Genomic DNA, 57,671 nt, shown 5'->3' on the forward strand with positions numbered 1-57,671 from the left:
CCTGCTTGCAGGCGGTTTACGCCCTACTCCTAACGCGGACCTACAATATGGGCGATCTTTCGCAGATCTATCCCATCATGAGAGGCACCAATACCTTATTCATCCCCATTGTCGGTGTCCTGTTTTTAAATGAATCGCTATCCTTGCTAGGATGGTTAGGTCTGCTTGGTATGGTGATTGGCTTCCTTTCACTCAGCGGTATTTTTACCAGATTGCGATCTTCAGGGCATACCTCTACAGGATCCCTTAAACCCTTTCTAATGGCACTTTGTGTGGGCTTGTGCACGACTTGCTACGTACTTGTCGATAAACTAAATCTCTCACATATCTCGCCAATTACCTTATTAGAAGTAACGAATATCGGATTCGTCGCAGGTCTCACTCCTCTTGTTATCGCTTCCAAACAGCTGCGCATGGAGTGGAGATTAAATTTCAAACGGATTGGACTAGGGGCTATTCTCAATCCGGTATCGTACTTGTTGTTCCTTTTTGCCATGAAATATGCACCTGTTGCCCATATCTCACCGATGCGTGAAATCGGGACTGTTTTCGCAACCATTCTAGGTATCGTTGTCCTCAAGGAGAAGCAAGGAACATTACGCATTCTTTGCTCCATTCTCATATTAATAGGCATTCTAATGATCAGCTTTTGGGGCTAAAAAAGGAGGAACATCCATGAACACATGTCAACGTGTAATCATTATCGGTTGGGATGGGGCTGGCACATTCGTCCGTGACGCTCACACCCCGAATTTGGACCGTTTATTCGCAACAGGGGCTCATACCCTGGAAGCACAAACCGCATCGCCTACGATCAGCGCGGAGTGCTGGGGATCACTGCTGCATGGCGTTAACCCTGTGAAACATGGTCTTAACAACAATAAAGCAGGGGCAGAATTATTTCCCGACGATTCGCCCTATCCCTCCATTTTCCGCGTCGCGCGCGAGGCATTCCCTCATGCCCAACTAGCTGCATACAGCGCTTGGAAGCCAATTAACGACGGGATCATTGAACCGTCAATCGACGTTCATAAAATATCGATACCTGACGGCGAGCTTGTACATGCTATAGCAACCTACATAGAAGAAAACCCGGATTTCAAGCTGCTCTATGTGCAGTTGGATTTGCCCGACGCCGCAGGTCACCAGCATGGCTACAATACGCCAGGGCAGCTCCGTGCTATCGAGGAGACAGATCGGCATATGGGCGTTATTATAGAGGCTCTAGTAGAAGCTGATCTGCTAAAAGACAGCCTCATCATTGCCGTCACCGATCATGGCGGTGGAGGCGAGGACGCTTTCAATCACGGCAGTGATCATCCGTTAGACAAAACCATCTTCTGGGGCTGTGCAGGCCCTGGCATCGTACCTGGTACACAGCTCGCGCATGTTGACATTGCCGACACGGCAGCCGTCGTCGCACATGCGCTGGGACTAGAAGCCCCCGCTTCTTGGGAAGCCAAGCTGCCTGTGGGCCTGTTTCACAGCTAAGCATCGTGATACATCAAAGAAACCCTGACTTCGTCCAAAAAGGCAAAGTCAGGGTTTCTTTATGCACCTCCCTTACTACTTCGTAACTTTGACAATCATCGGATCGCTGGAAGTGGCACCCGCGTAGTTCACGAGTTCACCACGATACTCATAGGTACCCTTTGCTTTACCCGTCAAAATAGCAACAGCCGATTGCGCATTCGGCGTATTCACAGTTAAATCTTGTGAATAGATGAGCACGCCATTTTCATACAAATTATATCTCGTGCCATTGGTGCCCCACCACATATTCATGTTCACATTAAAGCTTCCATCACCGTCCCAGTTATCGTTAGCGAGGACTGGTTTGGCGGGAGCCGCCTGTTTGACGGTAACCGTTAGATCCTTGCTCCTGCTCGTTCCCCAAGCATTCGTTAGCTCGGCATAGTACTTGTAAGTCCCATTCGGCTTATAGGTAATGGAAGTCACCGTGGATTGCGCGTTTGGTGATTTGTCCGTAAGAACCTGAGTGTCGATTAACACATCATTCTCATAGAGTTTATACAAAGTGCCATTATCGCCATACCACATATTCATCGTAATTGTGTAGTTACCGTCCAGCAGACCCGTATCCTGCCCGTTGTCGTCCGAAAGTACGACTGTACCAGGTTTAGCCACGGCTACGCCAAAAGGAACAGTGACGTTTACTGCTGTAGACGTTTGATTGCCCACACGATCGGTAGCTGTATAAATGATCGTATAGGTGCGTCCTTTTTCTGCACGTAAGCTAAAGGATGGAGCTGCTGTGCCCATGTTAGCACTAATATCACCGACAGTAACGGGGACATTGCTCGTAATGGAGGTCAGCACAACCGATGCAACGCCTGATCCGCTATCATTTGAATCTACAGCAGCATTCACAGTAACCATTTGATGGTTGGCTGGCCACAACGTCGTTTTATCCAACACGACATGCAATGACGGAGCAGTCGTATCGATCTTGACTTGCGTCGTCTTCATCTCTTCTGTATGCCCAAAGTTGTCCACGCTATAGTATTGGATGACATGGACACCATCTTCAGCAACAACAACCGTATTTCCTTCTACAAACGGACCTTGATCGACGCTGTAAAAAGTGTTCCGCACACCGCCGCCCTCATCCGTTGCCGTCAATATCACGGTCTGTGCAGTACGCTGCCAATCCGGGCTCGCGTTATCTGTCGTGTCAGGCGCTGCCCCAATGTGCACCGTAACTACGGCTGTTTTGGAATCATCTACGCCGTCATTTGCCTTAAACATAAATGTATCTGTTCCGGTCTCTCCAGGATCAGGTGTATACGCAACGGCTCCTGTAACTGGATTCGTCACAACCGCGGTCCCTTTCGTACCATTCGCAACGATACGAAACTGTAACGGATCGCCGTCTTCATCACTCGCATTCAAAGTCCCCGAGACTGATGTATCTTTGATGGTCGTTAACTCGGAATCTAACGCGCCAGGTAATTTATTTGCCGGACTGCCCATTTCAATCTCAATGACAGGCCTGTAAGCAACATTCGTGCTCTCCTTAGACGCGTATGATACATCGGAAGTTGAGCCTTGAGCCGTTGGTGAGGAGATCATAAGCGACAATTTCTTATCTCCAGTCAGTGCAGCTATCACTTGATTGGTCACATCCAATTGAACAGGTGTCCCAGCGACAGTCGGAACTGTCCAAGTCCCGATAACACTTCCTCCAGCAGGCTTATTGTTCCAAGTCAGCGTTGTTTCCTGCCAGCTATTATTGCTGACAAGTTGTGCTTGATTAATAATTCCCGCCATCCCAGCACCTACGGGAACAAGCGTTACCTTAGCGCTTACAAATGTCGTGGGGATTGAAGATAAATCGAATCTCACGTAAGATTGCCGAGCATAGGAAGTTCCATCATTTTTAACTACGATACTAGCCGTTGTACCGAAATTCTGGGTTGCGTAGGTACCATCTCTTACATAAGTATCCGCTTCTGCTGTCCATTTAACCATAGCTACTGGTATAGCAGACATTTCGTTAGATGCAGTACTTTCTCCCGCAGCATTAACGGCAACGACAGCAAAATAGTACGTCTTACCAGCGCTAAGTCCCGTTACCGCCAACTGATTGGTACCACTCACACTTGCTACATCCACCGATTGTGTGTAGACGCCCGGAGCTCTACCATATTTGACCCGATAGCCTGCAGCCCCGTTCGCACCTGTCCAGTTCAATAGCACCTGAGAAGCACCGCCAGTGGCACTAGTCAAAATCGGCGCGTCAGGCGTAGCCGGCGTTCCAAGATTGAATTTAACTGCGAATGATTGACCAAACGCGCCGTTGGTGTTCACCGTCATTTTAATCGTTGGACTAAATTGCGTTACCGTAATACCAGGATCAAGTGAAACGACGCCCGTTGCACTGCGATTAATTTCAACAGTGATCGTCCCCGTATTCGCCTTTGTCGGATCAGAGATCCCGATGTCTAGCTGTCCATTCGTTTCAAGTGTCGTGACGGATGCTTTTTTGTTAACCGTAATGAACGGCTGACCTGCCACATTGACACTTTTCGTTGCATCACTCCAGAAGTTTGCCCCAACCGCGTGTAATGTTGTATCCATGACGGCGTGCGCATCCCCAGAGTTTTCTAGAATGGAGATAGACGGATTAGCCGCATAGCTGGCTGTTGCTGCAGCATCTTTGTTAGGCAGCACCACATACGCATAGGATGCATCTGTCGGCTTCTTCGCATGATTGAAGGCCAAGCTCAAATAGGAATCGGTTACTGTATCCGTACCACCACCCGTATTTACTTGCTTCCAAGTGCCAGTTCTTGACTCTCGTAATCCCGTGATGGATGCTGTTCCTGGGAAATAATAGCCGATATCAGAACCTGGGACATTGCCAGTTAAATGGGCCCACTGCACGTTGCTCATATTTTCCGACCAACCCAGTGCGCTAGACTTGGCTATCCCATTTACCTGCAAGGCATTATCGCCATTGGCATTCAGCTTGCGGTTTTCGACGATCGTTTCCACGTTTCGAGTCGTATCCGTACTCGTAATACCGGAGCCTAAAGCGACAATTTGGTCACCGAGCAAGAACCAGGATTTCTTCCCTTGCAGCGGACTTCCTGTATCTTGCGCAAGTGAAAACTGCATCCCGACAGAGCCATAACGATGATCAACGGAAGAACCACCTACCCATGTGTTCGGGTTTGAATAATTTTTCCAATCAACAGGTGTTCCGCTTCCAGAGCCATCTGTTGTCGTACCTGGCAGTCGATACATGTTAACTGTTGCCCAGTAATTACCGCTGTATTGCGATAGGTCACGATTATACAAAGTCGTCATACCCGCTCCGGTATACCAGCCTTTGATATTCTCCCCATTGCCATACTCAAATGCAGATATGCGTGGGGAGAACATGGCGATACCCAAACCGTAGTTTTCATCTAGATGGGACACACGATCCATAGCTGGAAACTGATAATGACCGACCAATTCGCCTCTTGGTGCAATCGAACTGTCGCTCATCAGTCTTTTGCCAAGAATCATTTCAAACATGCCAGTACCGACGTAGTAATTAGCAAATGTCGTATCTGTGGAAATGAACTCTTTGACCATTCGCTTGATCTTCAGCGCTTGTTCACTAGAAGCCCCTTCTGCTAGACGCAGCATGCTCAAGATAATCCCTCGACCTGTCGTATGATCATTCGTACCCTGACGCGAAATACCACGGCCTTTTACATTATCCATGGCTGCGCCTTTATAGAGTAATGGCTCGATGGCTTCATCTATCCATCTGAAAACATTAATGGCGTTCGGGTCTGTAATGCTCCAGGAGGATCCAGTCAACAAGTAGAACATATCAGCTAATCGTCCGATCAAAACGGAGCCATATCCGCCTAGATAAGGAACTGTCGTATGTTGAATAAAGGATCCATCCTCGTAAAATCCATCTCCGCTTGTGACATTCAGAAAGACAGGACTTATCGAATCTCTTCCAAGCGTAATCTTGGCGCTTGACTTGCCAGTGATCCCCCGTAAGGTAACCACATACGCTTTATCCAGGAGGTTTGCTCCCGTTTCGGTTACTCCACCAAGCGTACGTTTACTTGGATTCGGCACAAAACGGTCAATGGCTCGCATGAAATTATCTAGCTGCTGTTGCGTTAAATCGTTATACATAAGCACAAGCGTATCATTGAGGGCTTGCGGGGAGCCAATCTCCCAGTCCCACCAATTGTCGTATTCGGTTTTGGACTCTTTGTAGCGATTGGCATACGTCCAATCTAAGCCAGCAAGAATATCCACTTTCAGTGACTCATTATGATAGAACGCAGAGCCAATCGTCGAATAAACAATCGCCATTTGTTTTAAGCGTGTATAATGCGATGTCACTTGCGCGGAGACCGTCGTACTCTGCAAATCGCTCCATAAGTGCGTTCGGTTCGCCGCTTTATTCATCGTATCCCACGAGCCTGTTAAGCTAGCATTGGATACTAGATCGTCTTTGGCCTTAATATTAGCAGCGATATCAGGGTCATTCGGATCAAAAGTAGTTCCACCCGTCAGATAGGTATGCCATTTCCCACGCATGGCATCATATTCATCTGATGCATCTGAACCTGCCGCTGATGCCGAATGAGGCGGGATGCATAAGGCAATAATCAATAGTGCAAGGAATACGTGTATGATTGCTTTTAGTGTGAATTTGGGATGTTCAGTTGTGATTGAGGAAGGGTTCATGAAATGCCTCCTTAAAATGATGTTAACTAATGCCACTATCCAAGACAACATGTAAGCGCACACATAATTTCATAGACAATATTCATAGTTATGACGTTATTACCATTGGCTGCTGCTCCTCACCCCCCTTCTTTTGTAAATGACTTGATATTGATCGCCTACTTACTGCAAAACACACCGAAACTGCTTAAAGTAGGATTAATACGTGATTCGGACACTTTCAGTTGGATGTATCTTGCGCTTTTCTTGTTGAAACTGCAGATCTTCTTATACCCAACGACCGTGCCTTCATATAGGGGAATCCACACATCATCTTGTTGGTACGCTAATTGAAACCGTTCAATCCGTTGTCCACATTGGATATATTCCTTCAATACGATGCGGTCGAACGTCGTTTCCTTGCCAAGATCAATCACAAGCTCAGCTTGCTCCATTCCTTCGTCAGGGCACCAATGCGTATCGGACCGACCGTCTGTTAGATGCCCCGCATCAACACTTGCATCCCTTGTATGGGAAGCCCACACGCTCGCTCCTTTAGCTAAATCGTGTCTATAAGTAGCACGTAGCCACTGCCCCAGTTCACGCAAATTCCGTGCATCTGTCTCATGAATTAGCCCACGCTTGTCAGGTGGAACATTCAACAGAAGGGCACTGTTACCGCCAACTGTACTCTCGTACAGAGCAATCAATTCAGCGACAGTTTTCACTTTATCATTGTCAGCCGGATCGTAGAACCATTGGGGTCTGATCGATACATCCACTTCTGCAGGGTACCAGATCATACTCGTTGCTTCTGCCAAAACAGACCGGCTCCCCAAATCCTCCGTTTCTGCATTGATCTGTTGGGAGAACGTACCATCATCCACTTTCTGAGAGTCTTCTTGGATTTTCTCCGTATCCCTCATACGCTCAGGCACTACACTCCATTCCGATTCGCGTATATGTCCGGCTTCATTGCCGCACCAGCGAACATCCGGCCCACAGATGTTGATGACAGCATCGGGCTGCAATTCTCGAATCAATCGATACGCCGTTTCCCAGTCATACTGTTGTACTTTGCCATTGCTGCCTTCACCGCATGCCCCATCAAACCAAACACAAAAAATTTCACCATAATTCGTTAAAAGTTCTCTTAATTGATTTTGAAAATACGCATTATAGGCAGGTGAATCGCCGTAAGTGGGCTCGTGACGATCCCATGGGGATAGATATACACCAAACTTCAATCCCTGAGCACGGCAAGCCTCGGCCAAATCCCGGACAACATCGCCCTTCCCATCCTGCCACGTGCTGGATTTGACTGAATGATCCGTATAGGCACTTGGCCAGAGGCAAAACCCATCGTGATGCTTACAGGTAAGGATGATGCCTGTCATTCCCGCTAATCGGCAGGTCTCTACCCATTGTGCGGGATGATAGTCCGTTGGATGAAATATCTTCGGATCCTCGTTTCCATCCCCCCATTCCCGCCCCGTAAATGTATTGATTCCAAAATGAATAAAGGCATAGAATTCCATCTCCTGCCAAGCTAATTGACGTGGTGTCGGAACTACCTTCACTGCTTCTTCTATGGAAACTGCCATCTCCTGATCTCCTCACACATCCTAAATTTCCAATCTTTACTTATTATGAACCGATCGTACCTGACTCCGAGCTTATGGACAATGACCAATTCTTAACCACAATCTTCTTCTAGGCGAAAAAAGAGAAATCCCGCAACCGTGTGGTTTACAAGCCCTCTTCCATGCTGTTCGATACAGAAAGGGTCAATTCATTCGTTACGCATTGGATACACATTGGATCAAGTATCGTTTCCCTGACTCTGCTTTAAAGGAATAGATGGAACCGTCATTGGCAACCAGCACCATATCATCCCCATTTACCCTAGTGATCGCAAGAGATGATTCACTGCGGATCGAACACAAACTATCCTGCGTGGCAAGAAGTACCGCTTCTTGAAGCTGACCGTCACGCCACACGATCTCTACCTCAAACCCGCCTCGCGCGCGCAGGCCGCTAACCCGACCATCTCTCCATGCCTTCGGCAATGCTGGCAGGAGCAGAATTTCATCTCGGTGTGATTGGAGAAGCATCTCTGCGATAGCTGCCGTACCGCCAAAGTTGCCATCGATTTGGAACGGAGGGTGGTCACCTAGCAGGCTCGTATGCACGGAATGACCCAGCAGCTCCATGACATTGGCATAAGCTTGCTCACCATCATGCAGTCTCGCCCAGAAGTTGATAATCCACGCTCGGCTCCACCCTGTATGACCGCCTCCGTGTGCAAGCCTTCTCTCTAATGTCCTACGAGCAGCCTCCGCTAACGCTGGTGTATGCTGAACCGTAATCTGCTCACCTGGATGCAAGGCAAATAAGTGTGAAATATGGCGATGCCCGGGTTCCACTTCCTCATAATCGATCGCCCACTCCATCAATTGGCCATGCTTGCCTACAGCGGGTTCTGGTAATCGCTTCCTTACTTGCTCTAGCTGTTCAAGGAAAAGCTCATCCACACCGAGCACTATCCCCGCTTCGATACAAGCGCCGAAGAGCATATAAATAATTTGCGAATCCATCGACGGCCCAATACTCATAACCCCTTCATTGCCATTCGGCAATCGATACGTATTTTCCGGTGAAAGAGAAGGAACCGTGACTAGACGACCGTACTCATCCTCCACCAGAAAATCTAGAAAAAATTGCGCAGCCTCTTTCATAATCGGATACGCTCTCGAACGGAGAAACTCCCTATCACCGCCAAAGCGATAGTGTTCCCACAGATGCAAGGACATCCACGCCCCGCCCATCGGCCAGAAAATAGCCGGTACATAAATGCCGCAAATGTCCGTCTCTGCCCACAAATTCGTGACGTGGTGCGCTACAAAGCCTCTGGCTCCGTAAATCTCCTTAGCCGTCTTACGCCCGTTCTCAAGCAGCCGATCCATCAGATCAAATACGGGTTCATGACATTCAGCCAAATTGCACACTTCTGCTGGCCAGTAGTTCATTTGCAAATTAATGTTCAAATGATAATCACTTTCCCAAGGCGGCGTGTGACTCTCGTTCCAAATGCCTTGCAAATTGGCAGGCAGCGAGCCAGGTCGTGAACTACCCATAAGCAAATACCGGCCATATTGGAAAAACAACGATATGAGCCCATGATCTTCGTTTCCATCTTGGATTCGACGCAGCCGCTCATCTGTTGGCAGCGCTGCCAGTTCGTTCGCATTGGAATCCTCCAGCTCTAGTTGAACACGTTCAAATAAAGAACGATGGTCCTTCACATGATCTTCGCGAATAGTCTCAAACCCTTTGGCCATACTAGCTTCTATCCGTGAATGACACACCGAAAGCGGATCGAGATGACGGAACGTGGTTGCAGCTGCGACATATAACGTCACGCAATCCGCTTCTTCAACCGAGACAAAATCCCCGATAACCTGTACGTTCCCACCTTCTGCTACCGCTCTCAAAACCGTCGCATAATGAACACCTTCCGGCCCACATTGCCCTTGCATGAGGATGCTTTCTGCACCTGCCTTACCTGTTGTACCTTCGAAAGGACGTCGACTCAAATTCGTAGAGAAGCTGATTCCTCCAGCTCGATCCGAGCTTAATCGAATAACTAGCACCTGATCAATCGTACTTGTGAAGATTTCCCTTTGATATTTCGTCCCGTCCAAGATATAGGAAGTCTTAGCGATACCTGTGCGCAAATCCAATTCACGCAGATAGTCAGTGGCATCCCCATTTGCTTGTCGGAAATAAAGGTTTACATCCCCCAATGTTTGATACGGCGCAAAGAATTTAGGACCTGGTGTCATCGCCATCCGTGCCAAATACTCAGCATCCTGTGGCCTTCCTTCGAACATCAGCCTGCGAATGTCCGCAAGATGTTTATGGGCATCTGGCTGCTCCCTCTTCTTAGGTCCGCCATACCATAGTGAATCTTCATTGATTTGAATCCGTTCTTGCTCCACTCTGCCAAATACCATAGCCCCAAGCTTGCCGTTCCCTATGGGAAGTGCGTTCACCCACTGCTCTGCAGGCTGACGATACCATAACTTCAACTCTTGACTACTCATCAGGATCACCCTTCTTTTTAAAAGAAACCCGATCATGCCATCAACTGGCACAATCGGGTCCTTTCATTTCATCTGGCTTATTTGGATTTTTCTTTGTAGAAGTCGTTTGTTTCTTTAACATGCTGTTGGAAGCTTGGGTCATCTTTGAACTGTTTCACCAGTTTATCCCAATCATCTAGCGTATTTTTGCCAATAATGATGTTGACCATCATATCGTTCAGCTTTTTATCCCAATCTGCTCCCTTTTCCTTAAATGGTGCAGACTTCATCAAACCGTAAGTAGGATCTGTGATAGAGGAAATCGAATCAACGACTTTTTTATTAGCTTCGTAAATATCGGTCGGAATACCTGAGATTTTGGCTCTAGAATACTTATCAAAGTACCCTGTCACCCATTGACCTGTTGTATCGCCGGAATATCCTTTTTTCTTACCTTCTTCGGTTTGCTCAACACTTCCGTCAGGCTTCAATTTGTAGTCAACATCTTGAATGCCGTAAGTAGCTAGGTTGTAACCTTCAACTGAAGCTGTGTAATCATAGACTTCTAGGATTTTCTTCAATTTCGCCTCATCAACCGATTTCTTATTGATCAGGAATTGTCCATAGTAACCGCTTGCTTGCTCATAATACGCTTTGCCATCTGGTGCTTTTGGTAATTCCACAGCGATAAGGTTCGCTTGCGGATTTACCTTCTGCAATTCCACGTTATATTTATAGGCGTCAATTACGTTAGCGAATGCTACGCCCGCTTTGCCCTGTACGAGCATATCTTTAATTTGTGCGGCTTTCAGTACAGGAAGATCTGGCAGAATGCCGCCGGCTTTGTATGATTTGTTCCAGAAAGCTAAGGCATCTTTCGCTTGTGGAGTCCACCAATACGGAATCAAGCTGCCGTTCTCATCTTTCCACTTCGTACCTGTGCCAAACATAGAGAGCACATAGCTGGCAGGTCCTGGTGATCCTGGAATGACAGCACCGTAGGTATCCGCTTTGCCATTGCCGTCTGGATCTTTCTGTGCAAAGGCTTCAAGCACTTGAGACAACTCATCCATCGTTTTCGGTTGTTGTAGACCGAGCTTATCCAACCAATCTTTACGGATCAGCATGGATTCATGACCATCCAGCGGTCTTACACGTGGAAGAGAGTACAGTTTACCTTTCAAAGATGCGTTCTTGTATACGTTCTCTGGATACTTAGCCAGGTTCGGATAATTTTTAATATAAGGACCTAGATCCCAGAAAGCGCCTTGATCAATCGCATTCAAGAAAGCAGGCGTCAAGTTAAAATCTTCTACGAATAGAACGTCAGGCAAATCACGGGAAGCCAAAAGTGCATTTAATTTTTCTGAAATTTGGGCTGCTGGAATCCAATTTAATTTAAGATTGACGTTTAACTTCTCATTTAGCTTTTTCACAGCTTCCAACTCACCTGTAGGTGCAGCAGCGAAAGCGAGTGTCGTAATCGAAATATCCGCCGGTGCCACAGGCTTAGTTGAAGCTGCAGTTGTACTTCCTGCCGTACTTGCTGGCCCAGCTTCATTTGCTTTGCCACAAGCCGCTAAAGAAGCGATAAGCCCCGTTGCTGTTAAGAGTACTGCCAATTTTTTGACCATTGGTTTCATGTATAGACCTCCCGTTATTATGCTTATTATACAATCAGAATCATTCTCCTGCACTTTCACTACTTACCCGCATCACCCCTCTCGGTACATGGTGCTTATCCTTTCACTGAACCAACCATCATACCTTTGACAAAATATTTTTGTAAAAAAGGATACACCATGACGATCGGTAAAGAGGAGATTACTACTGCGGCCATTTTGATTACCTGTGGCGGTACAGTTCGTTCACTTTCCAGCATAGCAGCCATCGAAGGATCAGCCATTTGCGATGCGGAAATGAGCAGCATTTGCAGGAGTACTTGCAACGGACGTAAGCTGTCGCTGTTAATGTAAAGTACGCCACTGAAGTACGTGTTCCAATATGCGACCGCGTAGAATAGTCCGAATGCGGCAAGGGCTGAGACGGAGATTGGCAGCATGATACGGAAGAATACGCCGATATCCGAGCATCCATCCATTTTGGCAGCTTCCTCTAGTTCGTCTGGTATCTCTTGGTAGAAATTTCGCATTAAGAAGACGTACCACGCGCTGGTCAATGCCGGTAAGATCAGTGCCCAAATGGAATCCATTAAACCAAGACTATCCACGAGCAGGTAGTTCGGAATCATGCCGGGATTGAACAACATGGTCATGAGGATGGCCACAAGAAAGAACTTTTTGCCTTTCAAGCGTTTACGAGATAGCACATAGGCTAATGCACTAGTAACAATTAAGCTTAGCAGCGTACCGAATACCGCTAGTATTCCGCTTATCCCCATTGCACGAACGAAAGCGTTGGTTGAGAAAATGTACTCATAGGCGGATAAGCTCCATTTCTCAGGAATAAGAACCAAAGACTTCGTCAAATATTCCGTAGGATCTGTAAATGAAATGAGCACAACATAAATGAAAGGCAGCAGCGTAACAAGTCCAATTATTGTTAATACCGTATAGTTTAGGACATTAAATATCTTCGTACCTGTCTGATTATCCATCTTAGTAAAGTCCCTCCTCGCCGAACTTCTTGGCTACACGGTTTGCCGTAACAACTAGGATGAGTCCTACGACTGATTTGAACAAACCAGCAACCGTTGCATAGCTGAACCGGCCTTGTTGAATACCAACACGGTAAGCATAGGTATCAAAGACATCTGCCACCTGCGATACAGGCCCGCTTGCCATGAGGAAGATTTGTTCAAACCCTACATCCATCACTTGGCCTAAACGCAGGATTAGCAGCACAATAATCGTGCTTTTGATACCGGGAATCGTGACATTCCGCATTTGCTGCCATCTTGTCGCACCATCGATTTGGGCTGCTTCATACAGCTCCGAATTGATCCCGGCAAGGGCCGCTAGGAAGATAATCGTTCCCCATCCGGCTTCTTTCCAGATACTTTGCGCCGTGAGCATCGCCCAGAAATAATTGGGCTCCGTTAAGAATTCAATCTTGTGTCCGCCGAACTCGACGATCAATTGATTAATCACACCGCTGCTTTGACCTAGGATCAGGAAGCAAATCCCGACGATGATAACCCACGATAGGAAATGGGGCAAATAGATGACGGTTTGGACGAATTTCTTAAAGGGTAAACTCTTCACTTCATTCAGCAGTAGTGACACCACGATAGGAATGGGGAAGAAAAACACGATATTCAGAAGCGAAATCGCCATCGTATTTCGAAACAACAGCATAAAATCGGGATTCGTGAAAAACTCATGAAAGTATTTCAATCCAACCCATTCACTGCCCCAGAAACCTAAATAAGGAGAGTAATTTTTAAAAGCAAGCAATAATCCCCATAACGGCACATACTTGAATATGAGGAAGAATAGTAATCCCGGCGCAGCCAATACATATAAATATTTGTCGCGTTTGAGCGCAACCCGCCACTCTTGAACCCATGATTTCTTAGTTAGCTTTCTTTTTTCTAGTCCACTCGGCATCACTTTCTGAAGCTGTTCCACCTGACTATGTGACACTCCCATCACCTCTCGTTATTGCGTTTTGCATCTCGTTGTTTTGCTTGAAACGATCGTACCTGATCGCAAGTCATAGGGACAATGACCAATTCTTATCCACACTTCTGTTGAAAGGCAAAAAAAGAGAAACCCCGTAACTACGGGATTTCTCTGCATCTTTTCCTCATTTTTTGCTCACAAAGAATGGATATAACGATTTATGGGCATTCTAATTTCCCTCATCTAATCCTCGGTATTGACCCGGGGTCACCCCAACATGTTTTTTAAATACCCGGATAAAGTTTTTCATTTGATAACCCACTCGCTCTGCAACATCGGACACCGATAAATCCGTAGTGCGAAGCAGCTCGATGGACTTCTCAATCCTTACCTTAGTCAAATATTCAATAAAGGAGAGATCCTTTTTCTTTTTGAAAAGCTTACTTAAATATTGCGGACTCAAGCCACAAATTTGTGCACACTGATCCAGCGACAAATCAAAATGATAATTCTCCTCCATATACCGAACAACTTTCGCAATTAACTGCTCATGCTCCTGATGCTGCTTGCCGTGGACATATGCAACAATGGGCTCTACCAATTGTTCTTTAAACCAAGCATTCAATTCATACGTTGTATGGATATTGCGGATATGGAGATAGGGATCCTCATTCGATTCTCCAAATAATTGAGCGGTATCCAATCCGAGCATATAGGCAGTCCGGATCGCAGCGGTTAGCAGTCGATAATACGACATTTGAATAAGCTCTGGCTTCTGAATAGCGGCGCCCATCGATTTCGCAAACTCATCCATCATTCTTACCGCTTCATCACGATCGCCAAGCTGCAATGAATTCTCAAAATGCGTTTCAATTTCAAGCGGATATCGATAATGCATGTCGGAATGGCTTTTACCGCTCGTATGAGAAATGACTTGATTGCCGCCAACAATGATACGAGATCGTACCGCAAGCAACGCCTCTTCGTATAGTTCAGGCAGCTCCCCGATATGCTCGCTTTTTCCGCTCAGCCCAATCGTAACCTGTAGATGCAAATAATCAGAGACAAGCAGCCGCAATCTCTCGGCGAATTGTTTGATGTCTGACTCATCGTCTTCCGCTCGCAGCGGATCCCGATACAGCCAAACAGCAACCTGATCATTCAGCAGATTGATGCCGATGCCTTCCAACTCATGGGATTGTAAAAGTTCACTAGCGATATTTTTCACAGCAAAAACAATTAACTCACGGTCATTTTCTTGAAAACGCACCTTGCCTTCCGACTGCAAATCAAAGGCGATTACGATGACGCTGCTTTCCTTATCCGCAGGCACGTTATACCTGCGAAGCATAGCTGCTAGCTGATCCTCGGAATAATAGAGAAACCTTCCCTGCAACAGCTGCAGCGCAAAGATTTCGCGAATCAGTGGCAGCTGGTCACTCAACTGCTGCTGCATATCGTTAGCCGTGTTGCTAAGTTCCGCCCATCGTTTATGGACAAAGCCCACTTCGTCGGTTTCCACTTCATCCGTTTGCCCGTCTTTGACGTAAGCGACAAGGTTCTGAATAGGGCGATACACACGACGTGTTCCCCAGAGCGTTATAAATCCTCCGAACATCAAGCATATGAGAACAATGACCAGTGTAATTAGTTTGATCCCGTTGGATTTGGCATTTAATTGCTCGGTCGGCACCATGTTGATATACTGCCACTTGTTATATGAAGAGGTAATCGGTGTCACCATGTAATCAGTGCCATGGAATGAGAATTGGAATCGCGGTTCTGAACGCTTTTGTGCAACCAAATCTAATAGGCCCTGCGGGACAGCATCGCTTCCCACAGAAGTAACAAGTTCACCTTTATCATCCAGAATGAACATTTGCTCTCCCTTATAGGAAACAAAACGATTCATGATGTTCTGAAACAGAGCTTCATCAATGCGGATAAACAAAAGTCCGATCGGCTGCTTGCCTAACAGCGGTGCCTTGGCAATTAAGGTAACCCCTTTAACGTCATAACCTGGCAAGAAGGGATACGGTCCGATGACCCATTTGAGCTGTTCCTCGGTTGTAAGCTCCTTCAGCAGCGCCTCGCGCTCCGCAATGCCTTCAATTCTTCTTCCCCCATAGATGGGAGAGATCAGATAACCTTCATCCGGCACATACATGGCAACGTCGCCAACTTCTTTATTCCCATTCATCAGCGCAGATAACTCAGTAGAAATGCGTGAATAGAAGCCTGCATAATTCGTTTTTTTCAGTTCAATCAAATCCGAGCTAAAAAAATTGCCTAACAGCATTTGAATCGCATTGTTTTGAATCCGATCCAACGTAGAATCGATGGTCGAGGAGACGTTATTTAAAATCCGAACATTCGATTGGTTCACTTCACTTTGTACAGCGGATGCTGAGTATAAATAACTTCCAATCCCAACAATAAGCACGGGAATGATGGCAGCAAACAAGGATAGCGTCATCATATTGCGAAAAATCGTTTTGCGTCGGAAAAAACGCTTCCAAAAATGCAAAAATTGGTTGCGCAGGGCAATCACCTCGCTAACGGAATAATGAGCATTTTAATCGGTTACACATATAAAATCAACTCTTTTGAGCAAAAAGCGGAATTTGAAGCGACTTATTGACTTTTTAAGCTGATCCACTTATCATAAGTGTCAGTGAGTACTGACATTGTTACGGAAGAGGGATACCATGGATAGCAGCAGCGGCAAGCTTGAAAGCAGCGATAAACTTCTCTTGGCAGCCCTCCATTTGATCGCGGAAAAAGGTTATAACGGAGTAACCACGCAAGAGATCGCCACCGCGGCTGGTCTGAGTGAGAAGACGTTGTTCCGTCATTTTGGCAGTAAACAGAAGCTCCTCGAGGCTGCTTTCGACCGCTACCATTATGCGGCAGAGATGAAGAAGCTCTTCGCGGAGAAGCTGGTCTGGGATTTGGAGAAGGATCTTCTCCTAGTTACGACAACCTATCACGAGATTATGAATCGCAATCGCAAAATGATTCAAATTTCCCTCAAAGAAGATGAAGGCCAATTGCCTGGCTTCCGAGAACGCACCCAGAAGCATCCGCAGCAGCTTCTTGAGATTTTGACCAACTATTTCATCGACATGTCATCTAAAGGGAAAATCGTCACAGCGAATCCCGAGCTTCATGCCTTTACTTTTATTATGATGCATTTCGGAGCATTCATGAACGATCTTGATTCTCATAAGAGCTATCCCGGCATCACCTTAGAACCCTTCGTCCAGGAGAGTGTCCGATTATTCGCTAGGGCCTTGCGACCCTAGTTTTTTTCTCACCAGTATGTCAGTCAGTACTGACAGTCTATTTCAGAAAGGTTGTGTCCCCATATGGCAACCAAAGCCCCCCTGCAAACAGCAGACAAATTAATGCGCATCTTAATGTTCACCATGGCCCTTTCTATGATGAGCGGTGTTATGTTCAATATCGCACTACCTAAAATCAGCAGCGAATTCCATCTAAGCATTGCCCAAGTGAGTTGGCTTTCTTCTGCTTACATCTTGATATATGCCATCGGTGCGGTCACTTACGGGAAACTGGCGGATCGCTACAGGTTAAAAGATTTAGTCACCTTCGGCCTCCTCTTGTTCGCCGTAGGCTCATTAATCGGCCTAACTTCACAAACATTTGCCATGGCGCTCATCGGCCGCTGTCTGCAAGCATCAGGGGCCGCAGTTATACCTGCGATGTCCATGATTATTCCTCTGCGGTTCTTCCCGCCGGAACGAAGAGGGGCTGCCCTCGGTATGACCGCTGTTGGTCTTGCCTTCGGTAATGCATTAGGCCCCGTTGTCGCTGCTTTACTGATCAGCACGTTGCAATGGCGTTGGCTGTTCGCAGTCTCGCTGCTCTCTTTGGTAACCCTGCCCTTCTATCGGGCTTATTTGGGGAGTGAACGAACGGTAAGCCGCGGTCGCTTCGATTGGCTTGGCGGTTTATTGCTTGGCATCACCATCGCTTTGCTGCTGCTCAGCGTAACGACCGGCATCTGGCTGCTGCTCTTCGGCCTGCTCGCTTTGGGCTTATTCATAGCTCGTATCTGCACCGCAGGAGATCCGTTTATTGCGCCTAAGCTTTTTCAAAATCGCAAATACACACTCGGTCTCACGATCTCGTTCCTTGTCAGCGGCACCTGCTGCTCACTCTTTGTGCTTAGCCCGCTCCTGCTGGCTGATGTCCAGCAGCTCCCTTCCATCTGGATCGGCTTTGCCATGATTCCAGCCGCAGCGGCTTCGGCGATATTCGGCCGCAAAGGCGGCAAGCTCGCCGATACCAAAGGCAACCTGTTCGTCGTCAGGATAGCCTCAAGCCTACTGCTCAGCTCGTTCCTACTGCTGTCGACGTTTACAGCCAGCTCGGCGCTATGGATCGCGCTTTTCTTGGTCCTCGGCAATGTCGGGCAGTCCTTCATGACAATCGCGATCTCCAACTCGGTCTCGAGAAACTTGCCTGCCGACCAGGTTGGCGTTGGGATGGGCATGCTCTCCATGGCCAACTTCATTGGGCAAGGAATCGCCATCTCCATCTATGGTAAAGTCGTCGATTTCGAATCGACAGCTTCTGTACCGAGCTGGAATCCCTTGTACAGCTATGTGTCTGGCTTTATTTTCAGCAATTTGTACGTTGTATTAGCTGTCTCGCAAATCCTTATTTTCACACTCTACGTTGTCACTTTTGGTAGACAGAAGCGTAAAGTGAGTGAGCAGAAGAAATCTGCTGTTTTATCGAATATTTAGAGAGTATCGACATGATACGACATAATACTACCATGATTTCTTTCTTTATAGCTTGGTTATTCGCTGCTCTTTCACAACCGAACATCCAAGTGGTTCTACCATTGGATTAATCCAATGTTTTCTCCGATTTGAGGCCAATTTCTTATTATACATTGGATTAATACAGTGGAATGGCCCCAAGCTAGTCAGATATAGCCGCTTTGAATGGATTTATCCAATCAAACTAATCATTTATCTCTGAATATCAGCATTTCATTGGATTTATCCAATCAAACTAATCAGTCAGTTCTGAAATACAGCATTCCACTGGATTTATCCAATCAAACTAATCATTTAGCTCTGAATATCAGCATTCCACTGGATTTATCCAATCAAACTAATCATTTAGCTCTGAAATAATGCATTCCATTGGATTTATCCAATCAAACAAACAATTTAGCTCTGAAATACAGCTTTCTACTGGATTTATCCAATCAAACTAATCATTTAGCTCTGAAATAATGCATTCCATTGGATTTATCCAATCAAACGAATCATTTAGCTCTGAAATACAGCATTCCACTGGATATATCCATTGTGGCAAGCAAATCAGTGGCCAAGAGCGGATAGCTCCAGTGAGCATGATGTATGCAAAGTATATCTTGAGCAAATTCAACTGCAACTCTCTATCGGATCACCAACAGATGGCACACAACACAGCATTGCATTGCATAGCACCCCAACTTGCACAAAAAAACCGCCCAGAACAACCTCTTGTTCTGAGCGGTCTATTCAATTTAACCCACTAGTCCGCGTCACTACCCGCCGAAGCCGCTTCCCGCATTGCGCTCAGCGCTGCATCAAGGGAGTCGCCACCACTGTTACCGCCGCTGCGCACCGTACTCGCCATCTCGGCACTGTACGCCCACCAACGCACGCGTACATTACTTTGCTCATTGGTTTGCTGCACCTTCACGCCAATTCGGAAGGTACCCTTCTGCGGATAGGCAATCGTTCCGATCTTCACCTCTGGTGCATCCGGCTCGAATGCACTACCTTTGAAAACATCAGAGGAACCGCCGTATACACGATCACCCGTGGATAAGATATCAGAGAAAGCATCACCGCTGCGCTCTTCCAAGCTTGTGATGATCAACACATTCCCTTCTCCGAGTCCGTGCACGATTTCACCGGAGTAAAAGCTTTTCATGGCTCGCCCGAAAGGGGAGACCGCAATTTTGGTGAACGGTTCTATTGGAATGTCTATAAATCCACTGACAATACCAGCAATTCCACTACCGCCGCCAGCTGGAATGCCAAGGTCGAAGGACAACTCGCTAATCGCTGGGTTGTACTGTACGTTTAGCTCTGGTTTTTGCCCCGGCGCTAAGGTTTTCACCTTCGATTTGGTGACGAATTGACCTGCTTTTTCATCCCGATATTGACTCGCTTCGCCCAGTCGATACATGACGGATGTATTATACACATACTCATTAAACGGGACTTGATCCACGCTCTCAATCACATAAGTTGGGCCTACCTGAATCAGGCAAATTTTGGCCAAATAAATGCAAGGCTCTGACGGAGCTTCCAAAGAAGCTTCCAAGGATTGCTTCACGAAATCCGACATTAAGCGCTCTTTCACCGCTTCTGTTACGATTCCGATTTCCCCGACGGATTGTGCTTGCAGCTCCAGCTGTTTATCATCCAGCATCAAAGCCGCTGTGCCAGCTTGCACGCCTACGGATGCTTTAACAGCAGCCGTGCTGTCTGCGCGCAGCAGTACGGTCATTTCATACTCGCTCTCTTGCCCATCCTGCGGCTCTTGGAACACGATCGTTGTTCCATTAATCGCCTCTACCCGATGAGCATCAATCTCATATTTGAAGGTCAGTCTGCCGGCTTTTAACGTTTTCTCAAAACGCAGCTTCATCTCAAACAACTGCCCTGGATTCACATAACGCGGCGTTGTTTGCAGCACACGGACATGTGCATCTTGGTAAAGAACGACCGTCTGATCGGACAAATCTGCCAATGGCAGCGAAGCCGGATCCGGAGCATCCTCACGGATAAACAGGCGGTAACTTTCCAAAACGCGGTTATAATCATTAATTTCGTCCGATCGGACGGAAGAGTTCGCTACTGCGTGAACAGGTTCTTTTTCTTTTTCATCATAAGCAATACAGAGGTAGACGTTCTTGGCGTATTGGTTATTGCTGAAGCCGTCCATCATGGACAATTTCATCGTCATCGGTGAGGGCACGACAATTTCGCGGCCCAGTGCGTCGATGGCGGCACCCATTTCAACGGATACGGACTTCTCGTCAACCGCCACTACCTGCAGGCCTGTCAGAACGCCCGAACCATGGAGCAACCGATTCATCATGCGGCGCTTATCGTTAAAATACTTTTGCTCGGACTCGAAATCTCTGACCGTCAGCAGCTTCCCATAGAAATACCGATTGCGTTCGAACGGGTAATAACGTGATTTTTTCATAACGATCCCCTCACCTTCTCTGACTCAATTAATTATTTATTCGATCTCAGAATCTAGTCCTAAGCGAGTATGAATATCCATGCGTTTATCGCGATCCACATCAATCAGCACCGTATTATAAGGCATCGACGAACGCTGATCGAGGGTTAGTAAGGTAGGTTCAGATAAGTACGTATTAATACCCAGGTAGGTATGCATATCCGCATACATCCAAGGCTGCAGCACTATCAATTTGCCTTCTGTATAGGCAGGTTTTTGATCATCTATAATATTCTCAATGATTAATCGCTGTGCGTCTGTTCGTACGCATTCCGGCTTGAGCAACACGCAGAACGTGTAAGGATTATCCCCATATAACTGCGAGAAAAGCTGTCTCAGCTCCGACGTCTCTTGCATTTGCTTAAACTGAAAATATTCTAAGACGAACGGATCCTCACCCGTGTAAATCTGGAGCATATGGATCAAACCCTCGCGTGTACCTCGCAGCTTGTAAAGCTCAGGCGCCCGCTTAATCAGCTCTCTGAGCTTCTTTTCGCCCCAAGCCTCATGCTCGGTAATCGCGAGCCAACCGCCCAGCCATTCCAAGTACGGCCCCGACACGGCATCTGGATCAAAATGACCTGAAATCCCCTCAATCGTTGCCTCCATATCGTCAAAAAACGTACTGAACATCGCGAGGAATCGCTCCAAGAATGGACTATGCTCATCGTCCTGCTGATACATCGCCGGCAAATACGCAATCAGCGAAGTCCGAGGGTAATACACTCTCAACTTGCGGATAAAAGGTGACTTCTGCTCGCTGCCGACCAGCTCAATTTTGAACCAGAGATAGCGACCCTTCGCATTCATTAGGAGTGCGTCCTTCGGATTAAGGATCGGTTCCGACCAGAGATCCCGCGTAGCGGCCAGCTTCGTTCTCACCGAGATCGCCGGGTCTGTGAAATACTCGGTGTAATTGAGATAATCCCCGTCAATCATCCCTTCACTCTCATCCGAGGCAAAATAGGAAAACCGAACCTGTGTCTCCTCAGGTATGTCAGCTTCTAGCCTAATCTTGTGCCAAAGCGTCTCCGTCTCTGTCGTATCCAATTCAGCAGAGAAGTACACCGCCTCCGGTAGTTGGGTGTCCTCCAGCAGCATGGTTCGGGCTCGCAAATCCAGCAAGCTGATCTGTCCGCTATACCGATCAAACACATACAGTCGATTACGGCCATCCTGCACTAATTTATCCGTTCGTCCTCGGAAGCCAGTTACTTTATCCAAGGAGTCGCCGTTGCCGCGATATTTTAAAATAAACCGCTCCGTCACGCCCTCTTGCTGTGCGTAACCGCTATCCCCTATATAGAGATTATGATTCGTATCAATGGAAATTCCGGCAAAGCGCCCTTCCTGTTCCAAATGGAAATGAAGCGGTTCTCTCCCATCTTCATGGAACACCGTTACGGTACGCAGCTCTGCATCGAGCAACGCCAAAGTGCCGTCTGCGGCAGCCGTGAAATAGCGTCCCTGCAGCTTCGTAATCGGAATCGCTTCCGTCACACGATGCGCCTCATGCTCATACACACGCATGACCTCACCCGCCGAGTTCCACTGCATAATACCAATCCTGCCGTCCTTCGGGACTTCGGGACTTCCATTCATACCAATCGCAATGTCCAAAGGAACCGTCATGAACAACGTATTGGCTGTTTTGAGCTTCGTGTTCAACGAAAGCGGGTATAAGCTAAGCCCTTCCCACTCCTGAATGGCCCACATCGTCTGACCGTTGGAGATGGAATAGACCGCGAGTCTTCGCTCCACGCCCTCCCTGCTATCCGCAATCACAAGGAGATCAGCCATCGAAGCAAGCATCGCTTGCGAGCTGAACAAATCATGCCCATGTCGAAATAACAACTCGCGATGACGGCTTTCATCATCATAAATCCACACGTTCGCCGACTCATCTAGTAGAATCAGCTTCCGCCCAGGTCCAACCGTCATATCTTGAATCGGTGGAATCCCTTCTAGCTCGTCTGTGCGAACGATGCGATGAATGCTGTACTTCTCCGTCTGCTGAATCGAAAAACCTTGGTCCACCATATGAATATTCGCTTCATACCCTTGCTCCCAATCCATGGGCTTATTCAGCGAAAAAAACGTTTGTCCATCTTGCATCGTTCGTCACCTCGTTTCATTGGTTTGTACTGAACCACATTTAAATGGATTTTATGTAGCTAATTCAGCTGATTCTGCTACTCTTGAAGCAATAGCTGGATTTCTTACAGTTAAATTTCACCTAAATCCACTTTTCCGTTAAATCCGCTCAAATTAACTGCGCATTTTCCATCTATTTACTCAATTTCGGGAAATAGGGCGAAATTAACCGCATATTTTCCATTTAATTAAAAGCTAGCCAGCCAATCAGCTACTTTTTACTGCTACTTACTGACACCCTCAATTGTAATCCACGTCTCACCCTACAAATCTGTCTGACTAATCGTCTCTACCTCATGATCGCCTGAGTAAACCAACGCGTACGGCGGGATATGAATATCCCCAGCGCCATCCTTATGGAAGCCCGTACCTTCGGCGTCCAGCCAAAGGTCTTGCACATACACAACGCCTTTGATCCGTGAGATCACGCCATAAATATCACCTTTGTACACCGTCCGTCCAAAACGCCAACCCTCCGCGCCCTGCCCATGATCCATGGGCTGCAGCAGCCTTTTGAGCTCCAGCGTGATGCGCCGCTGTTCGTTCTTATACTTCGGCTCCATGACCACCACTGCGTGGACGGTCACTTTAATATATTCCGCCGGAATCACATGTAATTCCGTCGTCAACAACCGATGACGATCCAGATGCATCTTGATCGTCTGCAAGAAGCCCTTCCCCGCCTTCGGCTTGTCGCTCTCGCTGTAAGGCACAACCACCACGGTCATCTGCGCTGGCGCCGATACCCGCGGGAAGTCCCGCATCCCCGGCTTATACAGCGGGATGGCCTTCACCCGCGCGACGCGAAGCCCCGGCGCCGCCTTCGCGATCGCCTCGTAGTCCTCGGCGGTCACCGCGCGCGTCGGCGCAGCCAACTCGCGCCGCACGCGCAGCTTCGCCTGCGCCAGCGTTTCCGCTTCGAGGCCGCCACGCGCCGCGAACGGATTCGTCACGCTCATGCCAAGCGCAGCCGCGAAGCCAAAGCCCGTCACGAGGCCGTCCTTCACGTTGCCTCGTACGCCGCCGCCCGCCTGCAAGGCCAGGAACCGGATGTTCGGTTCCACGGACTTGCGCGGCACCAACCCCGCTTCGTTATTTCCGAAGCGGATCGTGCCTTCAGCAGCGTCGTAGACGTAATGCCGGTCGGTTGACTTCGAATTATCGAAGTCATCCACGGCCGTCCAGTCGTCCCAGACGACGCTGTCTTCGCCGCGCGGCCGATAGCCAACCTGCAGCAGCATGCTGCTAGGTTTATAAACGCGGCCGCGACTGATCTCAAAGGTCTGCCCCGGCAGACCTTTGCTGCCTCCAATAAACCGGCTGTAATCAAACTCAGCCGTGTAAGCAATCAGCCGTACCCGCTTCGCGCCTTGCGGCGGGATGCTCCCGTGCACCCCGTCGCCGAAGCGCAGACGGGTGGTACGGCGGGCTGAATCTTGCTGCAGTTCGCAGCAAAGATCATTTGGCCCGCAAACACTTAAGTCAGCGACGGTGTGCCAGTCACGCCAACGCCCTTGCTCATCCAGCACCTGCACAGTGTGCAAGCCATGATAAGCGAGATAGGAGCTTAGCTCGAAGCTTTGATCTGGCTCTCCCGATGAACTGAAGCTGTTCACCTCGCTGAAGGTTTCCTGTTCCGCTGCCCGCACGGTATTCAGAGTGATCTTCTCAATTTTGGGAGAAAGCTCATAACCGTCCTCTACCAGTGTACAGCAGATCCAATAGCGACTGCGGTCATCTGCAGGATACAGGGACATCGGCTTCATTTCGGAAGTGATGCTGAACTTCAGTTCTCCGCTCTGGGATAAATGCACTGTCGTATCGCGCAGCGGCTCAATCGGCAGCCAACTCTCGGATTGACCATGCGTGCCAGCGCCGGCGTAAGTCCAAGCAACCTTCGCTGACGAGATCATCGGCTCGTTTTTGTCCACCAGCTGACTGACCGTCACCGGGTAGCGATCAAATAAATTAAAATAGATCGAAATCTCCGTGTCCACTGGCAGTGCACGATCAAAGCCAAGATACAGATGCGCTCCCTTACGCGCTTCTGCACCAAAGGCGTAGAACGCAATTTTTGCCTGGTTATTCGACGTATAGTCAGCAGCAGCTGTTTCCGTACGAACTAGCACCTTCTCCAAGGCAGAAGGAACAAGCTGCAAGGTCCCCTGCGTCTCAAAACGCAGATCCATCGCAAGCAGCGGCGTCCCTTTGGGGAGCACAAGCTGCTGCTCTACGCCTGCAAACGTAACGTCACAAACCGCAGACACCGCATCGCGCGGACGAATGCCCAGCAATTTCAGGAACTTGCGTTCGCTGCGCTCGGTCACCCGATTCAAATAATACTGCTGCATCTCGGTCATCCATGACATCAGCTCCAGCAGCGTAATCCCGGGGTCATGCGCATTCTCATCAGTCCATTCGGGAAATAGCTTCGGAATCGACTTCCGCGCCTCCATGACCATCTGTTCGAACATCCGATCATCTAAATTCGGTATGGGCAGCACTTGTGCTCACCTCCTTAAATTTCTCATTAAAAACTTGGCTTCTTAAGCATCCGTTTCTATCTACAGTACGTTCACAACCACCTTGTGCTTCCCGCTCACAATGATCCCATGCGGCAGCGAAGGAAGACGATTCACATCCAGCTCCATCCGTTCGCCGTCTTCGATTTTGAAGACCGTCATATAAAGCTTCTCCACATGGCTAACCGCACGAATCGATTTTAACAGCGCATAGAAAACAGAAGGATGTATCTGCTGGCCAATAGCCCAGCCTTTATTATCAAAATTCCCCGTTAACGGATCCAGGAAGCGATTCAATTTTTCAATGGCCTGAATTTCGGTAAGGACCACAGCATCCATCGCCTCGACAGCCACAACGGCTGATACGGAGATTTCCATATACACCGGTTCAATGACCTGTAAGCGTTCTGGAAAAGCAACCAAACTTGAGGCCCGCCCCAGAATAAATCGCTCGACTTGCTTTTTCAACTCGGGGAAAGTCGAACTGCCTTGCTGACCTTCTTTTGGCAAAATAACGAGCGTCATCGCCCCAACTTCTTTATGCATATAGGCATTCCGATTTGCAATGCACGTGACTTTCGCTATGTTCGGGTACGCTTCACGAGCCAGCCATTCGTAATCTTTGGACGAAACCGCACGGTTACGATGCTTTAACAGCTCAGGACCACGTACCAGCGCCGACTCTATCTTCTCTGCATGACAGCCTCCGGATGCGGGCTCAGGATTATAAACCTCACCGACGAAAGCAATCGAGTCCTGCATTTGATTGATCTGACGAGCGGCAACATTGCCAATTTGACCCGAAGTCACTTGGTAAGTCACTTTCAGCTGCTCAAGACCGCCCTTCGGCGGGTGCATCCCTTGAACACCATCCCCAACACGAATGCGCCCAAACGTACGATCAATGAGGTAATGCCGATCACGAGAACCTGATTCCGTTAAATCACGCACAGCCGTCCAACGCACCCACACTTGTAAAATGTTACCTTCCGAATCTCGGCGAATATCTGTAAGCGGGACTCCTGTTTGTTCAAACAACGAAATTTCCTCTTCGGTGACAAACTCCGTCTCATCCACCCAAACTTCTTCGGAAACGATTCCCGTTCTGCTCAATTGATAGTCCGTTTCTTCGAGTCCCTTCACATCGGGCACCTCTCCGATAATTGTCTCCTGTTGGAGGACATGAACTGTGTTCAAGTACACACCCTGAATCGTCGGAATCTGGATATGGCCGTTCACATCGTCATAAATATCATCTCGGTTACTTGCTCGAATCCAATAACCATCCTGCCCGAATACCGATGCGGCTGCAAAATCCGAAGGGCCCACGAACTGTACCGTTCCACTTTGGGTCAAGCCATTCGTTTCATCAATGACTTTGAGCGCTACCCATTCTGGCGGGCTGCCCGGAATGAGTCCAGCGCGTAAATATTCCCATTCCAATAGCGGCACATCATGTTCGGAGAATCGCTGTTGCTTGACCGACACGAAGATCGAAATCGGCCCTCTTACCGGCGGCGTATCAAAAGAGAAACATAAGGCTGGATGGTTGCCCTCCAACGGTTGGAATGGCTCAAATCCGCCTGCCAATTGCCGGCTATGCTTCGTCCGATCCTCGAACACCGTATTATTAAATGCCACGCTATGCTCGGCTTGATACAGACGGTCCTCATATTGGTATGTGAGCAGTACCTCGTCCACCCAAGGGGACAAATAAAGTGCCTGCGCAATATACGCATTCTCAATATGTAGAATTCTCGCCCTGATCCAGCGATTCTCATTGCCGTTCACGTATGTCGCTTGAAGATCCGCTGGACAGCGGAATTGGATTTCTTTACGTACCTTTTGCTCAATCGGGTAATAAAACAGCTTCTCTGCTTCCTTGCCTACATCGAGCCGAACCCACGTCGTGCCATTCCAATATTCCCAAGCCACCTGCAGAACGGTCACATGGTGAACCGGCGCTTTGTCGAACTTGGTTTTCTTCATGACCATTTTCCAATCCACAGGATCCGTTTGATTCGCACCAAAGCGATTCTCAATGGCTTGCAGCCCGAAGCTCAGCTTAATATCACCATCGGTTTTGGTAAACACTTCCTGACTGCCAATGTAGAAGGAGCCATACAGCGCGAATTGATCGCCAAATGGATAAAAGCCAGAAGGATCCGCATCAATATCATTGTAAAACATCTGATCCGGCTGAATACCGCCTGTTTCGAGTGTATCTATGTAGTCTGTTTTGAACGAGATATGGTCCATAGAAAGTCGGCTGTCAGCCAGCGTTTTATGGCCGAAGATGTGGGGCTTCAAGCGGCACTGAATCCAGCGGCCGTTCCGACCATTCACTTCTTTTGGGACAATCTCCTCGCGGACCCTTTTCCGCAAAATAACACGATTCTCTTTCGCCTCAACATGGTCAAATGGTTTCCAACCATCCCCCGTTGCATAGAGCCACTCGGTTAATTCAGGATCTGCCAATTGATTGGATATCGCATTCTCTTCAAAGCGTCTGGTCGAGTTACGGAATTCGATCTCCATTTGTGCGGGATGAATCACAGTGAAGAGCGAGCTGTGCTCCAAATACAAGGCATGCTCTTGTAAATTGTCGCCATCCTGCAATTGAAACAGCTTCTTCGGCATTGCATACCCATGACGGCTAGCAGCTAAAAATTCATCCGCGATTCGCAGAATGATATCCTGTTTGCGACTCGTCACATACATACTAGTGAGTACGGCTGGCGTCAACAATGCACTGCGTGCCGTTTCATATAGAATGGTATCCGCTTCGATCGATGCGGCAATTTGTGTTCCCGCAGAAATAAATACAGATTCCTTCGTTCCTTCATTTAACGCAAATGTCAGATAGCTGCTTGCCGGTCTTGCCGGAAGAAGTGTGACATCAAACATGTTCAGAAACGAAATCAGGTTCTTCGTCGGTACCCGATTCAATCGTTTAATATTATCGTTAAACATCTCGGCAAACATCAGGAATAGCGCAGAACCCGGGTCCGGATTCTCAGGCGTAAATCGCCACTCTGGTGTATAAAACGGCGCCATTTCCTTCATTTGCTCAATGAGATCGGGGATGTCCCGGGGATCAATTTTGGGAGGTTGCACAGCTCCACCTCCTCTCTACACGAATCGTCATCGCTTCCGCAGCCTCTTTCTACTTGGAGCCTTCAAATAAATAGAACGGATACACTTGGTTAAACAAGTTATTCGTCGTACGAACTTGATACGAAATATGAATCATAACTTTCGCAGGATCATCTACTTCCGGGATCGCTTTTACGTCAACCTCGTCTACGCGTGGTTCCCAGTTGCGGATCGCTTCTACGATGTTACTTTGCAGCAAATGCAGTGTCGTATCGTCTGTTAAGCCAAAAATAAACTCCTGAACACCGCACCCAAAGCTCGGACGCATAACGCGTTCCCCTTGTGTCGTGCCCAATATAACGCGGATCGCTTCAGCGATGTCTTCCTCATACTCGGACATTCGGATTCGCCCCGTTGCAGGGTCTACCTGAATCGGGAATTTCCAGCCTCGTCCCAAAAATGCTTCCGACATCTCCTCACATCCCCTTGTTCATTGATGTTCCTTAATTGATTTTCACCATGCTGCCTTTGATGTTGATAATTCCATCTGACTTGAGATCCAGTGTTGCTCCTGCCTTCAAAGCCATGGTCGCTGACGCTTCTATATTAATCTGGGTCGATTTAATTTTTATTTCCTTCGTGCTTTCGATGCCGACTTCGCCTTTGGCGTTCAATGTGATCTTCGAGGTTTGACTCACGACCGAAATTTCATTGGCTGAGCCGCCTTTGATCAAAATCTTATTGTTGCCGCTGTTATCAGCGATCGAAATGCTGCCATCTTTATCTTTGAGTTCAATGATTTGGCCTTTTTTCGTCTTCAGCGTGACACTCTCGTCACCGCTTTTATCATTGAAGGACAGCTCATGACCAGAACGAGTCTTAATCATGCGCAAATCATTTTTCTCAGCGGGTGTTGGCGGCATGTTTTTCGGATTCCAAAGCATACCGATCACGAAAGGCATCCGCAGCTCTCCCAAATGGAAAGCCACCAACACCTCATCCCCCACCTCTGGGATAAAAAGACTGCCCATTTCCTTGCCGCCCATTAACGTCGCGATACGAACCCAATCCGTCTCCGTTTCGGTTTCCTGCATCGGAAGCTTAAGCTTTACACGTCCCATCTTATCTGGATCTGTGTTATTGGTTACAACCGCTACCATGACACCGCCAATTTTCTGACTGGCAAAATCGGAAATGCCACCTATTGTAATATCGGGAGTTTTGAACATTAGACCGCATTCCCTCCCAGTTGAAACCGAGTTGTATAGCCTTCGTCATCAAAAATGTGGGTGGCCCCCGTAATATAATACGGCTGGTCGAACGTCTTGCCAACACCACTAAGCTTAATATAGCGCCCCGCGCGAATCTCGGGAATGCCTATGCATTCCCCGGTGCCGCTTACCAGCTTCATCGCTCGGCGATTCAGGATGGCATCCGCATAGCTTTTCGCCTCTTCAACCGAGGTTACATTCGTATACATATGTTCCACGAAATCACCCTTCGAGGCCAAAATATCTTTGCCCGTCTTGCTATTAGAACCCAGCTTCGTCACAGTAGCTGATTTCCCTTCGATCACTTTCAGTTCTTTATTGTCCCAAGCACGAACCGTTACGCCAGTGATTTGCTCAGCAAGATTGTGATCAATCATCAAGCTGCGGAGCGTTTTGCCCATTTCCAGTGTCATCACAGCCGTCATAGCCGTGAGTGGCTTCCGGAAATATAAGTTCTTGCCCACAATGAAAAAATCATAGTTAACCAGATTCGCTAAATTTTGAATAAAATGATAGTCATTAATCTGACTTTGTGAAAGCGCCGGAAACTCCGTCGTTGTCGCATCGACATGCGTTTTGAAGCCATATGTCTTGGCAATTTCCTCGACGATATCACTATATTTTTTCTTATTCCATGAGCGGGACTTTGTCCCTTTCATCATGAGATACGAAATATCCATCCCCCGTACCACAAGGCCAGGAGCGCCATCCTCAGGGAAATCCACAACAACCGATGTAATATTCCCCGTAAACACAGCAGTAAATTTATCTAGATATCCTAAACTTATATCGATGGCCTTACCTAATGTAAAGGTAGACAGCCATTGGAAATCGTTCTTCGTAATATCGTAGGCATTCGCTACGCGAAAGGAAAAGGAGTCTGCGGTTCCATCAATCGATGTCTCCACACGCAAATTATCCAGGGCGATATCGTCTGATAATTTCGTGCCATCCACTTTAATTTCATAGTAAGGGGCATAGAAATCGCTGTATTTTTTGGCCAATTCGTCAAAGGTAAATGAGCTTGTTTCCAGATCTAACGCCATCGGCTTAATCCAACCTCGGAACTGAAATGCGGCGTCCCGTGGCAACTTTCATTGGATTATCAATCCCATTCGCTTTGGCAATCTCTCGCCACAGGGTAGGATCTTCATACTCATTGGCAGCAATTGTCCAGAGTTGATCCCCCTGATTCAGCATCTTCAGCTTCGTCCTATCCGCCGAATGGCGAGGGATTTGCTTGAGCTGATCTTTCTTGCTGAGCGTGGATTTGAACGTTACTTTCAACTTCGCGCGAACCGGAACTCCGGTATCTAGGAACATCGTAAAATGCTGATTCACATTCACAACGACACCCTTGAAGTCCAAGGATCCCCAGACAAATCGGCAAAGCGGTGGTGCATGGATCTCCTTTTCCACATCGAGGAGACCTGAAATCTTGGTAGTCAGCAGACGAACGTCCGTCCCTTTTTCATAGGTGTCAAAATAAAAATCCATCGTGAGTGACGTCGTCCCCCCGCTCACAAACTGAGCGATTGGCATGGACAGGCCCGGCACTGTTTTCCAAGAATAGCTATTGCCGGTATCGAGCGTATACTCGCCCGGATTGAACATCACTTGCACATTTTCTGTTTTACTGCCTTTGTGAACAATGATCATTGCTTTCTTGAGTGCCATAGGATCCATCCTTCCTGCCGTGATCTATGTATAGTTAACGTTATTAACGATTTAGCCTGCAAATGATATTCTACCTAAAAAATTATACACCTCGGCGTTGCCGCTCGAACTTCATTTTTTTCTCAATTTCGCGGTACACCTTATCCGCAATCTTCGCAATGTCCAGCTGCGGAAGCTGCTTAATCAGCTCTTGAATCTGCTCCTCGCTGAGCTCTGGTGGAGCCTGCTCAACGGGTGCTGCTGGTGTCAGTTCCTGATCTGCGCTCGATTTGGTGCGCAACCAATCCATGTCCAGCGGTGCTTCGGAGAGCTGGCTGGCTGGAGCTTGTTTATGCTCCAGCATCGCGACTGGTGCGGCGAGGTGTTCTTGTCTAGCCGTTTGGATGAGGGAATGCTGGGCGCCTATGGTTGGGACGCCCTGATGCATCGCGCCGATGCTCGGCGGCTGCGTTCGAGACTGCAGGGTCGTGCCTATTGGGGGCGCGGCTTGTTGACTCGCTCCGATGCTCGGCGGCTGCGTTCGTGATTGCAGGGTCGCGCCTTTTGGTGGCGCGGCTTGTTGATTCGCGCCGATGCTCGGCGGCTGCGTTCGGGATTGCAGGGTCGCGCCTATCGATGGCGCTGCTTGATGGCTCGCGCCGATGCCCGGCGGCTGCGTTCGCGATTGCATAGATGCGCCTATGGTTGGCGCGACTTGTTGATTCGCACCGATGCTCGGCGGCTGCGTTCGCGATTGCAGGGTCGCGCCTATCGGTGGCGCGGCTTGTTGATTCGCGCCGGTACTCGGCGGCTGCGTTCGAGACTGCAGGGTCGCGCCTTTTGGTGGCGCGCCATTGCGGTGGTCGGCGCTGCTATGCATCGCGCCGCCAGCTCTGGCTTGCCGCTGCACCTGCGTGGGCAGCGGCTTGGTTAATGCAGCAGCCCAGCCTTGGCTGCTCGTCATGCTGGCGGTGCCCTGCACGCCAGCCGTTGGTGCGGCGGCTCTGCCGGAGGCAGCCGCCAAGGTTAGACTGCCCGTCCCGCGGGCGGGCAGTTGCCGTTCTGCTGCGGCAGGCGAAGCCGCAGCTACGCCCGCAGGAGCAGCGCGAAGCGCTCCTGCGGGGCTCGCCAGCAGCGGCATGACACGAGGTGTCATGCTCGCGTTCTGGCGAGCCCTTGGCGCGCGTGCGGAGCGCGCGCCTTGCACTACCTCTGCGGCCCGCGAAGCGGCCGCAGGCTCTAACCCTTGTGCGCGCTCTTCCACTTGCGCGCTCACCATAGCCCTGATGGTTTGCTCCGCCGAATCTACTTGGAAGCGTTCCGCTTCCGTGCGGTTCTCCGAACCAAGTGCTTCCCGCTCAGACTCGCGCTCGCGATCGTCGACACGGGCTTGTCTCCGAAGATGCTCGGCTTGCGCCCCCGTCCAATTCACTACTCTACGCCTCGCGACAGCTTGAGGCTCATCGCTCTCAGATGTCACTTGTCTGGCATCACTTGCCGATACACGATCAATCAATTGTCTCAACCGTGATTCGCTTGCTCTTTGTATGAGGTTTACTTGCCCTGCCTCTGTAGCCCTTTGAATAAAATTGCGATTACTGTTTATCGGAGTTTGTCTACGTACTGGCAGACTGTTTACGATACCTTCCGATCCACTCTTGCTCATACCTTTCTCCGAACGTTCAAAACCGCGCTGAACATTAGTTCCTCTAGTTGTCTCACTAAGCAGCCCCGACTGGCGTGCAGTTTCTTCAACAAGCCCTTGTTTCGGTGCACTACCACTTTCAGAACTTACTGAACGTTGTACAAGATTCGCTCGTTCTTGAGTACCTGTTGTGCCAAATGGTCGAACTTGTTCTGATCGATCGGTACGTCCAGGTTGCACTCCATCGTGTAGGCCTGCTGATCGTTGCACTAGTTGAGCTGATACCGCCCCTATTTTCGCTCCCAGTATCCGAGCTATGTCTTCACTTTTTGCTCTTCTAGCCTGTATCCCGTTCTCACTTCCAGGCAATCGCCCAACAACGATTCCGTGCTCGGCTCGGCTTAGCCGCCTTAATATCTGATCGTTATTTTCACCAATCGTTAGACGGGACCGTTTATCGTTCTCTACTCGCGATGGCGATTGCACCAAAGTTCCACGTACAGTCTGCCTACTTGGAAAACCTTCCTCTGGTTGCTCATCTCTAATAGATTGGCCCAGAGACTTACCTGTTGGCATTACACCGGATCCTCTATTTTCCTCTTCCTTAACAACACTCATCGTTATTTCACTAGCTTGGGTACTACTTCCTTGAGTCTGAGCATGTTCAGGACCTTCAGCTCGAATCACTTGCTGATCTGTTTCCATCTCAGATGACGGTTGAGCTTGTCTCTCCTGAGCCGTTTCACTTGCCACTTGAGGTTGTTCAATGGGATCTGCTGCGCCGCTTCGTCGTGGAAATGTGCCATTTTCAACTTGCCCTGCACGCAGGATGAGTTGTCCTCTTGCCCATGTATCTCTTCGGCTCATATTTGGTGCACTTGCATCACTAACAGAATCTTGGGTTTGCGATGAAATGCGAAGATTAACTTGCCTTGATACAAATTGGCCTACATCCATCTTCCGCTGTATCGTGGCTTGTTGTTCTCTCACGCGGTCCAATCGTGATAGACTGCCAGCTCGCCGAATCATATCGATGGGGGAGCGGCTTCCTCTTTTCCCAGCAACAATATCAGTTGCTTGACTGGTTAACCCACTATTACTTGGTGCACTTGAACTTGAACTTGCTCTTGAACTTGCACTTGCACTTCCATTTGCGCTTTCTCTTGTACCCGCGCTTGCACCTGTCTTATTACGCTCACTTGTCCCTGCACTTGCACTTTCCACACGCGATCCCAACCGACTAGTCGAACCACTTTCTATTACCTGCGTGGTTGGAGCCTGATTCTGTCTATTAGATACAGCAGCAGTACCAGTATCCATTAGATTGGATTCTTTCTGTAACTTGCGCTGAAGAACCAAAGGTCCTTCTGTCATTGATTTACTAGATCTCTCGAAAGACATAGTGCTCTGTGCAACCTTGGCTGCAATTTCTGCAGCTAAAGCCTGTCTAGCTCCTCCAAAAGTTAAAGGACCTGCACTTACTTCCGGTGAAACTGAGTTATGTTGGCCCACAAGATGCTTGTTGCCATCGTCCAATGGACCCTTTGGTGATCGTAAAACACGCCCACCCTCTTGCATCTCTGAGCCAATATTCTTAGCTGATCTCGGCATCATCGTTCCGAGCGTCTTCAAACTAGCCTTGGTAATCTTAGCTGCTATATCAAAAGCTAACTGACCCGTAGGCAGTTTGCTTTCATTAACCGGTACATGGTTCTCCAATTGGTCAGTTTGCCTAACCCGTTGAGGTCTACTATGATCCTCTTGTTCTCTCGTTGTTTCTGTAGAACGGTGGACGGCATCCGTATTCTTAAATGGCGCCTCCCTGCCCGCTTTTCGAGTCATTCCAATCGTTTTATGTAAACTTGAAACGGTCCTTTCGGTTCCATTCCACTTATCATCCCTAGCTTTACTGGCCGACTTAGCTCTAACTTCTGCACTAAGATCTGGTTTGGCAAAGACATTCCTATCATTTGTCTCAAGCCATCCGTGGGAAGTAGCCTGAAAACTATTGTTACTCACACTATTATTTATACTTCTTACCAAAGAATCAGCAGAAGAGGGTTGTCTTTGTTGAATAACGAGCTGTTGAAGCCAGTTCTCGTTGCTTTGAATTTTCTCGACCGTTGACCTTGTCTTCCCCTTATCCTGAGCAGCAAGCTTTCTAAAAATCTTGCTCGGCAGAGGTGTCACGGCTGTTGCACGTTTCGAAACGACTGCTTGCTGATCTATTCTACGAACAGTCTCAGGTTGAAATAGTCCTTCGACATGTGAGTTGAAATTTGGTTGATTTAATCTGCGTTCCATCGAACTACTGTTAATCGATTTCGCAGACTCTCTGCCCTCGTCGTTGCTCGTAATTGGTGTACGAGAACGTCCTCTTGTCGGATTAACAATCTGTTCTACATTTTCTTCACTTGCTTGTTCTGAAATATCTTCTTGAGCATGCTTCAAGTTGAGCACTTGAGCTGCTTGTTCATGATCCTGCTCTAGGCCTGTTGCTTGTCCCTCTTGAATGTTCTGCCTAACTAGTCTTTCTTCTCTAGCTTGAATATCTTCTTTTTCCAGTTGCTCCTGCTTGCGTTCTTCCTGCCGTTGCTCAGACACCTGTGAACTAACAGTTTGCCTTTGCACATCGGATAGCCCCTGCTGCTCATTAACCTGAAGCAATGGTTGCTGCTGATCGGCAGATTGATCTCGCTGTATCTCTGAAGCCTGTAGTTGAAGCTCCTCACGTTGTTGCTGCATGTGCCGAATGACATTGGCTGCTTCTGAACGTTGTTCTTCTAGATTATTGAAGACCCGTTGTTGTTGAGTGATCTCAGCTTGATCAGCTTTCACAACTTGTTCGCCTGATTTGCGCCACACCGGTGTCACCCGTGAGTCTGTCTGCCAAGCCTGAGGACTCCGGTCAACGGCATTCGATCTCGCTGTAGTCTGCATAGATCTAGGTAATCTTGACGTTAAACTCGCAGCATTAATCGCCATCAGTTGTTGACTTGCGGCTAGAACACCTTTTGCTATCGAAGCATTACCTCTATTTGTTTGTTTCTTTTCACTATTCGGCGCTTCTTCAGCGGGTTGCTGACCTGCTTGTGCTCCCTGAGCTTCCGCATGTTTAAGTAATAAACTGCGAATAAAACGCACTGAACTCGGTGTTGCTTCTGATGAGAAAGGACCTTCACCTAGCTTCAAAGATTTCCTATCATGATCTGTTTCTGCAATAAGGGTCAATCTACGGACTTCTTTGTTAGCTGTGTCTAGCAAGTTTGGCTGAGATGCCCCGCCTTGATTCATTTGCGTTTGGGTCACATCTTGCAAGATGAGCTTCGCCACATTCATAAATGAAGGCTGCGTTTGAAGAACAGACTTCACTGACGAAAGTGCTCCAACCGTACTGTCGGTCTGCTGTCCAGCAATTAACTTCCCAGCTTGAAACTGTTGTAACCATTCGGAAGTGCTGCGTACGGCATCCACATGCTGAGCGACGCTCGTATGCGTAGCCTTAACTGAGGCTCCTCCATTGTCTTCACTAGGACGAGATGAACGATGTTCTTGCCCCTCACGCAAAGCTTGCTTATATAATAAATGCAATGTTTTTTGCTGGATATTCGTTGTGTGATTTGCCTGTTGTACGTCATTTCCCTTTGAATCTGCTGGAATCTTCTTGCTTTCAGCAGCATGAGTCAACATGCCAATTGAAGCAACAAGCTGCCTCATCGAACGCCCCATAATGGGTGAGTTTCGTTTATTAATGGCATTAATTTTTTCTTGTTTGGACTTCACTTCATCCTTATTAACGGCATGAACGGTCTCTTGTACAGGCAGGGGCTGAGTTGCCAGCTTCCTGTCTTTCTTACTTTTACGTCCTCTCTTCTTAAACGGTTGATCAACTATCGCTGCAACCTGCTCGGAAGAAGCATGTTCTTCTTGTGTAGAACTTTCATTGATGTTGACTTCCTTCGGCAGACGATAACCACTTTGGGTAATTAGCTGTTGCAATTGCCCAATCATGTGCTGCTTCGTAATCAATGGTGCAGATTCGGGGTGCTTTAAATTCTGCAATTGCAGCTGCAATTGTAAAACCCACGCCCGATCACTCGGGTTCTTGATGGAGGCTAATTCTTTATCTGTTAATACACCTTTGCCCTTAAAAATGAGAGCAAACATACCTAAATAATTGTTACGATCAAATCCGTACTTCCCCATGATGCCAGAAGCGAATTGCTTCGCTTGACGGGAGGTCTGACCGACCGTAGACCTGCGTTTACCTTCAGCAAAACGTAACGAACCCTTTTTTCGTTTCCCAAGGGGTGTATGCGATTGTCGAGAGTTCATGAACAATCCCCCTAAAAGTTTTGCGTAGCAAAACTAGCATCGTAAGCATAATCTTTGAGTTTTCGTAAGAAAACTAACTTCGTTGCTTACTTCTTAAAAATCGTCTTCAAACCCGCATGCACCAGCTCAATCGACTCGATGGCGACATTGGCGCTGCTTGCATTGAGATCGGGTCCGTTCCATTTCACAGGAAATGCACTCGTGAATTCCCAACGGCACATCTCTTTTCCCTCAGCGTTGTACAAAAGAATAGAGCCATTCTTCCGACTGATTTTGCCTTGAGCCGCATTATTGTACCAATCCCAGAGTTCACTGGAGTTGCTGATACCCCTTTTGAGAATGATATTCGGATATTTCGTATGTTGAACCATGTAGTGAGGGTGCGTATTCAAACCGCCTTCCCAATACGGCTTTACTTCGATCTCTGACTTCATGCCCGTCACCTCGGAAAACCCTCCGACGATCAGCCCATCAAGCTCAACTAGAAAACGAAAATTACCGCCTACATTATGCAATTTAGAAGGCTTCGTTGCCATTGTTCGTTACTCACCTCTTACCGAAAAACATCAAACGGATTGTCTGGCTGTTTCTTACCTTCTTCGTTCAAATTACGGTTGATGCGGGAAATTTCCTCGCACCACGTTCGGCGTTCACGGTGTTCCATGGACATAATTTCATCATGTGACCAATGAAAATAGTAAGCGATGAAGCCTACTTCCTCATATATTTTGTCTATGGGATAGCCCGTTACGCCATCTCGTCCAAAAAAGACACGTCCACATCGAACTCATGCTCACATTTCGGACAGCTCGTGTGAACCGTAGGCACGTCCATTTCGTTAATTTGACGATAGAAATTTTGCAAGAATGCGAGATCTGCTGTGAAAAACTTTTCGACAACACGTGTATCAATCGCACGTAAGTCACCCAAATTCGTAATGACGCGTGTAAGTAGGATAATGGTTAAATAACCTGGATTTTGCTGAACACGTTGGTCACGCATAGGTAGAATTTCATCTGCTGCTGTTGCTAGACGCATAACCCCTCTTTTGTGCAGTGTACCATTGTCATCCACGTACCCTCTAGGAAGTTCGAACTCATATTCTGTTTTGAAAGCCATGTTGTTAGTTACCTCCTTCAAGTTTTTCGCCAGCAAACTGGCCTTGTAAGCATAATCTTCGTGATGATCAGGCTTAGCGCCCAAAGAAAAAATAAGAGTTAGGAACCGGAGGTATTCGCCCCGGCACCTACTCTAACCTTGCATTACTTCGTGCGTGTCATACCTTCATGAGCAAGCTCTAAGCTCTCAATAGCAACTTCGTTCCCAGTCCCTTTGAAGCTTGGTGCTGAGTACTTGGATGGCCATGCTTCGATAACCTGCCAAGTCGCCACATCTCCGCCTTCTTCGTTGATCGCGATGATCGTAACGGTTTTGCGGGAGATTTTGCCTTGAATGGACTCTGACATCCAGTTGTACATATCCATGGAGTCAGTAACTCCCCATTTCAATGAGATGTTACCGTATTTAGCAAGTCCCGGAAGTTTCCGAGGCGTGATGGTTTCGTTTCCTTCGCGGTATTCAATTACCGAAAGTGAAGCGTCAAATCCAGAGATTTCACTGAATCCCGCCTGCTGAATACCTTCTACTTCAATTCTGAATCTAAAATTGCGGTATGGATCCCTACGTTCGCCAGCCATAGTATACCCCTTTCCTAATATGCGTAATGTCTAACGTTAGACTATTCTTCTCTTGTTTTCTGAGTAATGCGGAAGATTACGAACTCGGCAGGTTTCACCGGAGCAACCCCGATTACGCAGATGAGTCGACCATTATCGATGTCATCCTGTGTCATTGTGCTGCGGCCAATATTAATGTAGAACGCTTCAGAAGGACTTCCGCCCATCAAAGCACCATCTCTCCACACCCGCGTTAAGAACGCGTCAATCGTCCGCTGTACACGTGCCCAAAGCTGTTCGTCATTCGGTTCGAAGACAACCCAGTTCGTGCCGTTCTTGATGGACTCTTCAATAAAGATGAACAAACGTCTAACGTTCACATATTTCCATAAACCGTTTGACGATGTTGTGCGAGCGCCCCATACACGAATACCTTGTCCAGCAAAATGACGGATCAAGTTAACGCCTTGTGGGTTCAAAATGTCTTGCTCGCCTTTGTTGTATTGGCAATCCAGGCCAACTGCACCGCGAACGACTTCATTTGCTGGCGCTTTTTGAACGCCGCGCGTTTGGTCGGAACGGGAGTAAATACCGATAACGGAACCAGATGGCGGTATGTAAATGTTACGTTTGTCTAATGGATCGAAAACTTGCAACCATGGGTTGTACATCGCCGCATAAGAGCTGTCGAAGATATTGCGGTGTGTCATGACATCCGCTACTTTGGTTTTCTCGCGTGGAATATCGAGAACCGCGAAGCGGCTGCCCAAGTTTTCACAGTGTGCTACTAGGGATAATTGAACCGTTGGCTCCGTTACACCCGGAATCGCAATGATGGACACAACATCGTTATCGATGAAAGACTGGATACCTGTACGTTTACCAGGTCCACGGTCTACACCCATGTAGATATCGGGCGTTACATTTGCGATGGAACCGTTGCTGCCGCCGGACAATTCGATTTTGAATTTGCCAGCTGTTTCGTTCTCTCCGGAAAGCACCTCGAAAGGAGCGATTGCGCCAAGATCTTGACCTTCTGTCAAATCCTTCACCGTAATAATGTTCGAGCGGGAAACGATTTTCTCAATGTGGTTCGCTGCTGAAATGTTCAAGGATACCTTCTCATACGTTTCAGCTTCGTCACCATAGAAAACGTGAAGTGTAAATTCACTTGTCGTCAATACTTTAGCAGGCAGTAAGCCGCTATCCACAACATCGCCAGTAAGTGCTTCAGACAACGAGATAATGTTATCTTGGGAAGCGACAACTTTGCTGTATTGTTTTACGCCTTCTGCATCAAAAGCAACGACGTCGCCAACGTTAAAGCCAGCGTTATTTTTCACACGATATTGTGATTCACCCAGCACTTCATAGATTTGCGTCTTAGCTTTGCTAGCTGGCACCACAACGATACGAACTTGATTCCCCCATGTTCCTGGGTTCTTGGAAGCAATCTCGATGATTGCTGATTCTTTATTCGAAGCTGCTTTGTTCGTTGCTACTTTCGCATCAGTTGGCGCTACACGCATAACGAAGCAGCGATTACCTCCGTTTAAGTAGAAATGCTCTACGGCATAGGAAAGGAAACGATATTCGCCGAATTCATTCTCGGACAAGTAGCTACCGAATAAACGGTGGAAATCAGCTACGCTCGTAACCAGTTGAGGGACACCTTCAATTTCCCCTCTTTGCGCAAGCCCTATAAACCCGGCCGTACTTGTGCTTGCACCCTCAAGCGGTTGTGCTCCGCTGTCAAACTCTTCCACATAGACTCCAGGTGATAAATAGTCAGCCATTGTTCCCCAGTTCAGTCAGATGGCACTGCTTACTATTAAATATGGCCAAAGACATGAAACCAGTTCTCTCCTTTCTGCTTGTCATTTTGTATAGAAGATGGACGTGTCCATTCTACTAATTAGGGTTACGTGAAACAGATTTTGCCAAGATTGGCGGTCGTTCCTTCTGCGACTTCGATCTCCTTGATCTCATGCTTGCCCTGTTCTCCGTACGTGATGACTAATTCGGTCTGGAAACTCGGAATCCGATTGCCTCGAAAAGCAATAACAGCCTCTCCTCGATCCGTACTTCGGGTTTCTTGAACAGGCAGCAGCATAGCGCCTCGCGTAAACGCGTTGGTTAGCGGATTCGCCAATCGAAACCGCTTCTGATGCTCCAGCACTTCAGAAATGCGAATGATTTCTTCGGATGCTTTAGCTCCTCTGCCTCGGAGTAAATAAGCATCCCCGGCTACCACGCTGCCAGTGAAAGAGCCTAGTGTCACTTCGAGCGTGCCTTTGTCTGCTTGATCTACCATTAAACGCGCTCGCGCGCAATCCTCCGTTAGAACAGTTGACAGTAAGCGGGCATCGCGAATCGGTGCTCCTGCAGCATTGTGAAGCATAAGCCGGATCAATCCTGCTCCTTGGGAAAAAGGGTACGAAGGTAACGGTTTCACCTGAACAGTTTCAAGAAAATTGCGGGTTTCAACCGTGATGTTCCTATATTCTTGAAAATAAAACTCGCTTTGCACCACCAAACGATAATCGCCAGGTGGTAAATCGTTAAATATATAGGAACCATTCGATTTGCGAATTGCCTTCGAACGGGTGCCTTCTAGGTGAACGGTGGTCGTGTTGCCGAGAGGAGCTTGTGAGGTGAGTGCGTCAATGACGCACACAACCAGGGAAACGCGGGATTTCAATTGTGATATTCGAATCTGATCCACAAAGGAATCCTCCTAACCTTGAATACGAAAATCGGTTTCCGAAACCCTTTTAGTTGTTTTGATACGCGTAGAATCGATATGTACAGGACCAACCGTATAAGCGACAGAGAGTCTGTAGGGGGTTTCTGAGAAATTCCACATATTCATGATGCTTTCACCTTTAAAAGGGTCCATGACGATGCGAACTTCTTCATCTTGCTCGGCCAATGTACCTACGGTCATCGAACCACGTAGAACGGAATGATCGTACAATACCTGCATCGCCCTACCTAGAATTCGGTGTTCATCCAGCGCTCTGGATGAAAGCTCAGCCGGTGATTGTACCGTGACTAAGTAACTCAAATCGACAACCATGGGAGGAAATTGAATCTCATTCGTTCCTCTAGCAATCATATGAGTTTGACGATTATTGCCGCTCTCGCGAACATTGTACAGATAGAGAGATAAGTAGAAGTCTCCCTTATCGACAGGCGAGGCAAGCCCTATCATTTCCGGTTGAGGAATGGGGTCTGGGGTCATATTTTCTCTAAGAAGCTTGACTAGTGATGCACTAACATCAGCGATGACAGAATAATTACCTATGAGTGTCACTTCCTGCCTCAAATTACCTAGTATTCATGTAAAAAAGATGCTTAATATGTCACATTGTGTATCTTTTTCTATTATAATTGCAAACCGTCAGGATGACTATAGGGTATATATTTTTTATTTGTGCTTTTGTCCCGATTTTTGACGATATTTGGCTAAAAGTGGCGGATATAGCCGACAAAAGGGCAAGCTCACACTATGTGTGAACCTGCCCTTTTGGTTACTAATCTAGTAATCCTCCCACTCTTGACGAGCGAGAATTTTGCCTGATTTTTGCAGCTCATGCCTGATTGATTTAATAATATGCTGCATCCGAATGGATTCGCCAGACTCGGCTGCCAAGAACGCAGAAGAGAGCACAACGTTCTTTATATTCCCTCCGGCAATCTCGTAGCGCTGTGCAAGATATTTGAAATCTACATCATCGCTAAGCGGAGCCGCTGGCGGGAACATGGATTGCCAAATCTTCTCGCGATATTCACTATCCGGAAATGGAAATTTAATGACATAATTGATCCGCCGTAAGAAGGCTTCATCAATGTTGTTTAATAGATTGGTAGCAAGCACCGTGATGCCCTGGTACTCCTCCATTTTCTGAAGCAGATAGGCCGTCTCAATGTTCGCATACTTATCATGTGAGTCCTTCACCTCAGAGCGCTTACCGAATAACGCGTCGGTCTCGTCGAAGAACAGCACCGCATTGCTGAGCTGAGCTTCCTCGAAAATCTCATGCAAGTTCTTCTCGGTTTCCCCGATGTATTTGCTGATGACCTGCGAGAGATCAACCTTGTAGAGCTCCAACTGCAAATCCCCAGCAACGACCTGCGCGGACATCGTCTTCCCCGTGCCCGGCGGGCCGGCGAAGAGCATGCTGAGCCCCTTGCCATAAGCCAGCTTCTTCTCGAAGCCCCAATCGCTGTAGACGACACCGCGATATTTCACTTGATTGCACGCGTTGCGAAGCTGATCCTTCTGCTCGGGCGGGAGGATTACATCCGCCCACCCGTAGCGCGGTTCAATCCGCGTCGCTTTGCGCTCCAGCTTGTGCTGCACCTGCTGGTAGCACGCCTTGTACAGCGCGTCGCTGCGCAGCGCGCCACCAGAGCCATCCCTGGCAGACTCCTGCTGCCAGGCCGAGTACCCGCGCGCCAGCGCCAACGCGCGGCGTATTTGCCCCGGGGTGAAGCGGAATTTCCCGCTCATCACCCGGTAGTCCACATCCGCGCCCACGCCTAGCTCTTCCGCGAATGCCTGCCACAGCCGCGCCCGCCCGCTCTCGTCGGGCACAGCAAGTTCATGCTCAAGGAGCAGCCGCTCCTTGGGCTTCCAGCTCAGCCGGTTGAAACGCCCGGCTAGCAGAAAGACCATGCCGCCGTAGCCGTCGAGCAGCTCGTGAAACCGTCCGAGCCGCTGCTGCGCTAACAGATCCGGCTCATCGGGGTAGAGCACCTCCAGCCGTGTGAAGCACAGCACGGCTTGGTGTAGAATCGCTTCGCGCACAATTGCGCGAAGCTGGTCTTCCAAGCTTGCCGCATGCAGCAGCACATCGGCCAGATCAACCAACAGCAGCGGCTTGTTGAAGGTGCGGCTTAGATGCATGACCTGCAGCTTTTTGCCTGCTCCTGCATTCCCCCACAGATGGAATGCCAGCCGTTTGCGTTCTGCCACTGGCGCTTCAAGAGCAACTTCAATGAAGCTTCGCAGCCGTTCTTGGAAATCCTCCTGAACGAGCAGCGGAGCTAACTCATCATCTGGATAGACCATGGAAACCGCAGGCTTCAGCTTAGGGTCCAACTCACCGGAATCGAGCAGGAACGTAATAATCCGCTTATCGAGCTGCAGCGGTCTCGACAAAAGCGTTTGGCCGTTAACATGCAGCGTGTCCGGATGCAGGACATAGCGAGCCAATTTGCCCTCTGGTGCCATGAACGTCGTCCGAGCTGCCCGCATCTCCTCCGGACTATGGCAAGCGATCTGCAACGCTAGGCTAATATTCGGTGTTTTGGAAGTAAGATCATCCAGCAAAAAGCCGAATATACGTTCATATTTCCGATCCAACTCCACAGCAAGACCTAGCATGACGAATCGTTCTTCAATGGAAGAGAAGCCGAAAACGGTAGATAAATACGCCAATGGCAGGAAAAGACCCGCTTTGCGGCTTTCCTCTCGGCGAAGTAAGATAGCTGCTTCCAGCTCCTCTATCATTTCACCAATCTCTTGCTCGTCCTCTTCCAATTCATCTTCACTGCCTAGTCCGCCAATAAGACGAATGAATTCATCTTCGGAAACAAACATCCCCCGGAACGAGTCTGTTTGCGGATCGGGTGTCAGCTTCTGACGGCGCTTATAGAGTAATTCTAGCTTTTTATCTAGTAAATGAAGTTCATCTTTATAATGTTCCCACGCGTGCACATACCCTTGAGCTGCCATAGGTCTCCCCAATGATTCGATATATTTTATCAAAACTTAAGATCTATTCCCTCGTAAATAGCTTGCTTAATTAGGTGGTTATTCTTTACAATATCAGGATAAGGCACAAAACGTTTCGAAACCTACTGCCCTGAAAGGAAAGTGGCCACCTTTTGATGGAACAACTTCCAGCACACGATCCAACTTGGAATCGAAAGCTGATTCTAATGTTATGGTGGATCCTCATCATCTATGAAGTAGCTGCTATGATCGCTTTGTTCTTTGAAGTGCAGGAGCAGCCGACAGATTGGTTCAATGCCTTTATGCAATTCCAGCTTGTTCCCACGCTCTTACAGCTTTGTCTGATGGGTGTTGGCTATTTGGCTATATCCTATTTGAAGCCCTACTGTGATTTTATCATGATCCTATGGACCATGACCATGGTTTGTATATTCATCCTATGTATTCCTGAGCTGACTAACAGCTATGAACTCCTTAGTTTTCCTGTTCTACTGGCCTCTATCTATTTTCAAAAGAAATATATCTTCTTCGCCTATGGTGCAAGCGTTGTTAGTTTAATCATTTTACTTCTGACGCAGCGCATTGACGGACAAACCATTACCTCTTACGATGTTATCGTTTCTGTTACCGTTCTTAGTGCAACAGCCTTACTTTGCTTTTTCATTATGGGTCGCGGACTCGCCTTACTCGCTCAACTGAAAAACTCGGTCGTTCGCGAACAGGATCTGCTGATTCGCAACGTGATGATTGATCGGCTGTCCAAGGTTGATGCGCTTACCGAGCTTTTTAACCATCGCTCCTTCCAAGAGCATACGGATCACCTGATTTCGCACATGCCCGAGGACACCCCTCTGGAGCTTGCCTTGATGGATATTGATAACTTCAAATTCATTAATGATAATTACGGTCATTGGGTCGGTGATGTTGTCCTCAAATCCATCGGACTTCTCTTAAGAGAGGTGCTTGGGCCTGATGATATGTCTTTTCGTTATGGCGGGGAAGAGTTCGCTGTCTTGTTCGTGGGGAAATCCCAATCTGAAGTGCTAGCCATATGTGAAGAAATTATGGTAAACATTCGCTCCACTGTCATTCCCGAAATGCCTGATCAGAAGCTAACGATGAGCATTGGGCTGGCCAGTTACAATCGCAATACAATGAAGAAAGCATGGTTCCAGCTTGTCGACGAGTGCTTGTACAAAGCCAAGCGCAATGGCAAAAACTGCATTCATGTACATGCCGCAGACCTTCAAATGCCAATAGCCGAATAGCCTTATCACATTCAGAACCGGGAGCAAGGTGCTCTTGGTTTTTTTGTCTTGGAGCCAGAAATGGTTTGCTGTGGAAAAAAGTGTTAACCCTCATACATGAATTGGTTGCTTTAGGAAAATAATGAGAATACCTATATCGAGGAACTTCGATGATGAGCGACCGCGAATAGAGATAGGTTTAAAATCTAATGAGGTGATAACATGTGTCATTCCATAGCCATTCTGGCTGATGTTCACGAAGTCATGAAGCAATTCCGCGTCGATCGGCTGTTATCCTACAGCTCCAACCGCTATGAAGTACGCCCTACTGAATCGGTTTCGGCCGTTATGATCAATCGCAAGGGTGAGCGCATTCTGGATGAGTTCCGCTGGGGCTTAATGCCTTTCTGGGCCAAGGAGGCGGTATGCGGCGATCGCAACTCCATTTTCTCCAACATCGTGTTCGATCGTATTGTCAAAAAGCAGCGTTGTGTCATCCCTTGCAGTGGCTTCTATGTGGGAGTAACGGAAGGGAAAGAAACGGAGTGGATTCGTTTCAAAATGCGGAGCGGTACGTTCGGCATTGCCGGGCTGTATGATATTTGGAAAGCCCCTTCTGGCGAAGAGGAGCTGCGTACGTGCATGATGCTCATGACGGAATCGAATTCCGTCGTCTCTCCTTACCACGCGAGCATGCCCGCTATTCTGGACGAGGAGCAGATGGAGAAATGGCTGCATCCTGAGCAAAAAGACAGCCGCCAGTTGAGATCCTATCTGCAACCGATTGACGAGCTGCGTATGGTCGCAAACGTTCTTTCGTCCCCTTCTGAGAAGCTGGAGATGGGCGCGGATGTCAGTATTTTTGTATGAGTAAAAGGGGTTGTCTGCAAAGTAGATTCATCTACTTTGTGGACAGCCCCTTATTTTTGAAATGATATGCACGCTTACCGGATCGTCGCAAGGAGATCGGGCATGCAAGGCTGTAAGTTTGAGGCCTTATTTCTTAGGAACAGGCGGCAAAACGCCACCCTCACCAATAATACGCACACCATCCGCGCACACCCCATATGGCTCCCAACGGCAAGTCGCACATAGGTTGCTGATATCGGCTGGCTTCACTTCGAGCGCCACTTGCCCACATATGGCGGCCCAGCTCCGCTCCATGCCGACCTCCAAACCTAATTTCGCAATAATCTCCGCATCACGCTGATAAACCGTTCGATTCTCGCAATGCGCCTCTTGGTCTCTCGGAAAAGCCGCGCACAGATCATCAGGCCCGAGCACAACGCGAATCATCGTTTGGGGCTCTTGGCGCAGATGCTCATAGACAATGGTCATATTTTCGCAAAATGCAGGCGAGTATCCCATGCCTCGATAACCTAACAAGCAAAGCAGATGATGGCCGCGAAGTTGGATCATAAGCTTTGAACCTTAGGCACACGGTACAATCCGTAACCAGCCATTGGGATGACAGGCTCTGTATCCTCAACGAGACCGTCTCCTTTGGAATGCAAGGCAACGTCAATGAGCCATTTGGTAAAATCAGCGACAGGCATAGAAGCCATTTCATCTAGGCTGTAAAAGCCTGCAGCATCGACCTCCACACCGTCAGGCTGAGGGGTTCCACTGATGTAATCCATTTCAAAAGCAATATACAGATTATGAATGCTTCTCGGCAGATCGCGGACGGCAACTAGACGTGATACGGAAGCCTCCACGCCGCATTCCTCCATGACTTCACGGACAATTGTATCTTGAATCAGCTCATGCTGCTCAATATAGCCGCCCGGGTTCGTCCATCTGCCCTTGCCCGGCTCCTGCGCTCTGCGCACAAGCAGAATCTTCTCATCCTTCATCACAAGCGCACCAACACCGATACTGTAGTTTCCCCAATGAACAAAGCTGCACACGGTACATGCCCGTCTTTCGGTTCCATCTATATCACGCGTCTCCATGGCAGCTCCGCAACTCATGCAAAATTTGACTTCCATCTGTTTCAGCTCCCTTTGATCATCCATCATGTATGCGTTTATTTCATCTATATGCAAGCTTACTGCGAAAGATGGACAATAGGCAACTCTATAATTCGGGCATATCGCCGCCTTGTGTTACAATATAAGCAACGATTATAACTGAGTTAGGGGAGAGTTTTACATGGCAAGAAATCAACGTTTACATTCCGATTCAGATTTTCAGGAGGTCATCGATCGACAAGGGGTTGTGCGGATTTTCAAAGACGATCATATCGTCGATTCCAATGCCGTCGTCCTGCGATTCAGCGACACGACTGTCGTTGTGCAGACCCGTGTTAGCGATCTGACGTATTATGACCGAGAGGCTTGTGAGTTTTTTGAGATGAAAAAAAGGTAAAAAAATAGCCCTCACCCTAATCTTCAGGGTAAGAAGCTAATTGAACGAAGCTGAAACCAGCTTTACGCAGCTGCGGGATCGCTTTAATGACGCCCTCTGCGGTATCTTTCTCAGGATGATTCATATGTGCGATGACGATAGATCCGCTCTGGGCTTTCGTTAACGCATTGTACACTTGCTCTGAGTTATAAGTGGCTCCCGCGTCCCCAAGCACCGAGTAGCCCGCTAACTCAAAGCCAAGATCATGGGCTACGGATACCGCAACATCGTCATAAAATGCCGTGCCCGAGCGGAAAAAGGTCGGTCTCTTCCCCGTTAGCTTCTCAATCTGATCTGCATTGTCATTCATTTCATGAATGACTTCTTTGACGTTCTTCGTGCCCGCAATACCGTAGGCTAGCTTGCCATTCACAGACAGGGGACGATGCTCGGTGCCGTGATTTTCGATTTCGAACAGCGGATTCGCAGCCAACGCGGCAAAGGTTGCTGGATTCGCAGCAATCCATCTACCGTTAATAAACAACGTCGCGGGAATATGCTCCTGAATCAAGTACTGGATTAGCTTCTCATCGTAGCCGCTGCCATCCTTCCCACCGCAAGCATCGAAGGTCAGCGCGATAACTTTATCCTTCGTATGCAGCTTCGTTTTCACGCCAGAGATGCGCTCTCCCCACTTCGTGGGTACAATGCTAGCGTAGCGGTCGATCAACGATTTCTCTACAGCTGCAAAGGCTGGCGTTGCTTCCTTATGTGGTGTAGCAACCGGTTGAGCCGTCGGACTAGCGGATGGTGATGGGAATGAGCCTGCCGGAGATTGTGTAGGTTCCGGAGCTGATGTATGCTCGAGCTCAGGCGTGCTAGTCGGGGCACTTACAAGTGCGCTTGGCGCACTGGTTGCAGTCGCTCCGGTTGGCACCGTAGTTGCACTTATTGTATCTGACGCACTTGCCCCTGCAGCTTCACCGCCCTGCCCCGCCTCACAACCCGCAAGCACCATCATCGCGCCCATAAAGAAAAGGAGGCACATCGTGCGCCCCCTCATTTATGCTTCCGCCAATCTAACTTGCTTTTCTCCAGCTGATAACCAAAATCATTCTCCAGACGCTTCTCTTCCGCCTTGCGAGCGGCTTCTGCCTTCGCTCGCTCCGCATCTTTCTTCGCCTGTTCTTCGGCTTTCATCGCATCGGCCTGCGCTTTAAGTCCTTCTAGAATTTCTGGACGCAGCAGATCCTTGAGTGTAGCCGGTTTATCTTGCACGCTAGCAGGAGCTTGCGTTACTTTACCTTTTTTCTTCACCATAGGGGTCACCTCGTTAGCTTGGTCTCCCTATTATTGTACACGTCTACTGGTGTAAATGATACGGCACTGTCGCAACTACGATATCCTTATCGGATTGGAGCTTGGAACGAATACGCGCCGCGGACTGGTTATGAAGCAGTCGGTGCCACCATTTTTTCGGGATAAATTGCGGTAGAATAACCATGATGGATTGCTTTTCAGATACGTGCGTATCGATCCGTTCGATGAATTCCACCAATGGCTTGAAAATCGTTCTGTATCTGGATTTGAATACCACGAGTCGGACACCCGGATCCCAGATCTGCCACTTCTCCTGCATCGCTTCCTCTTCTTCATCGGAGAAGGAGACATAGAAGGCAATCACATTCGGCGAAAGTGACTTCGCGTAGTTCAAGGTTTGCTCTACAGCGCGGTGAATCCCAGCTACAGGAACGATGATAACAGGTTCTTTGGTACACACGCGATCTTGTGTGATATCGATACGCAGCTGTTTGGCCACGTCATCGTAATGGTGACTAATTTGCGTAATCAGCCAGAGGAGAATCGGTGTCACAATAATGACAATCCAAGCACCTTCACTGAATTTGGTGATACAGAAAATGATCAGAACCGCCAGGGACACAATGCCGCCGAGCCCATTAATGATCAGCTTTCCGATCCAGCCTTTCGCGCGTTCACGAATCCATTTACGGACTAGACCGCTTTGAGCCAGGGTAAAGGATAAGAATACGCCGATCGCATAAAGAGGAATGAGTGCATCTGTCCTCCCTTTGAAACCGATGAGCAGAACGCTTGCTAACACGCCTAACGTAATGATGCCATAGTGATACGAAAGTCGGTCACCACGGTATGAGAACATACGCGGGAAGTTTTTGTCCTGTGCCATAATCGAAGCCAGAATCGGGAACCCATTGAAGCTCGTGTTGGCCGCCAGCACCAAAATTAGCATCGTGGCGACTTGAGTGGCGTAGTACAGGAATCCACGGCCAAATGCTTGCTCTGTTACCATAGATAATACAGATGTATGCCCGTTCGGATCTGGTGAAATTCCATAAGCTAAGGCAATCAACGTGACGCCGCCGAAGACGATAGCCAGCAATACCCCAAGGGATAAAAGCGTACGTTTTGCATTTTTGACGGAAGGTGTGCGAAAATGAGGTACAGCATCAGAAATCGCCTCAATCCCCGTCACCGCGGAGCAGCCTGATGAGAAAGCTTTCAGAAGAACGAATAACGTTAATGAGTTCGTTGCTGAGTTAGGTACGAATTCGATGGCATGCGTATTGAACGAGCCCGTCATCATGTCGTAAATACCTTTACCTACCAGCACTAGAATACATAAGATGAAAAAGTATGTTGGAATCGCGAAGACCGTACCCGATTCAGAGGTACCTCGCAAATTCAGCCAAACCATTACCCAAACTAGAAGCACCGTAAGTGGCACGATATAAGGCACCGCGGCAGGAAATGCTGACGTAATGGCCTGAACACCGGCTGAGATCGAAACGGCCACCGTTAAGGTGTAATCGATTAACAGCGAGACGCCAGTGAGTCGTCCCCACACCATCCCTAAATTTTCTTTCGTTACCATATACGCACCGCCACCCATTGGGTAGGCTTCAATCACTTGTCTATAGCTCAAGACGAGCAGTAGAATCAAGGCAATAATTGAAAGCGCGATGGGTAAAGAGAACGCAAATGCGGCAACCCCAACGGTAGCGAGCTCAAGCAGAATTTGCTCCGTTCCGTAAGCGACGGAAGACAGCGCATCTGAAGACAGGATCGGTAGAGCTTTCCAGACCTGCATTCTCTCTGATTCCATTTCGCTAGACTTCAGCGGCTTGCCAAACACAATCTTTTTCAATGAATCACTTGTCATTTCGTGGTCGTTCCTCCAATTAAACCTAGTCTTTCCTTACACTTATTTGATAAAAGGACGCAAAAAAACACAAGGATAGACCTTGTGTGTGATAACCACATGTTCTCCTTTCTCACGTTCGCTTACGAGGTTAGCTGTCGGGTTCGGGCCGCGAGAAATCTGCCCTAAATGGTACTTGCTATCAGCACCGTTATTCACCCCATAGAATGCGTGGTTCCCCCGCTTTTCTTAACTGAAAATTAAGCGAAATATTCAACTGTTCTTGTACGTGTTGAATACTACTCTCTTCTGTCAACATAGTAAAGGAGGGAAAAAACGTAAAAAGCTTCTTTCCCCCTCTCCATTTCCTCAATAATTCGCTTACATTCACCTAGATCATTGATTATCTTCCGTTCTCGTAGTGAGTCGAGGTATTTTGAGCAAACGACGACTTGCATTCTTCCAAGGTTCAATTCTATCTTATTGAATAGTTCACCCAATCCGTACGAGTTGCACCCATCTGATCAAAGAACGCTTGTGCCCGAACGTTATCCCTTCCAGTTATCCACGACATATAAGCATATCCGTGTTCCTTTGTATAGTTTTGGCAATGTCGGAACAACGCTTCTTCCACCGCCGTCCCACGGAATGGTGCCAATAAGAAGAGGTCGTTCATGATCGTAATCGGATCAGCCCTCATCGTACTCCAGGCAAAATACAACGTCGCAAACCCGATGAGCTGCCCCTCCGTTTCGACTACGAATTGTATACCGCCTTGTTCATGATGTAAGTTGCTAATCAGCCGATGAATCTTGGCAACGTCCGGTCGCGGCTTCCCATAAAAGCCTACAATATAAGCATACATCAACTCTGTTAGTAATTCCTTATCTTTCAATTCTACTTCTCTAATGATAGATGACATGGTATGAACCTCACTTTTCCAACAATTATAATGAATAATAATACTTAAAAATGAATAATTATACAATGTTTATTTATTGTTAATCGGGCTGATTTCATTGACACTCCCCACCCGCCATGATAAACTGTAACAAAATAAATTATAGTTATAGATCGGATGGTGTACCATGTCAACGCAAGCAACGGCTTCACCTCACCGCTCAGGAAACACGTCTAATGAACCTGAAACGACTAGTCGTTTACGCGAAACGCCGGTTTCTTGGCTGCTCTGTTTTACCATTGTATTGGTGATCATGAATACAATGATGTTCAATCTGGCGCTGCCCAAAATTTCAGTGCAATTCGGACTCAGCCCCTCGACAGCCTCTTGGATCGTCACGGGGTATTCCATCATTTTCGCCATCTCATCGATCACCTACAGCCGCTTATCGGACTTCGTGCCGATTCGTAGGCTTTATCTCATAGCGCTGATTTCGCTTGGCGGCGCCTCGCTCCTAGGGCTGTTCACGAATAGCTTCGGGACGCTGCTGATTACGCGGCTCATCCAAGCATCAGGCGCTGGCGCAATCCCATCGCTTGGCATCGTGCTCGTTACGCGTTACATTCCTCTTGCTCGTCGAGGCAGAGCGATGTCACTTATCCTGTCCGCCGCGTCACTCGGGCTGGGACTTGGGCCCGTCGCAGGCGGTTCGATCGTGCAGTATTTGGGCTGGCACTTCTTGTTGGTGATCACAGGCATCACTTTACTGCTGATACCTATCTTCCTGATTCTTATCCCAAAAGAAAAAGCCGAAAGCGGCTCATTCGACTTCATCGGTGCCGTGCTGCTCGGAATCGGGACAACAGGTCTCCTGCTGTTCCTTACGTCCAAAAGCATCTACGCCCTTCTAGCAGGCGTGATCGCATTAGCCCTGTTCGCATGGCGTATTCGCCGGGCTTCACAGCCCTTCGTGCTGCCTTCGCTCTTCGCCGACAGGCCTTACATGGCACTTAGCGCCATCGGCGTTACGTCCTATATGGTCAGCTTCGGCTTCCTATTCTTAGCGCCGCAAATGCTGGCTAGAGTCTTCGGCCTAGCGCCGCTGACTTCAGGACTATTGCTTTTTCCAGGCGCGCTCATTGCCATGCTGGTCTCCAACCGCGTGGGCCGCATCATTGACCGCTACGGGAATACTGCACTACTTCGCTATGTGCCTTGGCTGCTTCTCGCCTCCACGGTGCTGTTAGCTCTGACAGCCGTCTATTCGTATTATTGGATTGCTGTGCTCTACATCCTGGTCAGCGTCAGCTTCACGACATTGTCCAGCGCCGTATCCAATGAGCTCTCGCGGCAATTAGCGAAGGACCGTATTGGATCAGGTATGGGCTTGTTCCAATTATTGCAGTTTTTCAGCGGCGCCTTCGCCGTGGCACTCTCTGGCAGTGCGCTCGTCTGGCAGAAATCGCTGCCGCTGGAGCGAGCTTTTGACAACCTGATCTGGGGGATGGCGGTTATCGCTTTTCTAACGATTGGCAGTTCGCTCATTTATATGAGCTATTCGCGGAAACGCAAATCCGCTGCCTCTATAAATTCCGAAGTAAGCGGCAGTGCAACGAGTGCCGCGATTGCAACGGATTAACATATAGAAAAAGCTGGTATGAGATTCGGTCCATGGCGACCGCTCCTACCAGCTTTTTCTTCGTTCAACGGGATTAATTGGGCACATGATAATTGCGGGTTGCAGATTTCTGCTTCCGAATCATCTTCTTCCAAATGAGTGGAATGCCGCCGATGAGATAAAGGTAACGCGCATCGATCACTTTTTTGAGAAAAGACGCGAGCCGGCCTTTCACTTTCTTCACTTTGAGTAAACCGACGGCATCCCCACGGCCTAACGAAGCAACCGTACCTTTGTAATCATAAACAAACGGCCTCATTTCTTTGCCTCGAGCCATTTGTAGGAGATTCCTCGCCGCATTATAGCCTTGCTGGACGGCAATTTGGGCATTCGCAGGATACGGTGTACCTTCAGGGCTCGTGACGATCGAACAGTCGCCGGTGATGAAAACATCCGAAAATTGATACGAACGCAGGCAGCTATCCACTTTGACCCGGCCGCGTTGCACATCAAACCCTGCTTGCTGCAACAAAGAATTCCCGCGAATTCCCCCCGACCAGACGATCGTACCCGCTCGAATGAACTCCCCATTACCTAGAATAACACCTTCCGCTGTGCACGCTTTAATCGCCGTAGACAGCTTATATTGCACGCCCTTACGGCGCATCACTTCCATTCCGTATTCGATCAAATCGATGGGCAGCCCAGGCGGCAGCGCCGATGGGGAGGCTTCCACATTATAGATGCGGACATCCGTAGGATCGACATCATACGTTTTGCAGAGAACAGGAATGCGGTCAGCGAGCTCCCCCACGAATTCCGTTCCCGTGAACCCCGCACCTCCCACGACGAAGGTGAGATAGTCCTTGCGCTTCGGCTCCATTTTGGATTTAGCGAACATATACTCAATGTGCTGCCGGATGAAGCGGACACTGTTAATGCTTTTGATCGACATGGCATATTCCTGCATCCCAGGAATGCCGAAGGTCTCCGTTTCACTCCCCAACCCGACCACCAAATAATCGTAATCGAGTGTAGCCTCATCCAGCACAACCTTCTTCTCATCAGGCAAAATCTGTCTAACCGTCGACTTCACGAAACGAATCTTCCGTTCATCAATCAGATCCGAAATCGTCACGCGCGCATTCTCGTGATGGTCGGTACCGGCAGCCGGCATATGCAGATGGGTCGTGATGTAATGATAATCATGTTTGTTAACCAGTGTAACGTCCAATTCTTTCCGTCTCATCTTCTTCTGCAGCCTTATCGCTGTGACAAGTCCGCCGTAGCCCGCACCTAAGATTACGATCTTGGTTGTGCTCATCGTCTCAACACTCCTCCGATTGTGAATTAAATCACATATAGGCTTGTGAAAATAATCACAAAAATTCACAAGCGGAGCCGATAACCGACTCTTTATTAGTGTATGCGGGAAATTGACAGAAAGAACGGATCGTTCGACTATTTGTCAGCCAGCTCCGCTGCTTTGTCTTGCAAATTGCGCATCCGATAGCAGTTCATACCAGCCACACCGAGCTCCTCCAGCAAACCGAAGTTGGCCCAAGCGCCAACGACAGCACCAATACCGGGGATGAGCTGAAGCATTTTACGAAAATCGATCGTATCCCGATACTCCTGCTGCAGCTGCAACCAATTCACTTGCTTCATGACGTCGGCGGCAGGGGGGAACGTCTGCGAAATCGCAGGCCAATTCTTAATCGTATGAAGCAGCTCCGGCTTCTTCTTCGCACTGGAGAACGCTAATTGAAACACATAGAGAATGAATAATCTTTCTCGATAATCATGGGTCGAGTACCCGTAAACGTGCGCCAATTCAAAGAGAAACTTCAGCTTAATCCCGATGAGAATCGGAAAATCAGCCAGCCCAAGCAAAATACCGCCCGCTCCTGTTCCTGCGCCTTCGGCGGCGGCGATCTTTTTGTACAGCGACAGCAGTTCCTCCGCCTTCGCATCGCGATCTGCCATCGACACGCCACGCAATGGATCTGTTTTTGGCATATACGTTATCCCGAACAAGGTCGTTTGCACAATCCCTTTGACCGTCGCGGTGATGGTAGTATGAATTTTATCCGGAATCACTTGGTTGATGCGGTTTTGAATGGACTTCGAGGCGCGCTCGAGCAGATTTGGCTCCTTCTGCAGCCGAATTCCCCACCTTGTCAGCTTCCGCTGCATTTGCTGCTCGTAGATTGTGAATGGCTCCATCGTTCCCCCACCTTCCCCGTCATCATCCTTAGGATCTCATCCCTCACCCACGGAGCCGCCCTCAATCAACGTCACATAAATCCGCTCATGCTCCACCGGTACACCCATAATGAGCTTAATCAGCTGCTCAGAAGCCAAAGCCCCCCACTTGCGTTTGGAATAGTCAATCGTCGCTAGGCGCGGCTGGGTATATTGGGTAAGTTCGATATTGTCGAAGCCGATAATGTGAATCTGTTCGCCAATTCGGAAATCAGCTTTGACCAGTGTGTTATACAATCCGATCGCCATTTCATCATTCAGGCAAAAAACCGCAACCGGTTCCTTATATTCTTTCATGATCTGCTTGGCGGCTAGTTCGCCGGATTCCTTCGTGAAGTTACCCTCAATTTCAACATAAACCACGTCAGGATTACGCTCAATGGCTTGCTTCGCAGCCTGCAATCGCTGTTTAGAGTCGTATGATCCCTGCGGTCCTGTCACCACGTACAACTTCCTATGACCTTTTTCAATCACATATTCAACGGCCAACGCAGCTCCCGCTTTGTTGTCTAAGTGGACCTGGTTCACGTTCGGATGGTTCAGCTCCCGGTCCAATACAACCAATTTATGCCCACGTTCGGCTAATTGCAACAGTTCTTCACTAGCGAACGAATGATCCAGTACGATAGCGCCATCAATCATACGCTGAGGCAGCAACCGATGTGAATAAGAACCGCTGCACACAATAAGATCATAGCCTCTTTTGTTCAGCACTTCTTTCATCCCTTGCAATACTTCGCCATAAAAGGCCCCACTGAAATCAGTCAAATACACACCGATGATTTTGGAGGACCGACTCTTTAATGTTCTCGCCGCGGCATTCGGGACATAGTCCATTTCACGAGC

The 57,671-nt window shown here is 48.3% G+C and carries 41 protein-coding genes and 1 riboswitch (2 of these 42 only partly in view); of the genes, 8 read left to right on the forward strand and 33 right to left on the reverse strand.

Translation table 11 applies throughout. The annotated features are described in order from the left end of the window. Positions 1–659 carry the 3' portion of a DMT family transporter gene (locus A8709_RS30440; RefSeq protein ID WP_065858320.1) on the forward strand. 205 nt of this gene lie to the left of the window's left edge, so only the last 659 of its 864 coding nucleotides appear in the window; its start codon lies off the left edge, out of view; it ends in the stop codon at positions 657–659. Positions 660–675: 16 nt separating this feature from the next. Next, complete coding sequence (locus A8709_RS30445) at positions 676–1,491, forward strand: alkaline phosphatase family protein (protein WP_065858322.1); 816 nt, start codon at positions 676–678, stop codon at positions 1,489–1,491. A gap of 75 nt (positions 1,492–1,566) precedes the next feature. On the opposite strand, the gene A8709_RS30450 is transcribed toward A8709_RS30445, so the two are convergent. The 7 genes from A8709_RS30450 to A8709_RS30480 form a co-directional block, all read right to left on the reverse strand. Continuing rightward, entirely contained in the window at positions 1,567–6,231 is a 4,665-nt protein-coding gene (locus A8709_RS30450) for a polysaccharide lyase family 8 super-sandwich domain-containing protein (protein WP_065858323.1), read from the reverse strand. Positions 6,232–6,389: 158 nt separating this feature from the next. Beyond that, positions 6,390–7,814 (reverse strand): alpha-L-fucosidase, encoded by a 1,425-nt coding sequence (locus A8709_RS30455; protein ID WP_065858325.1) that lies wholly within the window; start codon positions 7,812–7,814, stop codon positions 6,390–6,392. A 195-nt stretch (positions 7,815–8,009) separates the two neighbouring features. Further along, positions 8,010–10,316 (reverse strand): glycoside hydrolase family 95 protein, encoded by a 2,307-nt coding sequence (locus A8709_RS30460; RefSeq protein ID WP_065858326.1) that lies wholly within the window; start codon positions 10,314–10,316, stop codon positions 8,010–8,012. A gap of 77 nt (positions 10,317–10,393) precedes the next feature. Further along, positions 10,394–11,938, reverse strand: a complete 1,545-nt coding sequence (locus tag A8709_RS30465; protein WP_065858328.1) for a type 2 periplasmic-binding domain-containing protein — start codon at positions 11,936–11,938, stop codon at positions 10,394–10,396. Between the two features lie 95 nt (positions 11,939–12,033). Then, on the reverse strand, positions 12,034–12,912 hold the full coding sequence (locus A8709_RS30470) for a carbohydrate ABC transporter permease (RefSeq protein WP_065858330.1): 879 nt from the start codon (positions 12,910–12,912) through the stop codon (positions 12,034–12,036). A gap of 1 nt (position 12,913) precedes the next feature. Next, complete coding sequence (locus A8709_RS30475; RefSeq protein WP_065858332.1) at positions 12,914–13,906, reverse strand: ABC transporter permease; 993 nt, start codon at positions 13,904–13,906, stop codon at positions 12,914–12,916. Between the two features lie 202 nt (positions 13,907–14,108). Then, complete coding sequence (locus A8709_RS30480) at positions 14,109–16,358, reverse strand: AraC family transcriptional regulator (RefSeq protein ID WP_065858333.1); 2,250 nt, start codon at positions 16,356–16,358, stop codon at positions 14,109–14,111. Positions 16,359–16,587: 229 nt separating this feature from the next. Between A8709_RS30480 and A8709_RS30485 the strand changes: the two genes are divergently transcribed. Beyond that, positions 16,588–17,184 (forward strand): TetR/AcrR family transcriptional regulator, encoded by a 597-nt coding sequence (locus A8709_RS30485; RefSeq protein ID WP_065858335.1) that lies wholly within the window; start codon positions 16,588–16,590, stop codon positions 17,182–17,184. Positions 17,185–17,247: 63 nt separating this feature from the next. Continuing rightward, positions 17,248–18,654 carry an MFS transporter gene (locus A8709_RS30490; protein WP_065858337.1) on the forward strand — a complete coding sequence of 469 codons (1,407 nt, stop codon included), beginning with the start codon at positions 17,248–17,250 and terminating at the stop codon, positions 18,652–18,654. 784 nt (positions 18,655–19,438) lie between these two features. Here the strand turns inward: A8709_RS30490 and A8709_RS30500 are convergent. The 17 genes from A8709_RS30500 to A8709_RS30575 all read right to left on the reverse strand — a co-directional run bounded on the left by A8709_RS30500 (position 19,439) and on the right by A8709_RS30575 (position 45,267). Beyond that, positions 19,439–21,130 carry a hypothetical protein gene (locus tag A8709_RS30500; RefSeq protein ID WP_065858342.1) on the reverse strand — a complete coding sequence of 564 codons (1,692 nt, stop codon included), beginning with the start codon at positions 21,128–21,130 and terminating at the stop codon, positions 19,439–19,441. Between the two features lie 36 nt (positions 21,131–21,166). Further along, positions 21,167–23,284 carry a phage tail protein gene (locus tag A8709_RS30505; RefSeq protein ID WP_065858344.1) on the reverse strand — a complete coding sequence of 706 codons (2,118 nt, stop codon included), beginning with the start codon at positions 23,282–23,284 and terminating at the stop codon, positions 21,167–21,169. 302 nt (positions 23,285–23,586) lie between these two features. After that, complete coding sequence (locus A8709_RS30510; protein ID WP_065858346.1) at positions 23,587–25,827, reverse strand: putative baseplate assembly protein; 2,241 nt, start codon at positions 25,825–25,827, stop codon at positions 23,587–23,589. Between the two features lie 60 nt (positions 25,828–25,887). Next, positions 25,888–28,962: a baseplate J/gp47 family protein gene (locus A8709_RS30515; RefSeq protein WP_065858348.1), complete on the reverse strand. Its 3,075-nt coding sequence runs from the start codon at positions 28,960–28,962 to the stop codon at positions 25,888–25,890. A 49-nt stretch (positions 28,963–29,011) separates the two neighbouring features. Continuing rightward, the gene (locus A8709_RS30520) at positions 29,012–29,413 is read right to left on the reverse strand and encodes a GPW/gp25 family protein (RefSeq protein ID WP_065858350.1); all 402 of its coding nucleotides are present in this window, start codon (positions 29,411–29,413) and stop codon (positions 29,012–29,014) included. A 31-nt stretch (positions 29,414–29,444) separates the two neighbouring features. Then, positions 29,445–30,170: a phage baseplate assembly protein V gene (locus A8709_RS30525; protein WP_065858352.1), complete on the reverse strand. Its 726-nt coding sequence runs from the start codon at positions 30,168–30,170 to the stop codon at positions 29,445–29,447. Continuing rightward, positions 30,170–31,303, reverse strand: coding sequence for a phage late control D family protein (locus A8709_RS30530; protein ID WP_244163352.1), 1,134 nt, complete (start codon positions 31,301–31,303; stop codon positions 30,170–30,172). The genes A8709_RS30525 and A8709_RS30530 overlap by 1 nt, the downstream gene beginning before the upstream one ends. Beyond that, positions 31,263–31,889: a CIS tube protein gene (locus tag A8709_RS30535; RefSeq protein ID WP_065858356.1), complete on the reverse strand. Its 627-nt coding sequence runs from the start codon at positions 31,887–31,889 to the stop codon at positions 31,263–31,265. The genes A8709_RS30530 and A8709_RS30535 overlap by 41 nt, the downstream gene beginning before the upstream one ends. A gap of 82 nt (positions 31,890–31,971) precedes the next feature. Then, positions 31,972–37,848, reverse strand: a complete 5,877-nt coding sequence (locus A8709_RS30540) for a hypothetical protein (protein WP_065858358.1) — start codon at positions 37,846–37,848, stop codon at positions 31,972–31,974. An 86-nt stretch (positions 37,849–37,934) separates the two neighbouring features. Further along, the gene (locus A8709_RS30545) at positions 37,935–38,384 is read right to left on the reverse strand and encodes a phage tail protein (RefSeq protein WP_065858360.1); all 450 of its coding nucleotides are present in this window, start codon (positions 38,382–38,384) and stop codon (positions 37,935–37,937) included. A gap of 17 nt (positions 38,385–38,401) precedes the next feature. Beyond that, the gene (locus A8709_RS35620) at positions 38,402–38,584 is read right to left on the reverse strand and encodes a DUF6760 family protein (protein ID WP_081787256.1); all 183 of its coding nucleotides are present in this window, start codon (positions 38,582–38,584) and stop codon (positions 38,402–38,404) included. Positions 38,585–38,595: 11 nt separating this feature from the next. Beyond that, positions 38,596–38,967: a hypothetical protein gene (locus A8709_RS30550; RefSeq protein ID WP_065858362.1), complete on the reverse strand. Its 372-nt coding sequence runs from the start codon at positions 38,965–38,967 to the stop codon at positions 38,596–38,598. A 143-nt stretch (positions 38,968–39,110) separates the two neighbouring features. Beyond that, positions 39,111–39,545, reverse strand: coding sequence for a phage tail protein (locus tag A8709_RS30555; protein WP_056612231.1), 435 nt, complete (start codon positions 39,543–39,545; stop codon positions 39,111–39,113). A 41-nt stretch (positions 39,546–39,586) separates the two neighbouring features. After that, a complete protein-coding gene (locus A8709_RS30560; RefSeq protein ID WP_065858364.1) occupies positions 39,587–41,320 on the reverse strand; it encodes a phage tail sheath family protein in 1,734 nt (577 codons plus the stop codon). 125 nt (positions 41,321–41,445) lie between these two features. After that, the gene (locus tag A8709_RS30565; RefSeq protein ID WP_065858366.1) at positions 41,446–42,249 is read right to left on the reverse strand and encodes a peptidase associated/transthyretin-like domain-containing protein; all 804 of its coding nucleotides are present in this window, start codon (positions 42,247–42,249) and stop codon (positions 41,446–41,448) included. Between the two features lie 12 nt (positions 42,250–42,261). Then, positions 42,262–42,840, reverse strand: a complete 579-nt coding sequence (locus A8709_RS30570; RefSeq protein WP_244163353.1) for a Pvc16 family protein — start codon at positions 42,838–42,840, stop codon at positions 42,262–42,264. Between the two features lie 225 nt (positions 42,841–43,065). After that, positions 43,066–45,267: an ATP-binding protein gene (locus A8709_RS30575; protein ID WP_065858368.1), complete on the reverse strand. Its 2,202-nt coding sequence runs from the start codon at positions 45,265–45,267 to the stop codon at positions 43,066–43,068. A 155-nt stretch (positions 45,268–45,422) separates the two neighbouring features. Here A8709_RS30575 and A8709_RS30580 point away from each other — a divergent pair, with 155 nt between their 5' ends. Together A8709_RS30580 and A8709_RS30585 are read left to right on the forward strand one after the other, a co-directional pair. After that, complete coding sequence (locus tag A8709_RS30580; RefSeq protein WP_065858370.1) at positions 45,423–46,535, forward strand: GGDEF domain-containing protein; 1,113 nt, start codon at positions 45,423–45,425, stop codon at positions 46,533–46,535. Between the two features lie 201 nt (positions 46,536–46,736). Then, positions 46,737–47,384, forward strand: coding sequence for an SOS response-associated peptidase (locus A8709_RS30585; protein ID WP_065858372.1), 648 nt, complete (start codon positions 46,737–46,739; stop codon positions 47,382–47,384). Positions 47,385–47,510: 126 nt separating this feature from the next. On the opposite strand, the gene A8709_RS30590 is transcribed toward A8709_RS30585, so the two are convergent. Then, positions 47,511–47,933 (reverse strand): DUF1284 domain-containing protein, encoded by a 423-nt coding sequence (locus tag A8709_RS30590; RefSeq protein WP_065858374.1) that lies wholly within the window; start codon positions 47,931–47,933, stop codon positions 47,511–47,513. Next, complete coding sequence (locus tag A8709_RS30595) at positions 47,930–48,505, reverse strand: NUDIX hydrolase (protein ID WP_065858775.1); 576 nt, start codon at positions 48,503–48,505, stop codon at positions 47,930–47,932. Before A8709_RS30595 ends, A8709_RS30590 begins: the two co-directional genes overlap by 4 nt. Positions 48,506–48,668: 163 nt before the next feature. On the opposite strand from A8709_RS30595, the gene A8709_RS30600 reads away from it, so the two are divergent. Beyond that, the gene (locus A8709_RS30600; protein ID WP_065858376.1) at positions 48,669–48,884 is read left to right on the forward strand and encodes a hypothetical protein; all 216 of its coding nucleotides are present in this window, start codon (positions 48,669–48,671) and stop codon (positions 48,882–48,884) included. A 16-nt stretch (positions 48,885–48,900) separates the two neighbouring features. Here the strand turns inward: A8709_RS30600 and A8709_RS30605 are convergent, their stop codons facing one another. The 4 genes from A8709_RS30605 to A8709_RS30620 form a co-directional block, all read right to left on the reverse strand. Continuing rightward, positions 48,901–49,911, reverse strand: coding sequence for a polysaccharide deacetylase family protein (locus A8709_RS30605; protein WP_244163355.1), 1,011 nt, complete (start codon positions 49,909–49,911; stop codon positions 48,901–48,903). An 11-nt stretch (positions 49,912–49,922) separates the two neighbouring features. Next, positions 49,923–50,183, reverse strand: a complete 261-nt coding sequence (locus tag A8709_RS30610) for a YqkE family protein (protein WP_065858378.1) — start codon at positions 50,181–50,183, stop codon at positions 49,923–49,925. 43 nt (positions 50,184–50,226) lie between these two features. After that, positions 50,227–52,062: an APC family permease gene (locus tag A8709_RS30615; RefSeq protein ID WP_065858380.1), complete on the reverse strand. Its 1,836-nt coding sequence runs from the start codon at positions 52,060–52,062 to the stop codon at positions 50,227–50,229. A gap of 104 nt (positions 52,063–52,166) precedes the next feature. After that, a riboswitch (cyclic di-AMP (ydaO/yuaA leader) is annotated at positions 52,167–52,318 on the reverse strand. Between the two features lie 198 nt (positions 52,319–52,516). Further along, positions 52,517–52,963, reverse strand: a complete 447-nt coding sequence (locus tag A8709_RS30620; protein ID WP_065858382.1) for a GNAT family N-acetyltransferase — start codon at positions 52,961–52,963, stop codon at positions 52,517–52,519. Positions 52,964–53,129: 166 nt separating this feature from the next. Here A8709_RS30620 and A8709_RS30625 point away from each other — a divergent pair, with 166 nt between their 5' ends. Continuing rightward, the gene (locus A8709_RS30625) at positions 53,130–54,581 is read left to right on the forward strand and encodes an MFS transporter (protein ID WP_065858384.1); all 1,452 of its coding nucleotides are present in this window, start codon (positions 53,130–53,132) and stop codon (positions 54,579–54,581) included. A 73-nt stretch (positions 54,582–54,654) separates the two neighbouring features. On the opposite strand, the gene A8709_RS30630 is transcribed toward A8709_RS30625, so the two are convergent. The 3 genes from A8709_RS30630 to A8709_RS30640 form a co-directional block, all read right to left on the reverse strand. Beyond that, positions 54,655–55,884, reverse strand: a complete 1,230-nt coding sequence (locus tag A8709_RS30630) for an NAD(P)/FAD-dependent oxidoreductase (protein ID WP_065858386.1) — start codon at positions 55,882–55,884, stop codon at positions 54,655–54,657. A gap of 137 nt (positions 55,885–56,021) precedes the next feature. Further along, positions 56,022–56,786, reverse strand: coding sequence for an EcsC family protein (locus A8709_RS30635; protein WP_065858387.1), 765 nt, complete (start codon positions 56,784–56,786; stop codon positions 56,022–56,024). 36 nt (positions 56,787–56,822) lie between these two features. Next, positions 56,823–57,671: the 3' portion of a LacI family DNA-binding transcriptional regulator gene (locus A8709_RS30640; protein WP_065858389.1), read on the reverse strand. The gene runs 117 nt beyond the window's last position; the window shows 849 of its 966 coding nt (coding positions 118–966); its start codon lies beyond the right edge, outside the window; it ends in the stop codon at positions 56,823–56,825.

It is taken from the genome of Paenibacillus pectinilyticus (assembly GCF_001700435.1).
GTDB lineage: Bacteria > Bacillota > Bacilli > Paenibacillales > NBRC-103111 > Paenibacillus_E > Paenibacillus_E pectinilyticus.

What these genes read in the sequence shown, in the direction of transcription:
- A8709_RS30455 (WP_065858325.1), bottom strand. Translation starts at nt 7,814, where the DNA reads ATGGCAGTTTCCATAGAAGAAGCAGTGAAGGTAGTTCCGACACCACGT.
- A8709_RS30450 (WP_065858323.1), bottom strand. Translation starts at nt 6,231, where the DNA reads ATGAACCCTTCCTCAATCACAACTGAACATCCCAAATTCACACTAAAA.
- A8709_RS30490 (WP_065858337.1), top strand. Translation starts at nt 17,248, where the DNA reads ATGGCAACCAAAGCCCCCCTGCAAACAGCAGACAAATTAATGCGCATC.
- A8709_RS30620 (WP_065858382.1), bottom strand. Translation starts at nt 52,963, where the DNA reads ATGTCATCTATCATTAGAGAAGTAGAATTGAAAGATAAGGAATTACTA.
- A8709_RS30580 (WP_065858370.1), top strand. Translation starts at nt 45,423, where the DNA reads ATGGAACAACTTCCAGCACACGATCCAACTTGGAATCGAAAGCTGATT.
- A8709_RS30520 (WP_065858350.1), bottom strand. Translation starts at nt 29,413, where the DNA reads ATGTCGGAAGCATTTTTGGGACGAGGCTGGAAATTCCCGATTCAGGTA.
- A8709_RS30595 (WP_065858775.1), bottom strand. Translation starts at nt 48,505, where the DNA reads ATGGAAGTCAAATTTTGCATGAGTTGCGGAGCTGCCATGGAGACGCGT.
- A8709_RS30485 (WP_065858335.1), top strand. Translation starts at nt 16,588, where the DNA reads ATGGATAGCAGCAGCGGCAAGCTTGAAAGCAGCGATAAACTTCTCTTG.
- A8709_RS30585 (WP_065858372.1), top strand. Translation starts at nt 46,737, where the DNA reads ATGTGTCATTCCATAGCCATTCTGGCTGATGTTCACGAAGTCATGAAG.
- A8709_RS30445 (WP_065858322.1), top strand. Translation starts at nt 676, where the DNA reads ATGAACACATGTCAACGTGTAATCATTATCGGTTGGGATGGGGCTGGC.
- A8709_RS30600 (WP_065858376.1), top strand. Translation starts at nt 48,669, where the DNA reads ATGGCAAGAAATCAACGTTTACATTCCGATTCAGATTTTCAGGAGGTC.
- A8709_RS30625 (WP_065858384.1), top strand. Translation starts at nt 53,130, where the DNA reads ATGTCAACGCAAGCAACGGCTTCACCTCACCGCTCAGGAAACACGTCT.
- A8709_RS30590 (WP_065858374.1), bottom strand. Translation starts at nt 47,933, where the DNA reads ATGATCCAACTTCGCGGCCATCATCTGCTTTGCTTGTTAGGTTATCGA.
- A8709_RS30630 (WP_065858386.1), bottom strand. Translation starts at nt 55,884, where the DNA reads ATGAGCACAACCAAGATCGTAATCTTAGGTGCGGGCTACGGCGGACTT.
- A8709_RS30615 (WP_065858380.1), bottom strand. Translation starts at nt 52,062, where the DNA reads ATGACAAGTGATTCATTGAAAAAGATTGTGTTTGGCAAGCCGCTGAAG.
- A8709_RS30575 (WP_065858368.1), bottom strand. Translation starts at nt 45,267, where the DNA reads ATGGCAGCTCAAGGGTATGTGCACGCGTGGGAACATTATAAAGATGAA.
- A8709_RS30535 (WP_065858356.1), bottom strand. Translation starts at nt 31,889, where the DNA reads ATGGCACTCAAGAAAGCAATGATCATTGTTCACAAAGGCAGTAAAACA.
- A8709_RS30470 (WP_065858330.1), bottom strand. Translation starts at nt 12,912, where the DNA reads ATGGATAATCAGACAGGTACGAAGATATTTAATGTCCTAAACTATACG.
- A8709_RS30555 (WP_056612231.1), bottom strand. Translation starts at nt 39,545, where the DNA reads ATGGCTGGCGAACGTAGGGATCCATACCGCAATTTTAGATTCAGAATT.
- A8709_RS30560 (WP_065858364.1), bottom strand. Translation starts at nt 41,320, where the DNA reads ATGGCTGACTATTTATCACCTGGAGTCTATGTGGAAGAGTTTGACAGC.
- A8709_RS30500 (WP_065858342.1), bottom strand. Translation starts at nt 21,130, where the DNA reads ATGAAAAAATCACGTTATTACCCGTTCGAACGCAATCGGTATTTCTAT.
- A8709_RS30465 (WP_065858328.1), bottom strand. Translation starts at nt 11,938, where the DNA reads ATGAAACCAATGGTCAAAAAATTGGCAGTACTCTTAACAGCAACGGGG.
- A8709_RS30635 (WP_065858387.1), bottom strand. Translation starts at nt 56,786, where the DNA reads ATGGAGCCATTCACAATCTACGAGCAGCAAATGCAGCGGAAGCTGACA.
- A8709_RS30480 (WP_065858333.1), bottom strand. Translation starts at nt 16,358, where the DNA reads ATGATGACGCTATCCTTGTTTGCTGCCATCATTCCCGTGCTTATTGTT.
- A8709_RS30505 (WP_065858344.1), bottom strand. Translation starts at nt 23,284, where the DNA reads ATGCAAGATGGACAAACGTTTTTTTCGCTGAATAAGCCCATGGATTGG.
- A8709_RS30460 (WP_065858326.1), bottom strand. Translation starts at nt 10,316, where the DNA reads ATGAGTAGTCAAGAGTTGAAGTTATGGTATCGTCAGCCTGCAGAGCAG.
- A8709_RS30525 (WP_065858352.1), bottom strand. Translation starts at nt 30,170, where the DNA reads ATGTTCAAAACTCCCGATATTACAATAGGTGGCATTTCCGATTTTGCC.
- A8709_RS30540 (WP_065858358.1), bottom strand. Translation starts at nt 37,848, where the DNA reads ATGAACTCTCGACAATCGCATACACCCCTTGGGAAACGAAAAAAGGGT.
- A8709_RS30475 (WP_065858332.1), bottom strand. Translation starts at nt 13,906, where the DNA reads ATGGGAGTGTCACATAGTCAGGTGGAACAGCTTCAGAAAGTGATGCCG.
- A8709_RS30605 (WP_244163355.1), bottom strand. Translation starts at nt 49,911, where the DNA reads ATGTGCCTCCTTTTCTTTATGGGCGCGATGATGGTGCTTGCGGGTTGT.
- A8709_RS30550 (WP_065858362.1), bottom strand. Translation starts at nt 38,967, where the DNA reads ATGGCTTTCAAAACAGAATATGAGTTCGAACTTCCTAGAGGGTACGTG.
- A8709_RS30610 (WP_065858378.1), bottom strand. Translation starts at nt 50,183, where the DNA reads ATGGTGAAGAAAAAAGGTAAAGTAACGCAAGCTCCTGCTAGCGTGCAA.
- A8709_RS30545 (WP_065858360.1), bottom strand. Translation starts at nt 38,384, where the DNA reads ATGGCAACGAAGCCTTCTAAATTGCATAATGTAGGCGGTAATTTTCGT.